Source organism: Paraburkholderia sp. Ac-20347 (assembly GCF_017104805.1).
In the GTDB taxonomy this organism is placed as follows: domain Bacteria; phylum Pseudomonadota; class Gammaproteobacteria; order Burkholderiales; family Burkholderiaceae; genus Paraburkholderia; species Paraburkholderia tropica.
In genome coordinates this window covers 1-41,739 of the sequence record NZ_JAAGPN010000049.1, presented here as the reverse complement: position 1 = coordinate 41,739, position 41,739 = coordinate 1, and the positions used below count along the sequence as shown (strand labels likewise).

Genomic DNA, 41,739 nt, shown 5'->3' with positions numbered 1-41,739 from the left:
AGGTGCGGACACGATAACTATGTTACACGATGACGAAGGGTGCAGCGTAGACAACATCACGACCGAGCACACGACAAACGACCACGATAAGGATACGGAAGTGGAACAGGAACAGGCAAAGGAGACGGCGCAGGCACAGGCACAGGCACAGGCACAGGCACAGGCACAGGCACAGGCACAGGCACAGGCACAGGCACAGGCACAGGCACAGGCACAGGCACAGGTACTGCGTGCATGCGTTGCCATCTTCAAGCTCGATGGCGAGTCTGCGGAGCGACTCTCATCGAAGCTGCCGGTGGCCGATTCGTGGTGATATGCTCTAAGCGGCGCAAACATGCCTGTCGCGAAGGTGGCCGCACCGGGCTGGATTGAAGCGTCTGCTGCGTTCATCGAACGGTACGCGCTTGAATCTTAGGTTGGACTGTGATCACGAGTTTACTCATGGCAATCGACTTCACGTTTTCGATGAAGGTCTTCTCGTCGCTCTTTGCGATCATGAATCCCATCGCGAACATCCCGGTTTTTCTTTCGCTAACCGAAGGAATGGCCGACGGGAAGAAGCGGGCCGTTGCAGCCACAACCTTTATCGGCGTGACGATTGGCTGCGTCATCTCCGTCACCGTGGGCGAGACGATCCTTAACGTGTTTGGGGTCAGCATCGAGGATTTCCGTTTGGCAGGAGGCTTGCTTGTATTGCTGATCGCGCTGGACATGGTACACGGCTCACCGAGCGCGCAGCACACGCCGCAGCGACGCGAAGTGGGGGAGAGCGGCTATGATCAGGACGTGGCGATCTTCCCGCTGACGACGCCTCTTCTCGTCGGCCCCGGCACGATCGCCACTCTGGTGGTGTTCGGGCACGCCGCAGCCTCCAACGGAGAGTTTGGGAGTCTCGCCATTGGGCTGGTCGTGTTTCTCGCATTGCTGGCCATTGCGTTGTTTTCCGCGCCCTATCTCGGGCGCTTTCTGTCTGCCAAGGTGACGGCAATCGCCAGACGTCTGATGGGTATGATACTGGCAGCAATCGCGGTCGAAATGATGGCCGCAAGCTTGACGACAATATTCAAGGGTTTAGTTCACTAGCTCGCAGTGTCATTGATGGGTCTTTGAATCGCTATGACTGATCAGATATTGAGCGAAGCGTTCATCGAGAATCAGCGTCAGCGCTTGCTGGCGATGCAACGCGAGGTGCTGGGCGGCGAAAAAACGACGATTTCGGCCGGGCACAATCAGGAGGCGGTGTCCGGCGAGGAGGCGAAGGAATTCGAGGGCGATGCCCAGAAGATGGAGCAGGATATCGCCAATCAGGCGCTGCGGAACGTGAGCGACCACAAGGTTGCCGGCATCCAGCGGGCGCTTGAAAAGATCGCCGAAGGCACCTATGGGCATTCCGACAAAGGCGGCGAACCTATTCCCATCAAGCGACTGAAGATACTGCCCGAGTCAATCCTGACAGTACAGGAGGAAAGCGAGCGCGATGCCGGCCGGTGACTCTGCCTGCTTTTCACGTATTCCGCCACATGAGGGGAATAAGCCGCGATCACCCAGCGATGCTGCTTAAAAATTGTCGCGCCGGCGCAAAGAACGTTACCCCCGTTACGGCTTTTGAGAAGTCCAGAATCCGATCGTGAAGCGGTGGCGGATCACCGATAAACATTCGCTCAAGCATTTTTTCTATCACCCAAAGATGGCGTGAATAGCCAATGAAATAGGTGCCGTACTCGTTACGCCCCGGCGTGGCGAACGGCATGTTGTCGCGGAGAATGTCGTGTTCTCCGTCTGCATCCTCGATCGTGCAGAGCGTCTTGTGCGATTTCTGGCCCGCCGTTGCGTCCGGCAGTTCTACATTGTCGAATTTTTTTCGGCCTATGATGGCTTCTTGCGTCTCCACGCTTTGTGCTCGCCAGGCAGCCATATCGTGCAGATATTTCTGGATCACGACATAACTGCCGCCGGCATAATCCGGGTCTTCCTCCGCGACTATTGTTGCGTCGGGGAGATCGAGACCGTCGGGGTTCGCGGTGCCATCGACGAATTCCAGCAGGTCGCGTCCATCGAAATAACGGAATCCCGCTACATCGTCAATGACTTCGACTGCAGTGCCGAAGGCTTCAAGGACAATTCTTTCGAATTCGACGATGACGTCCGTCGATACCGCGCGTACGTGATAAAGCAGATCGCCTGCGGTTGAGACGGCGGTGTGAGCCGCACCCCGTACTTCCTGGAACGGTCTGAGCTCCTTCGGCAGCGGCTTCCCGGTGAGCGGCGCCCAGGCGCGATGTGAGATCCCGACGTTACAGTTGAAGAGGCCACCGGGGGCTCGAATCCGGACATTTTTGACAAGATCGTCGGTGCTGGCGATGACGGATTGAGCGAGAGCGATCGACGCGTCGTCGTCCTTGATCCTGAGTACCAGGAAAGCGGCGGCGGCCGAGCAGGGCGCATCGATCGATTGCGGTTCGACCGAGAGCGCTTGTTGTTGCGCGGGTGGGATCTGCGAAGCTGGCACGTTGAAGGACCCTCCTGTGGTGACGCGAACTGCCGGATCGCATCGCGACGATGTTCAGTGACTGCAGGTCTGCAGCATGAGCCGCTACACATTCACAATAACACCGATGTCGCTTCTCCATTTCAGAAGATTGAATCGGGTGCCGATTTTCCGCGCCGGAATCGGGAAAAAAGACGAGAATCTTACGAATGACTGTCTCTTTCCGTTATGCCGCTAGTAGTTTTGCGCGATCTGAAGCTGCGGAATGAATTGGTTTCATCCGATATTAAGAATCGAATAATCAGGCGTACTAGCGACGCTGCGTGCGGGTAAAAAAGCGGTTGGGCTACCTGTGACATACCCCGCCCCTGGACCTGGACGCCATTCCCGCCGATGCGCGGTGCTAGCGGATCGGCGCGGAGGAGTCGCCCGCACGTAGCAATTGCGAGAGTTGCGAAAATGACCAGTTGTCCCCGTACGATCGAAGATCGAGACTACGTCGAACCGAGCATCCGGCCACGTTGCAGGGGCGATGGGCGAGCGAGACATGTGTCCGATGAGCGACGGCAGCACTTTGTGCTCCCACGCAATGAGCACGATGCCGGCGCGAGTGAGTACGTCTGCCATTAGCGCTTGACCGTCGTCTTTCAGGTAAGTCGTGACATAGTTTACATGCAATGTCTCACGCAGCAGCGAAACAAGCGGCGTCACAGTCTGCATCGAGTGCTTGCTCTTGCTCGAAGGACCCGCTCGCGCAGCGAATACGGTGATGAGTTTGAGTTCCGTCGCATGCGTTTTTTCGATTGGGCAAACGAATCGCGCCAGGGCGCCAGCACGCTGGCAACCGCGACGCAAAGGCTCTCCGCATCAGGCTTGCCGTCCACTTCGATTCCCATACTTTCATTGGCGACAGGTTTCTTCGCGTGCCGGATAAACATGATTCTGTCGGGTCGCATGTTACCTTCGGGGAGTGCCGTTATAAACACGGCATACGATGTTATAACGAATTCAGGGTCGACTGACTGATGCAGTTCGATGCGAGGACAGTGGCAGGTCGGGACTTGTGAGAGAAGCGATTGACGAACGGCGAGCCATTAACTATGACGCGCTCCAGTAAAGTGCTTTGAGCGGTCCAGATGGAGCAATGTGATTGCAACGCCACCGACAATCGCAATGAGAACCACCACCGAATAGAACTCACGAGCGACTGCTAATTGGGGGGAGAGACTATTGCACCAGCGGAGAACACCGGCAGGGCTGTAGATGGCAGATCCAGCCAGAACGGGTAAGGCCCGCTGCCAACGATGCGCGCGGCGAAAGCCAGCGAAGCAACTTTGCCAGACGCAGTCGTGGGTATTCGCGCCGCGTTGGCTGAAGTTTTATTTCGATGTGGTGTGCATGCAGCGTCGCCGCTGTTAACATGACGAAAAATCTGACTGCGCCTGAAGCTGCCATTCCTATCCACGTGTCCTCAGTGATCCGGTCAATCTCTTGGTAGTCCTTGAATGACAAAAGCAGGTAGCAAGTGGCTTGATGTGTTTTTCTGGCTATCGCTCCTGTCCACTTGGCCATTTCCTGGGGCCATTGATTGGTGTCGCCATAACAGAATGTAGCTGCCGGAGCGGCTTTTTCTCAAAAGTCTGTGGGAAGCATGTTGTATGACACGGCATCGGTCATGGGCCAAGCCGTGGCGCGAGACCCTCAGGGAGTGAACGGATCGCTGTACGCGCACTCCTCGCTCGCTTGCACTAGCGTCTAGCCGACTGTTGAATTTGGGTCTCGTGTGAGTGGGGTTTGAAGGACAGACGTTATGGATCTTGTGTGCGTGAGATTGGGCGATGAGTCCGATGCGCGGGATTGATTCGATGCAGGAGACGCTATTTACGACGGTTAAGCTGGACGACTTCGTTCCTGCTGATCACCCGTTGCGACCGATTCGACCGCTTGTGAATGACGCATCGAAGCGGCTTAACGGGTTGTTCAGCGTGATCTACGCCGACCGCGGCCGGGCCTACATTGCTCCTGAGAAACTGCTGCGTGCCTCGCAGTTGCGTGTGTTCTACTCGGTGCGCAGCGAGCGATTGCTGATGGAGCAGATGCGTTACGACCTGCTGTTCCGCTGGTTCGTCGGAGTGGTGATCGAGGACGCCGTGTGGAACCACTCGGTGTTCTCGAAAAACCGCGACCTGCTGCTGGAGCATGAAGTCGTAGATGCATTTTTCACTGAAGTCATGAGCCTAGCCGACAAACATGTCCTCCTTTCCAGTGAGCATTTCGCGGTGGACGGCACGCTGATCTAGGCCTAGCCACTCACAAAAGCTTCCGTGCGAAGGACGGTTCGGACGATGGGCTGCCAGCAAGCGGTGGGTGCAACGCCGACACGGACTGGAAAGGCAAGCGGCGCAGCAACGATACGCATGACTCGGGTACGGATCCGGCGCCCGTCTGTTCAAGAAGAGTATAAAGAGTCCAGCACATCCTGTGCTACCACTGCTACATCCTGATGGAGAACCGCTCCGGGCTGGTGGTCGGCGCTGTTGTTAGTCATGCGGATGGTTTCGTCGCGCGGGTCAGCGCCTTGCGGCTGCTCGAGCGCGTGCCAGGCACGCAGCGAAGAAAGTGGGTGCCGCAAGGCCTATGGCACGCGTGACTTCGTGAGCGATTGCCGCGCCCGCAACGTGACGCCGCATGTCGCACGCAACGATGAGCGCGCTGGCGGTAGTGCAATCGACGTCGCACTTCGCGGCATGTGGGGTAGCGGGGCAGCCAGATCATCCGTAAGCGTGTCGAGGAGCATGTCGGCTCGGGTAAAACGGTCGGACGGATCCGGCAGACGTTCTATCGCGGGCTCAGGCGCGCCGATCAGCACTGCAAGCTGACGACGGTGGCGAGCAGGCTGAGCCGCATGGCGCGTATGCCAGCTGTGGTGCGGCAAGGAGCGACGAGATTAGCCCGGCGACGTGGCGATCATGCAGCGCCGTCGTATCAACCGGGTGCGTTGCCAGCAAAAATCAGCTGGTGGACCCGTAATTCAGCAGCAAATCGCATACGGATACCTCGTGAACACGGTGTCGGTCTTCATGACGGGGCACTTTTCAACGGCCATGCTAGATGGGCCGAGGCCGCGTGGTCGGCACGTCAAAGAAGCGAAGATTGTGGACGCCTCGGGGCGCGGGACTATGAAGCTGCCTTCAATCGCGTCGCATCGGTGTTCCTGGTACCCTTCGAACCATCTCTCCCAGTCCATCACATGCTCATGCAAAGGACGAAAGAACCCCTGCAGAGCCATGAATTTTATGACGCTGTCGTATTAGAGTGCGATCTCAGTGAGTAACATCGTGCTAACGAGATTCTCAAGGTTGCGAGGGGAACAGGAGGCAATGGTGCAGGAGACCGTGATTCAGGCCGTCCCATTCGATAACCCGTATGGGGCGATGAGGGCTTTGCGCGGTCCATGACGGTTACGTTTTCCGATTGGCCGTAACCTGTATAGATTTGGGGCGTCGTCGGTGGAGCAGTCGGATGAGCGCAGCCGCTGCGAGCGGTTGCGGCGCAAGCAGGAACCTGGGAGCCATCGCCTGACGCTGAGCTAGAATACGCAGTGGTGTGCTTTATCACGACCTGGTCGATCTCAGCATGTTTTCGAAATGACATCTGAGAATGGGGCACGGTATGAGAGGCGACGATTTTTGGACATCTTCCGTTTGGTCAGTTAGCAGCGGCCGCGCTAGGCGCTAGCGGGTATATTTTGCTAGCGGTTTATCGGGAACGGATTTTTGCTGAGGTATATGGTGACTCGACCATGAATCATTCCCAACGGCAGCTTTTGACGGCGGTGCGACCGTCGATCTTCGCCGCACCATTCGACGACAACGGCGATGGCAGTGCGGTTGAACTGCTTTCGGCGGCAGAGCAAGATGCACTGATGCAGGTATCTGAGTTGATCGAAATACCTCGAAACTCGCTTCTATATTCGGAAAGGGAGGCTTCCCGGTTCGTCTATAACATCGTGACTGGTGTTGCTGAGACGTATCGTATCGAGCCTGAAGGGGTGAGGTGTGTGACGGCTTTCCTTTTTCCACATGACTTGATCGGACTCAGCGCAGACGGCTTTTACGTTTCGACGGCAAAAGCGTTAACCCCCTTGTCGGTTTTTCGCATTCCAATATCCGATCTGAAAGCGATTTTGGAGCGCGATCCGCGCCTTGATATAGGTTTGCTCTGCAAGCTATGTCACGAACTGCGGCACTCGCAGTATCACGCCATTATGGTATCGAAGCGCGATGCGTCGGTACGTGTTGCCCGTTTTCTCTTGTGGATCCAGCAAGCCAACTTTGACCAGGTCGAAGGCCGCAGTACGATCGTTCTTCCTATGAGTCGTCAGGAGGTTGCCGACTATGTGGGTTTGTCGATAGAAGCGGTAAGCCGGGGCCTGCATTTTCTGGAAGAAGAGGGAGCCGTGACCCGCGACGGCCCGCGGCTGATCTCCGTTAAGGACCCCGTAAAACTGAGTTTGCTGGCCGGACATGTTCCGACGGTTGCTAGTCCCGTTCCACCGGGCTCCTTTCGCTGACAGATGGGCGGAGCAGCGCCTACGTGAGACGGCACCTACGTTGCTAAGTAATGGTTCGTAACGTTATCCGCGAACGAAAATTAACTGGGCTGCCAGATTTTGATCTGGATCAATGCTGCTATTTTTCAAAAGATGCTTAATCGAAGACAGTGTTTTTACACTTTCAGAGGATTGAGCGATGGAGTTCCCACTTAGCGGTATCAAGGTTATCGATTTCACAGGCGTACAGGCGGGGCCGGCCTGTACTCAAATGCTCGCGTGGTTCGGAGCCGATGTCCTTAAAATCGAACTCCCCGGAAAGGGCGATGTGACCCGGCAGCAACTGCGCGACATCCCGGATAAGGACGGCCTGTACTTCACGATGCTCAATTCGAACAAGCGTTCGTTGGAGCTCAATACGAAGACGCCTGAGGGCAAAGAGATCCTGACCAAACTGCTAGAGCAGGCAGATATCCTTGTTGAAAACTTCGCGCCGGGCGCACTTGAGCGCATGGGTTTTGGCTGGGATCACGTGCACCAGTTGAATCCGCGGCTGATCTATGGGACCGTGAAGGGCTTTCCTGAAAACTCCCCCTACGGCGACCTCAAGACCTACGAAGATATTGCCCAGGCGGCAGGTGGCGCGGCGTCGACAACCGGTCTGGTCGAAGGATCTCCGCTGATGTCGGGGGCGGCGTTGGGCGACTCGAACACGGGCATGCATCTGCTGATCGGATTGCTGGCAGCACTGCTTCACCGTGAGAAAACGGGCAAAGGCCAGAAAGTTTATATGTCAATGCAGGACGCCGTACTGAACCTGTGTCGCGTGAAAATCCGCGACCAGCAGCGACTGGAACGCAACGGCGAACTGACTGAATACCCGCAGTATCCGCACAAGCCTTTTGGCGACACGGTGCCGCGCGGCGAAAACGCTTCCGGGTCGGGCGTACCTGGCTGGATGCTGAAGTGCAAGAACTGGAAGATCGATCCTAACGATTACGTTTATGTGATTTTTCAGCCTTGGGGTTGGGAGAACGTATGCAAAGTCATCGGGAAGCCGGAGTGGATCACTGATCCGAAGTTTGCGACGCCCGAGGCTCGCATTCCGCACCTGTTTGACGTCTATGCGGCCGTTGAGGCCTGGACGATCGACAAGGACAAGCATGAGGTCGTCGAGATCATGCGCAAGTACGAGATCCCCTGCGGGCCCGTGCTGACGACAAAAGAGCTGCTGCACGACGAATCGCTGCGTGCGAACGGCTCGATCGTGGCCGTCGAGCACAAGGAGCGTGGAACCTACTACACGGTGGGATGCCCGCCCAAGTTCTCGGCTTTCACGCCGACCATCACCGCGTCACCGCTGCTAGGCGAACACAATGAGGAAGTGCTGACTGAGCTGGGTTACTCGAAAGAGCAGATCGCCGATTTCAGGGAAAAGAATGTGATCTGATTTTTCGCGGCATTGTCACTTACTCAGCAGAACGGGGATTCAATATGGCAGACAGTCCTGCACAGGCCGCACTGACAGATGGCTTTCATCTGGCCGTCGAGGCGCTGAAACTCAACCGCATCGACACTATCTATGGCGTAGCCGGCATTCCCATCACGGACCTCGCACGCCTTGCCCAAGCCGAGGGAATCCGGTACCTTGGTTTCCGTCACGAACAGTCCGCGGGAAATGCCGCCGCGATTTCGGGTTATCTCAATCAGTGGCCGGGTGTGTGCCTGACCGTCTCGGCCCCTGGTTTCCTCAACGGCCTGGTCGCGCTTGCCAATGCCACGACGAACGGTTTTCCGATGATCCAGATCAGCGGGTCCAGCGACCGTGCGATCATCGATCTGCAGCAGGGCGACTACGAAGAGCTTGACCAGATGAACGCCGCGAAGCCGTTCGCCAAGGCGGCGTTCCGGATCAACCGGCCCGAGGATATCGGCATCGGTGTCGCCCGCGCAATCCGTGCCGCGGTGTCGGGAAGGCCGGGCGGCGTCTACCTGGATCTCACCGCTGCGGCTTTGGCGGCCACCACCGACGCAGCATCGGCGCACGCATCGCTCATCAAGGTCGTCGACCCGGCCCCCGCGCGCATCCCTTCGCAGGAATCGGTGACACGTGCGCTTTCGCTCCTCGCGAGCGCGCAGCGTCCACTGGTTATCCTTGGCAAAGGCGCCGCCTACGCACAGGCCGACGATGCCATCCGGGCATTTCTGGAAGAGACCGGTATTCCATTTCTGCCGATGTCGATGGCCAAGGGGCTTTTGCCAGACAATCATGCGCAGTCCGCAGCGGCCGCGCGTTCCTTCGTGCTGGGTCAGGCTGATGTTGTCATGCTCCTTGGTGCGCGCCTGAACTGGCTGCTCGGACACGGTAAGGCGCCGCAATGGTCCGCAAACGCCAGGCTGATCCAGGTCGAGATCGAGCCCGCCGAGTTCGACAGTAACCGCGCGATTGCCGCGCCGGTGGCCGGCGACATCGCTTCGGCAATGGCTGCGTTCCTGCAGGCTCTGTCAACGACGCCCGTGCGCACGCCGGACGCGTGGACGGAAGCGATCATCCAGCGCCGCAAGCACAATGAAGAGAAGATGGCGGCGAATCTGCAGGCCAACCCGGACCCGATGACGTTCCAGAGCGGCCTGCGTGCAGTCCGGGATGTTCTGGCGAACAATCCCGACGTCTATCTTGTCAACGAAGGCGCGAACACACTGGACTTCGGGCGAAACATCATCGATATGCAAATGCCACGCAGGCGGCTTGACGCGGGAACGTGGGGCGTCATGGGCATTGGGATGGGGTACTCGATTGGCGCCGCGGTGACCAGCGGACGACCTGTCGTGGCGATCGAGGGAGACAGCGCGTTCGGCTTTAGCGGCATGGAGATCGAAACCATTTGCCGTTACCGCCTGCCGGTTGTCATCGTGGTGTTCAACAATGGTGGGATTTATCACGGTGATGATATCAACCGGAGTGGCGGGGCCGACCCGGGGCCGACGGTTCTGATGGGTTCTGCACGTTACGACAGGTTGATCGAGGCTTTTGGCGGCAAGGGCTATCACGTTACCCGACCGGAAGAACTGACCGCAGCGCTGACGACGGCACTTGCGGCCAAGGCGCCAACATTGATCAACTGTGTGATTGACCCCCATGCGGGCACGGAAAGCGGACACCTGAAAAACCTCAATCCGAAAAGCGGGTTGGCGGCTACGAAATAGGCAGGCGTCGGGTCACACCGCACGTCATCTGGGTGAGCAGCATCGCGTGTGGCCGAAACCCAGCCACGTCACATCATGATGGGAAGAATAATGGACTCTTCATCAGCAGCAAGGACGCGCCCGGACGGCCCGTTTTCGGATGTGCTCGTCATTGACCTGACGCACGTGCTCAATGGTCCGTTTGGGACGAATATCCTGACAGATCTTGGCGCGAGAGTGATCAAGGTCGAGCAGCCGGATCATGGCGACGATACGCGGCTTCTTGGTCCGTTTGTTGGCGACCAGTCGCTCTATTTCAGCTTTGTGAACCGGGGCAAGGAAAGCATCGTCCTGGATCTGAAGGCGGACGGTGACCGTGACATCTTCCTGAACATGGTGCGCAAGGCCGACGTGCTGGCGGAGAACTATCGGCCCGGCACAATGCAGCGCCTCGGGTTTTCGTACGAGGAGCTTTCGCGCATCAATCCGCGACTGATCTACGCGTCGTCTTCCGGCTTTGGCCAGACCGGACCGATGGCCACGTACCCCGCCTACGATACGATCGTCCAGGCGATGAGTGGCATCATCGACGCGACAGGTTTCCCGAACGGTCCGCCCACCCGGGTCGGTACATCGCTCTCCGATCTATGCGGCGGTATCTTCATGTTCAGTGGCATTGCGAGCGCCCTGTACGATCGGGAGAAAACTGGCAAAGGGGCGCATGTCGACGTCGCCATGTTCGATGCGACGCTCGCGTTCCTGGAACATGGGTTCATGTCCTACGTGGCAACCGGGAAGGCGCCGGGTCGCATCGGCAATCGCCATCCCTACATGGCACCTTTCGACATCTACGAAGCACGCGACCGGCAGTTCGTGATCTGTGCTGGTAACGATTCGCTGTTTCTTAAACTGTGCAGCGCGATTGGGCGGTCTGAACTCGTGGACGACGCACGGTTCTCGGACAACCGTCATCGCATGGAGCATGCCGCTGCCCTCAAGGAAGCGCTTGAAGTGACGTTACGTGAGCAGGACGCGGCGCACTGGCTGCAGGTCATTCACGAGGCCGGCGTTCCTGTGGGACCGTTGCTCGATATTGCGGAGGCTGCGGCATTACCGCAGACAGCTGCGCGCAACATGGTGATCGAAGCTGGCGGGGTGAAAATGCCGGGCAATCCGATCAAGCTCAGCAGCTATGCCGACCCGGCGGTGCGCCCAGGGGCGCCGTCGCTGGATCAGCACGGGGCTGCGTTGCGCGCCGAGTTCAAGCCAACCGGCCGCAGTGCCTGAGCATAGGGAGATCAGGATGGACATGTCAGTCGCATCCCCGACTGTGCTCCCGTTGCGCGTCAATGTGCGGCGCGTCGTTGCGCTCACCACCGTTTGCGGTTTCGTGGAGGTGATCGGATACAAGGACGCGGGCGGGATCTATCCGGCCATCATGACAGGCAACACCGTGCAACTGGGCTGGAGCCTGGCGCAGGCCGCATGGTCCCGCTTTGCGCTGCTTGCGTTTGCCATCGGTGCGTTCTTTATCGGCTGCATGATCGCGAGCGTGATCCGGCGTCACCTGAAGCGGCCGCCGCTCGAACTGTGCATCATGGCCGTGCTGCTCGTCATCGCCGGTGTCGTGCGCGGATATCCCGCGTTGCGGGTGCCGGTCGAACTCCCGATTCTGGCACTGGCGCTCGGGATGCAGGGGGAGACGATCAGCCGTTTCGGTGCGGTTTCGCTGCAGACGCTGGTCGTGACCAATAACATGGTGAAGTTTTCAGACACGTTCATTGGCCGATATTTTGGCGGCAGAAGTGCGACGGAAAAGCGCCCGTCTCTCGCCGACGTGCTCCTGCCTGGCCTCGCGTGGCTTACCTACAGTCTTTCGGCAGCCGTCGGTGCCATCATGGCAGGCCTGACGTCGGAACCGCTCATCATCCCTGCGCTGATCCTTGTCCTTGTCACACTTGATCTGATCCGCCTCCCGGATCGTTGAACCCTATTCAGGATGAGGCCATCAGATTCTGTCGGCCCCGATCCGAGGACTTAATCATGGCAGACACTGCGCCTCTCGACGCGCTGATCGTCGGGCAGGCCCCCGATGCGCTTATCTGCGCGGACCGGAACGGCGTGATCATCCGCTGGAACATCGCGGCGGAGGCGCTGTTTGGATACCAGGAGCAGGAGGCGTTGGGGCAAAGCCTGGACCTGATCATTCCGGTTCATCTTCGCGCTGCGCACTGGCATGGCTTCAGCCGGGCGATCGAATCTGGCGAGACGAAACATCATGGGCAAGCGGTTTTGACCGGCGCGATGCACAGGGACGGCACGCGTATCTACGCGGACGTCGCGTTCTCACTGGTCAAGTTTGATACGGGGGAGGTAGCCGGTGCGGTTGCGATTGCCCGACCAAAAAAACGTGACGCGTGACAAAGGCTGTCGCCTTGGCACCGATCATCCACACAACCCCACGCCCCTGTGGGAGGTATGGTACGCGCTTGGCCTGCCGGGGCGTTATCAATGCCAGTTCCAGCACGGAGATGCTTGATGGGTCGTTTACCTCATAACAGAACTCCGGTTCCGCCACTTCCTTTCTTCTGGCCGATGATGGCCGCTACAGCGATGTTTGAGGCCGGTACAGCATTGACTGCGAGAAACCTCGCATTTCTGGCCGAAGAAGAAAAGCTGCATTCTGGTCTCCAACCTTCGCTCGCAACGAACAACCGACCTTTCCTCGACCTTCGAACGATGGTGCTGCGGGATTACTCGAGCCCGGCCGCCTGCGGTCTGCCGACCATCGTGGACGCGCCTTATGCGGGTCACCGATCGATGATTGCCGATTACCAGCCCGGTCAGAGCCTGATGGAGACGCTGCGGGACAACGGCGTTTCGCGGCTCTATCTGATCGACTGGAAGTCAGCGACTGAAGACATGAAGGACCTGGAAATCGACCAGTACCTGGCTGAACTGAACGTCTGCGTGGACGAGTTGGGCGGCCGCGTCAATCTGGTCGGTTTATGCCAGGGCGGCTGGATGTCAGTCATGTACGCTGCGCGCTTCCCGGGCAAGGTTGCGCGCTTCGTGCTCGCTGGCTCGCCAATCGATACCGATGCGGGCGACGGTCCGATCAAACGGATGGTGCATACGTACCCCGAATCCTTCTACGAGGAGCTGGTCAGAATGGGCGGGGGCCTGATGCGCGGGAAGTTCATGCTTCAGGGCTGGAAGAACATGCACCCGGAGCAGCACTACATCTCAGAACACATCGATCTGTATGAGCACATTGACGATCCGGCGTACCTGAAAAAGGAGGAAGCATTCGAGAGTTGGTACGAAAACCCGCTTGATCTCCCGGGGCGATGGTATCTGCAGGTCATCCGGAAGATTTTCAGGGAAAACCGGCTGGCGAAGGGAACGTTCGTTGGCCTCGGCCGCGTGCTGAACCTCAAGTCGATAACGTGTCCGGTCTACCTCCTCGCGGGGGAGTCGGACGACATTACAACGCCGGAACAGGTGTTCGACGCGACGAAGTATCTGGGTACGTCAGCAATGAACGTCGTGAAGAAACTTGTGCCGGGCGGTCATATCGGCCTGTTCATGGGCTCACGGACGCTGAAAGACACCTGGCCCGGAATCGCTGCGTGGATTGCGGAAAGCATTTAAACGCAGGAGAGGTAGCCAGCAGTGTACTTCCCGGGTTGTTGAACGTAGTCGTCAAGACAGGAAGGTTCCGATGGCAAGTGTAACGCCCAGTTCTTCGTCGACCCTGACGGCTCGTGAGCCGATGCATATCGGCTTTGTGATCGCCTGGCTCTTCTGCATCATCTTCTACTTCGTGCAGTATGCGTTGCGCTCGGCGCCAGGGGTGATGGTCCCGGAGCTGTCCGCAGCATTCGGTCGCGATGCGGTGGGTGTCAGTGCGCTGGTTGGCCTGTACTACTACACCTATTCACTGTTTTCGATTGTCGCGGGTGCGGCCCTCGACCGGCTTGGGGGCAAGAGCGTGATTCCGGTGGGGATTGTGCTCGTCGCCGTCGGGGCGGTCCTGTTCGGTCTGGGGAGCGTCCAGTTAGCAGGGATTGGCCGGCTTCTCCAGGGCGCCGGATCCGCCTGCGCGTTCACGGGGGCGGTCTATCTCGCGACACATGGTTTTCCGCCACGCTACCTCGCAACTGCGGTCGGGTTCACGCAGTGCTTCGGGATGCTCGGCGGCTCGGCAGGACAGTTTGCAGTAGGCCCCCTGATCCATGGCCTGATCACCTGGCAACAGTTCTGGTGGCTGTCAGGAGCAGGCCTTCTCGTGATTGCCTTGCTGGTGTTTCTCGCCACACCACATGGCCACGATGCGGGACCGGCAAGCCAGGGTTCTTGGGCGAAGATGTTTGCCCCTTACCGGATAGTGCTGACCAATCCGCAATCGTACCTGTGTGGCTTTTGCGCGGGTCTGCTGTTCCTGCCGACCACCATTGGCGACATGATCTGGGGCGTGCCGTTTCTGCGTAACGGTCTGGAAGTCAGCTACGCGGAGGCGGTGAACCGCGCAAGCATGGTGCCGCTCGGCTGGGTTATCGGCTGTCCACTGCTGGGCTATCTGTCCGATCACATCGGCCGTCGCAAACCGGTGCTGTTCGCAGGTGCCCTGCTGATGCTCGCGTCCGGTGCGGGCATCCTCTATCTGCCTGCCGGCGTGGCACCGCATTATGTACTCGGCCTGCTGCTAGGTGTTGGCTCCGGCGCTGCGATGTTGCCATATTCGGTGATCAAGGAAGTTAATCCGGATAACGTCAAGGGCAGTGCAACCGGGGCAATCAACTTCCTCGTGTTTACGTTCAGTGCATGGCTCACGCCTCTGTTCGGCCGGTTGCTGGCGCGTTACGCCGGCGGTGGCCCGATTGACCTGCCCGTATTCCGGGAAGCTGGAGGCTGGTTGCTTGGTGGCATCGTCGTCGCAATGTTGCTTGCGCTGTTTCTGAAGGAAACCGGGCCACAGGCAGGGATCACGAGATAGGTGCTCTTGTCCCTGCGGCGGGTCGCGACATCCGGCATACAGAAACCGGCGCGCGAATTCGCGGATACCCCATATACGAATAGAGGTTCGAATGAACATCCGCCTCGAGAACATGAGTCCTGCCGTGAACCTGACCCGTCGACAGGCGACGGGGCCGGTGCGCACGCAGCACCCGGTCTGGCACGATCTGCTGCCACCGTGCAACGACGCGTGTCCCGCCGGTGAGGACATCCAGGGCTGGCTCGCGCTGGCGCAGGCCGGGAAGTACGAAGCCGCATGGCGACGCCTGGTCACGGATAATCCATTTCCTGCCATCCACGGTCGGGTTTGCTATCACCCATGCGAGACAGCATGCAATCGGGGCTCGCTCGACAGCGCGGTCTCCGTGCATGCGGTAGAACGCTTTCTCGGGGACCAGGCGCTCGAACACGGCTGGTACGTCACGCCGGCCCCGCCTACCGGCAAACGCGTGCTGATCGTTGGCGCCGGGCCGTGCGGGCTCTCCGCAGCATGGCATCTCGCGCTGCGTGGTCATTCGGTCGAGATCCATGAGGCGGGTCCGGTAGCGGGCGGCATGCTGCACTTCGGGGTTCCGGCATACCGGCTGCCGCGCGATGTTCTGGACCATGAGATCGGTCGCCTCGAGTCGCTTGGCATCCGCATTGTGCTGAACCGGAAGGTGGAGGACGTGCTCTCGGAGAAGTCGACGGGCCGCTTTGATGCGGTGCTGCTTGCCATAGGGGCGCAGGTGGCCCGACATATCGACATTCCGGCTCGCGACGCGGCGCGGGTGCTCGACGCGGTCACATTGCTGCGTGCGGCCGGCACTGGGGAGCGGCCGCAACTGGGGCGGCGCGTGATGGTATACGGCGGCGGGAACACCGCGATGGATGCGGCGCGCACCGCACGTCGGCTAGGCGCGGAAGAAGCGGTGATCGTCTATTACCGTGACCGCGAGCACATGGGCGCGCTGCCGTTCGAAGCTGCCGAGGCGCTGGAAGAGGGCGTGCGCATCCAGTGGCTGTCGAGTATCCGGGATGTTGATGGGACGTCCGTCCGGGTGGAAAAGATGCGCCTGGACGGCGATGGCCGCGCCCAGCCGACCGGCGAGTACGAGACGCTGGAAGCTGATTCACTGATTCTCGCACTTGGCCAGCAGACTGACACGGGATTCCTGCGCAACATCCAGGGCATCGGCTTCGCAGCCGATGGCACAGTGATTGTCGGCGAGGATTTTCAGACGGGCTATGCCGGCATCTTCGCGGGCGGCGACATGACGCCGGCAAACCGCACGGTGACCACGGCGACCGGCCACGGCAAGCGCGCGGCCCGTCACATCGACGCGTGGCTTGGGGGCACCTCGCTCATCAGGTCTGAGCGCCATGCAATCGTCGGATTCGATGCGCTGCACCTGCCACTGTACAGCGATGCGATACCGTCCACGCAGTCCGCACTGCCTGTCGGCGAGCGCGGTGGTTTTGAGGAAGTGATTGGCGGCCTTGACGAGGGCCAGGCGCTCCACGAATCGCGTCGTTGCCTCTCGTGCGGTAACTGCTACGAATGTGACAACTGCTACGCCGCGTGCCCAACCCAGGCCATCGAGCGGCTCGGGCCAACCAGGGGCTATCAGGTGAGACTCGAGCGTTGTACCGGTTGCGCGGTCTGTTTCGACCAGTGCCCTTGCCATGCGATCGACATGGTGCCGGAGACGGACGCGGTTGCTGCCCCTGCCGTGGAGGTCCCGCGATGACCCGGAGCACGATGGACGGCAATACGGCGGTTGCGACCGTTGCCTACAAACTGAACGAAGTATGTGCGATCTTCCCGATCACACCGTCCTCGCCGATGGCCGAGCTGGCGGATCAATGGACGGCAGAAGGCATTCAGAACCTGTGGGGCAATCTGCCGGTCGTGCAGGAGATGCAGGCAGAAGGAGGTGCAGCGGGCGCAGTGCACGGCGCGTTGCAATCGGGTGCGTTGACGACGACGTTCACCGCATCCCAGGGGCTGATGCTGATGCTGCCCAACATGTACAAGATCGCAGGCGAGCTGACTTCGACGGTCTTTCATGTGGCGGCCCGCTCACTGGCGACGTCAGCACTGTCAATCTTCGGCGATCACTCGGATGTGATGGCCGCGCGGATGACGGGCTTCGCACTACTCAGCGCTGCCTCGGTGCAGGAGGCGCATGACAGCGCACTCATTGCACAGGCTGCAACCCTCGAATCGCGCGTGCCGTTTCTTCATTTTTTTGATGGGTTTCGTACGTCGCATGAGCTGAACACGCTCGACCTGCTCGACGATGACGTGCTGCACGCGATGATGGACGACGGACTGATCCGTGCGCATCGTGGCCGCGCCCTCAGTCCCGAGCGGCCGTTCGTGCGCGGCACGGCACATAATCCGGACACCTATTTCCAGGCCCGTGAGGCAGTGAACCGCTATTACGACGCGGTTCCCGGCATTGTCGAAAAGCTGATGGACCGTTTTGGTGATCTGACCGGGCGCCGTTACCGGTTGTTCGAATATGCAGGCGCGCCGGATCCGGAGCACATCATCGTGCTGATGGGCTCAGGCGCGCAAACCGTGCAGGAAACCGTCAGGACTCTTACCGCGCAGGGTCGCAGGGTAGGCATGCTGCAGGTGCGGCTTTACCGGCCGTTTTCAGCCGCCCATTTCCTGGCAGAGTTGCCTGCGTCGGTCACGCGTATCGCCGTTCTGGAGCAGACCAAGGAGCCGGGTGCTTCGGGGGAGCCACTTTACCAGGACGTGGTCGCGACGCTGGCAAACTCGTTCAGTCGCGGCGAGCGTGTATCGTTGCCGCTGGTGACCGGTGGCCGCTATGGGATCTCAAGCAAGGATTTCACCCCGGCGATGGCGAAGGCCGTGTTCGATGAACTGGAACAATCGCAGCCGCGTCATAGCTTCAGCGTGGGGATAGAAGACGACGTCACGCATCTGAGTCTCGACTACGATCCGGCATTCGACATCGAGCCAGACGACGTGACGCGGGCGGTCTTTTACGGACTTGGCGCTGACGGCACGGTCGGCGCGAACAAGAACAGCGTGAAAATCATCGGCGAGGATACCGGCAACTATGCGCAGGGCTATTTCGTGTACGACTCGCACAAGTCCGGCGCGCAGACGGTCTCGCATCTGCGTTTCGGCCCACGCCCCATTCATGCCCCGTACCTGATCAGCCGTGCCGGCTTCGTCGCATGCCATCGTTTCGACTTCCTTGAGCGCGTGGACGTGTTGCAATACGCCGCGCCGGGCGCGACCTTCCTGCTCAACGCGCCATATTCCGCTGATGCTGTATGGGAGCACCTGCCGCGTCCGGTGCAGCAGACGATCATCGACCGCAAGCTGAACGTCTATGTGATCGATGCGTCGGCCACCGCGCGCGAGCTGGGTCTGGGCTTTCGTGTGAATACGCTGCTGCAGACCTGTTTCTTTGCGCTGTCCGGCGTATTGCCACGCGATGAGGCGGTCGCGGCGATCAAGAAGGCAATCCGTAAAACATACGGGCGACAGGGCGAGCGGGTCGTGCAGATGAACGATGCGGCGGTCGACGGCGCGCTGACGCGAATGCAGCAGGTGACGGTACCGGAGACGGCGGACGGGGGCGAGCCTCCCCCAGTCGTGCCGATCGACGCGCCGGAGTTCGTGCGCGACGTCACGGCGATGATGTTTGCAGGCAAGGGTGATGCCATTCCCGTCAGTCTCATGCCTGCGGATGGCACGTTTCCGTCGGGCACCAGCGCCTATGAGAAGCGCAACGTGTCCGACACGGTGCCGCAGTGGCGCAGTGACCTGTGCATCCAGTGCGGGCAATGCGGTTTCGTTTGTCCCCATGGCGTGATCCGCGCCCGCTACTTTCACGAGGATCGCCTGGCCGGCGCCCCAGGCTCCTTTCCCTCTGCGCCCGTCAATGCGCGCGGCTATCCGGAAGCCCGTTTTTCGCTGCAGATCTATGTCGAGGACTGCACCGGCTGCGGGCTGTGCGTCGAGGCCTGTCCGGCGTATAGCGCCGTAGAGCCGGAAACGAAGGCGCTGAACCTCGTCGACAAACTGCCTGTCCTGGAACTGGAGCAAAAGAATATCCGCTTCTTCGAGTCTCTGCCGGTCAATGACCGGGCCCGCGTCGATTTTGCAAATGTGCGGGGCGTGCAGTTTCTCCAGCCGCTGTTCGAGTTTCCGGGGGCATGCGCGGGTTGTGGGGAAACGCCGTATCTGCGCCTGTTGAGCCAGCTTTTCGGCGACCGGCTGCAGATTGCGAATGCGACGGGCTGCTCCTCGATCTACGGTGGCAATCTGCCAGTTACGCCATGGTCGAAGGATAAGGAAGGACGGGGTCCAGCATGGTCCAACTCGCTGTTCGAGGATAACGCGGAGTTCGGACTGGGCTTCCGGCTCGCTGCCGATCAGCAACTGGCACTGGCGCACCGTCGGCTAAAGGAGCTGGCACCGCAGGTTGGCGCGGATCTCGTGGCTGCCATCCTGGCGGGACCACAGACGCGGGAGTCCGACATTCGCACACAGCGTGAGCGTGTGGCGCTGCTGAAAACCCGACTGCTTGCGCTTTCCGACGATGCACGGGCGGACGATCTCCTGTCGGTAGTTGATCACCTGGTTCGACGCAGTATCTGGCTGGTGGGCGGGGATGGCTGGGCATATGACATCGGTTATGGCGGCCTCGATCATGTGCTCGCACAGGGCCGTGACGTGAATGTGCTCGTGCTCGACACGGAGGTGTATTCGAACACCGGCGGCCAATCGTCGAAGGCAACACCGCTCGCGGCGGTCGCCAAGTTCGCGGCGGCGGGTAAGCGTGTGCCGCGAAAAGATCTGGCATTGCAGGCGATCGCCTACGGCAACATCTATGTCGCCCAGGTCGCCATGGGTGCGAATCCGCAACAGACCCTGCAGGCGTTTCGTGAGGCGGAAGCTTACGACGGTCCGTCGCTGATCCTCGCGTATAGCCATTGCATTGCGCACGGTATCGACATGCGTCAGGGCATGCATCAACAGGCGCTCGCGACCGGCAGCGGTTACTGGCCCCTGTTCCGTTATAACCCGGCCATGCGACAGGTCGGTATGAATCCTTTCCAGCTTGACTCGATGCGGCCTTCCATTCCGTTGAAAGACTATGCGTACAACGAGATCCGCTACAGTTCGCTGGCTGAGAGCGACGGTGATACGGCCGCCCGTCTGCTGGACGCAGCACAACGATGGGTCGACGAAAAGTTTCGCCAGTATGAGGATCTTGCGGCCCGCGACGGCAGCCGGTTCTGGAGCAACGCGCCGTCCGCCAACGGCGCCAGCAGGGTCGACGCGTGACGGCCACATATCGCACCTGCATGTGAATTACGAGGAGAACGCGCAATGGACCTGACGACATCCTGGCTCGGGTTGAAGCTGGGTAATCCGCTCGTAGCATCGGCATCGCCCGCGAATGGGGAACTCGACCACCTGATGCGGCTGGAGGATGCCGGCGCGGCCGCGGTCGTGCTGCCGTCGCTCTTCGAGGAGCAGATCGACGCCGTGGGCAGCCGGCGTGAGGCGATCCTCTCGATGGGCGTTGATCATAGCGCCGAAGCGCCCCAGCACTATCTTCCTCCAGTACACATTGCGTCTGGCCCGTACGGGCTTCTTCCCGAGCGCTACCTGGATCTGGTGCGTCGCGCGCGCGATCGTCTGTCTGTTCCCGTGATTGCGAGCATGAACGGCACAACGCCCGGGGGCTGGCTGGACCATGGGCGGCAGCTTCAGCAGGCGGGTGCGCACGCGCTCGAGCTGAACCTGTTTGCGGTACCGACCGATCTTTCGGAAAGCGGTTCAGCGATCGAGATGCGCTACGTCAGGACCGTGCAGGAACTCCGCGGAGCCCTCACGATTCCGCTATCCGTGAAGATGGGGCCATACTTCACCAACGTTGGAAACATGGCAAGCCGTTTTGTGGAGGCAGGCGCTGCCGGACTGGTGATATTCAACCGTTTTGTGCAGCCGGACATCGATCTGCATCGGCTTGCCCTCTCGAGCGAGCCGGTCCTGAGTCAGCCGGTTGACATGCGCCTGCCGCTGCAGTGGATCGGGCTGCTGGCAGGACGGGTGCAGGCGTCGCTCGCCGCATCGACTGGCGTGGAGAATGCCGAACAAGTGATCAAATACCTCTATGCGGGCGCGGACGTGGTTATGGTGACGTCTGCGGTATTGCGCGACGGTCCAGGCTGTTTCAGCACGATACTGCGCGGGCTGGACGAGTGGCTCGAGACGCGTGGCGTTGCTTCGCTTGACGGTATCCGCGGTGCCATGAGCTTTGCACGGCTGAAAGATCCGGGGGCATACACCCGCGGGCAGTATCTCGCCCAGCTTCAGGCGTGGAGCGGGCGCCAATCTGATATGTAGCGGAGCGATGGATGCGGGTTACCGTTTTCAGCAGTCAACCGTACGACCAGCGCTTTCTTGAAGAGACCCTGCAAGGCCATCAGGGTGGGCTGGACGTCGAGTTCGTGTATCAGGAAGCGTCGCTTTCGGACCAGACGGTCTCTCTGGCTCAGGGAGCAGACGCCGTTTGCGTATTCGTGAATGACAGGCTCGACACGGCGGTACTCGAAGCGCTGGCCGGGCAGGGCGCGCGCGCCATCTTTTTGCGCTGTGCTGGCTTCAACAATGTCGACATCGCCGCAGCGAAAAAGCTGGGATTCTTCGTGGCACGGGTGCCGGCGTATTCTCCCGAGGCGGTTGCGGAACATGCGCTCGCCTTGGTGATGACGCTTAACCGGCATACCAACCGCGCGTGGTTGCGCGTGCGCGAAGGCAATTTTTCGCTGGATGGACTGCTGGGTACGACGCTTTCGCGCAAGACGATCGGCATCGTCGGCGCGGGCCGGATCGGCTTGGCCACTGCGCGTATCTTCAAGGGTATCGGATGCCGGGTCCTGGGCTTTGATGTATCGGTCTCGTCGGCGTTCGCGGAACTCGGAACCCAGGTTTCGCTCGACGTTCTTCTTGCACAGTCCGACATCGTGTCACTGCACTGTCCACTGACTGACGCTAACCGGCACATGATCAACCGCGCGACGCTGGCGCAGATGAAACGCGGCGCCATGCTGGTAAACACTTCGCGGGGCGGCCTGATCGACACGCGTGCCGTCATTGATTCCCTGAGAAGCAGGCATCTTGGCTCTCTCGCAATCGACGTGTACGAGCAGGAAGAGAGTCTCTTCTTTCGTGACCGGTCGTCGAACATTCTGGATGATGACGTGTTCCAGTTGCTGCTGACCTTTCCCAACGTTCTCGTGACGGGACACCAGGGTTTTTTTACGGTCGAGGCAATGCGCGAGATAGCTGAAGTCACGCTGTACAACATCCACTGCTTTGCTTCGGCAGTGACATGCCCCAATACGATTGGGTAACCAGATCGCAGCAGGTGCCCGCTGACAGGCACCCGCTGTCCCACATGCCCCCAGGAGCCGTGATGACTGATTCTCCGAGCCAGAAACCATTGCCGGATCACGTGGTGCGCGACATGGACCGCTACTGGCGGGCCTGCAACTATCTTTCCGCAGGCATGATCTACCTGCGCGATAACCCTCTGTTGCGGGAACCTCTGAAACCGGAACACATCAAGAACCGGTTGCTTGGCCATTGGGGTTCGGATCCGGGGCAGAGCTTCGTGCTTGTGCACCTGGATCGCGTCATCCGCGAGCGGGACCTCGACGTGATTTTCATCTCCGGCCCCGGGCACGGTGCACCGGCGACGCTTTCACACGCCTATCTCGAAGGGCACTATTCGGAGATCTACCCGGACTGTACGGGGGACGAGCCTGGCATGCGGCGGTTTTTCCGTCAGTTCTCCTTTCCGGGCGGCATCGGCTCGCATTGCACACCGGAAACGCCGGGTTCCATTCACGAAGGCGGTGAGCTTGGCTACAGTCTTTCGCATGCCTACGGTGCAGCATTCGATAATCCGGATCTGGTCGTGACAGTGGTGGTCGGTGATGGCGAGGCCGAAACCGGGCCGCTTGCGACGTCGTGGCACTCGAACAAGTTTCTCAATCCGGTCCGCGACGGGGCGGTGTTGCCGGTGCTCCATCTGAACGGCTACAAGATCGCGAATCCCACCATCCTCGCGCGCATTCCGCACGAAGAGCTTGAGGCACTTTTCACCGGGTATGGCCACAAGCCCTACTTCGTCGAGGGTGACGATCCGGTGACGATGCACCAGAAAATGGCCGCCACGCTCGATGCGTGCCTGGACGAAATCCGTGCAATCCAGACGCATGCGCGTGAAACAGGCGATACGACTCGGCCGCGCTGGCCGATGATCGTGCTACGCACGCCGAAGGGGTGGACGGGGCCGAAGGAGGTCGGCGGTCATAAGGTCGAGGGATCGTGGCGCGCCCATCAGGTGCCTGTTCTGGATCCTGCCACGAACCCTGCAAGCCTGAAGCTGGTCGAGGACTGGCTGCGTAGCTATACGCCGGAAGACCTGTTCGACGCGCGGGGCCGGCTTGTTCCTGAACTGCGCGAACTGTCCCCGCAGGGCGACCGTCGGATCAGCGCCAATCCGCACGCGAACGGCGGACTGCTTTCGCGCGCGCTCGACATGCCGGAGTTTCGTGACTACGCGATCGAAGTGAGGGGGCCAGGAAGCGGGTATGTTCCGACGACCGAGGTGCTCGGCCGTTTCCTGCGCGACGTCATGCGACGGAATATGACCTCCTTCCGCATGTTCGGACCGGACGAGACGGCCAGCAACCGTCTGACGGCGGTCTACGAGGCGTCGTCCAAGACCTGGCTGGCACAGAGTGAGCCATCCGATGCCGATGGCGGGGATCTTTCGCCGGACGGTCGGGTCATGGAGATGCTGAGTGAACACACGCTCGAAGGATGGCTTGAGGGGTATCTGCTCACCGGCCGTCACGGGTTTTTTGCGACCTACGAAGCATTCGTGCATGTGATCGACTCCATGTTCAACCAGCATGCGAAATGGCTGGAGAAGTCGAAGCGCGATCTCGACTGGCGCAAGCCGGTGCCGTCGCTGAACCTGCTCATTACTTCGCTCGTGTGGCGGCAGGACCACAATGGTTTCACCCACCAGGATCCGGGCTTCCTTGATGTAGTCACAAATAAGAGTCCGGATGTTGTCCGCATTTACCTCCCGCCTGATGCGAACTGTCTGCTGAGCGTGGCCGATCACTGCCTGCGTTCGCGCGACTACGTGAATGTCATCGTCGCCGACAAGCAGTCCCATCTTCAGTATCTGGATGCCGATGCCGCAGCCGTTCATTGCACGAAGGGCATTGGCATCTGGGACTGGGCGTCGACCGACCAGGGCGCGGACCCGGACGTTGTGGTAGCCTGCGCCGGCGACATCGCAACCATGGAGGCACTGGCCGCGGTGCAAATCCTCAGATCTCATTTCCCTGATCTGAAGATCCGCTTCGTCAACGTGGTGGATCTGTTCCGACTGATGGCGGACACCGACCATCCGCACGGGCTGTCCGACCGGGACTTCGATTCGCTGTTCACGACGGACAGGCCGGTGATCTTCAACTTCCATTCCTATGCGTCGCTCGTGCACAAGCTGACCTACAACCGGGCCAACCATCGCAACATGCACGTCCACGGTTACCACGAGAAAGGCAACATCAACACGCCTCTCGAGCTGGCGATCATCAACCAGGTCGATCGTTTCTCGCTGGCCATCAATGTCATCGACCGCGTGCCCGCGCTGCGCATCGTCGGCGCGCATACGAAGGAGTGGCTGCGCGGCCAGATTATCGAACATCTCGCCTACGCGCATGCGGAAGGGGTCGATCCGGAAGCGATCCGGAACTGGACCTGGTCAGAGGCGACGAGCTCATGAGTCAAGCCGACCTGCCGCCGGGCTCAGCTGACGTCACGCGAGACCCCGTTGTCGGCCCGTCAAAGCCGCGTCTGCTGGGTGTGCTGGGGCCAGGGCTGATCACCGGGGCATCCGATGACGACCCTAGCGGAATCGCCACGTATAGCCAGGTCGGCGCGGCCTTCGGATATGGGCTGTCGTGGACGCTGTTTTTCAGCTATCCGTTGATGGTCGCGATCCAGATGATCAGCGCGCGCATCGGGCGCACGACCGGCCACGGCATCGCGGGTGTGCTGCGACGCCATTATCCGAACTGGTTGCTGCAGTGGGTCGTGGTACTGCTGCTGGTGGCCAATGTTATCAATCTCGGCGCAGACCTTGGGGCGATGGCCGATGCAATGGCACTGCTCGTGGCCGGGCCGAAGTGGCTGTACGTGCTTTTCTTCGCTGTCATCTGCGTGAGCATGCAACTGCTGCTGCAGTACACCCGCTACGTATCGGTGCTCAAGTGGTTCACGCTGTCGCTTTTCGCTTATTTTGCGGTGGTGGCCGTGGTCCACATCGACTGGGCACGTCTGGCAAGTCATTTCTTCGTTCCGCACATCGCCTGGACATCCGGCTATTTAACCGCCGTGGTTGCCGTGTTCGGCACGACCATCAGCCCTTACCTGTTCTTCTGGCAGTCGGAGGAAGAGGTAGAAGACATGCGCGCGCATCCGCGTCGTCTCGATCTGCTGCAGGCGCCAGAGCAGGGGAGACGGGCGCTACACCGCATCGAGATCGATACCCTCGTTGGCATGGGGCTGTCCAACCTAGTAGCCCTGGCTATTCTTGCTACCACGGCGGCAACGTTGAATGTCACAGGCATCGTCGACATCCAGACGTCCGCGCAGGCGGCGCAGGCTCTGCGTCCAGTCGCAGGCAGATTCGCCGCACTCTTTTTTACGACCGGTATTGTGGGAACTGGCCTGCTTTCGGTTCCCGTTCTGGCGGGCTCGGCTGCCTATGCTATTGGCGAGGCCCGTGACTGGCCGGTGGGCTTTACGCGCAAGGTACAGGAGGCGAAAGCGTTCTATGCGACGATCGCCGTTGCGACGCTCATCGGCATGATCGTGAACTTCACCGCTATCAATCCTATCGCGGCGTTGTACTGGAGTGCCGTGATCAACGGCGTGGTCGCTGTTCCGTTGATGGTTGTCATGATGATGCTCGTGTCGCGGGTTGACATTATGGGTCGGTTTGCCGCGCGCGGGTGGCTCCGGTTCCTCGGCTGGGGCGCTACCGCCGTCATGCTCTTGATCGCGCTGGCAATGCTTGTGACGCTGTTCTGACAGAGACCGCAGACAGGGTTGGAGGTCCCGAAGCTTGGAGGTCCCGAAGCGTGTTCATACCGTTCAGACTCAGAAAGGACGAGGCGGATTCACTGTAATTGCAGTGGCTGAAGTCATCGAATGCGTATGAAGCGGCATTGAGAAGGCTTTAATCGCATCGAGACTGTGATGACCTTGTGTATTGCAGACAGCATGACTTCGCCCGTCGTCCGAATTGAGCCCGGCGAGGGAATCGCTGACGCCCCGAAGCTTATGCTGGATCAACTGGATCAGTGGACTATCTGTGGTTGACGTTGCGACGGGCTGACGGGCGTCGTGACCGAACGGGATTCCTGCATTGCACTGATTCGGCACAGAGCGCCACTGTGGGCGCTGGCTTGAACTCCTTGCCCGTTCTGACAAAAAGGCCAATGAGTACAAGCCCGGGGCGGAAAGTCGAATAGATGATCCTAACAGATGTAGTGACGAATTCTCCGGACGGACCGCTGGAGTAGTTGGTCAAGCTCATCGCATTGGGTTAAGCGTCTACTGGTTGCGTGAAACGGGTGGTTGCTGGGAATGGTCGGCTGGGCGGACCTGGTGTTGGCTCTGCTGAAGAGACTTCCGTCGACGTAACCCTGTCCATCGACGACAGAAAGATTCGTGAGGAGATCATCACTGGTCTGGCGACGCAACATCGGTCCGGCCTCATTCGGGTGGACGTTCATCTCGGGGTCGTCGACCTCAGCGGCATCATCTTCGATGAGCATGCTCATGAAGCTTCGCGGGTGTGCGCGGAAAACGTCGCGGGCGTCAGATCGGTGACTGATCAACTGGCTTGGGTTAAGCCTATCTCTTGTGTACATTCGCCGCCCCGCCGGTCGCTGATGTGCAGGGGGGCAGCCGACCAGAAGGCGCCTGAGGGGTAGGAGTGTCAAACGGAAGAGCGAACGACTGAGTCGTTCGCGTCACCTCGGCTGCATTGTAGTAGATGACACCGACGGAATTCGCACGGCAGTGTATCTAACGGGCCAATCCGGCTTGCCCCGATAAGCCGGAATATTCCTGCTAAGACTGGACGGAAATTGGGCTAGCATCAGACGCCGAATTTGCTAACTTACGAATGGTGTTCGCAGCGAGGGTAAGGTCATAACGTCGGGCATTCGAATCGTCGTGTTTTCAGCGAGGTCGAAGTCGGCGTAATTGTCGGCTTGTTTGGTCTCGACGGCATCGGACCGAATGTCATTCAAGGCACGAGGATGGTAGGTGCCAACAGAATCATCTGTGTCGTCATCAATCTGGGTCGAATTGAACTCGCGAAGAAGCGCTGCATGACGCATTTCACCAACCCGACGGAAGTCGAAAACGGCGTGGACCCCATTGTTCAGCTGACCGATGGTGGTGCCGATTAGTCTTTCGAGTCTATGGGCAACACGCAATTGATGCGCCTGGCGCTGTGATGTGCATGCAAGAGGAGCAGTCATTCACCATCGGCGTCGCCATTGCTGTCCAAGAAATTAGTACGCACCCGGTCCAGTTCGTTATCGGCAGAAAATGGACGGGCTCGGCATTTCATCAAAGTCCGCCTACCAAGCTCAAGGCGCCAGAAACCGGGGGGAGCCTATCCTGCAATACCGTGTTTTCTGTGCGTTTTTTTGTCGCCCGGCGTAAACGTTTTGCGCAGAGGTCGCCGTCCCCGCGTAAACCGCGTGTTCAGGCTCTGCACTATCCGGTGCGAATAGCATGCGAACTGTTTGCGTAGAGGTCGCTCGTTCAGCGTCAGCGCGGTGCGTACGTGAGTGCGTAAAGGTTGCGCAACCCTGCGCGCGATGGTGTCCTTCGTCGTGCGTCGAACCTGCATACCGCAGTGTGCGTGCCCTGTCCTGAAAAGTGCGAACCCGGTGCGGATGGATGGAGCGATCTCGTGCGTGTTCCCGCGTCTCAAACAGGACAGTCCCTTCTCCATGAGGTGAGCAGGAAAAGTGCAGCCGGGTGCGTAGAGATGGTGTGAGCGGGTGCGAACCGGGATGCGCACCTGCTGCGTTGCCCGGCTGCCATCGGTCGCGTCACCTGATGCCTCAAACATGCCTTTCCGGAGCCAAGGCGCGGTGTACCGAAGGCAAATGACTGTGCGTCGTCGCGGCGCATGAATCGCGGACATTGCGCGCATCCGGTGCGAGCGGTCGTGCGTGAACAAGTGGCTGTTGCATGTGTACGACGTGCGTAAAAAAATGCGTTGTTCTCGCGTGTTCCCATGCGTTCCCATCGCTTCCCGTTTGCGTTTTCCCTGCGAAAGACGTGCTTGACGCGCGCGCTCGCGCTGCGCACGATAACTCCAGGGCCGTGCGTCACGGCGTGCGCGGGAGGGTGAGCATGCCTGTCGCAAAGGGTTATACGAAGTCGCAATGGGAGGCGTTTGCAAGCGCGCTCGATGCGTTGCCTGAGAAGCCTGATGCCGAGCGCAGTGTCCCGGTGCGCGAGGCGATGAAGGAGATACGCGCACGTGTGCGCGCGGCACAGGCGAAGGGCTATACGTTGGAGCAGATCGCGGAGCAGGCGAAGTCGCAGGGAATCGAGATCACCGCGGGCACGATCCGCTATGCGCTGCGCGCAGCCGGAAAGGGCAGCGGTGCCGGAAGTGGCAGCGCTCGCGCGTCATCGGGCGCGCGCGCGACGGGCACAGTTAGTGCGTCATCGCCGCGCGCGCAAGGCGATCCGTCACACACGAATCAGGTCCGCAAGGACGGGGGCAAGACCGTAACGAGACAACTCATGCCGGTGCAGGGCACGCTCGGATTCGCAATCCGGCCCGATTCCGACGATCTGTAGGGAGCCGTCATGAACACGACAAGCGACACGACAGTCAATCCTATCTATCTCGTCGGCGGTGGCAAGGGCGGTGTCGGCAAGAGTGTGGTCGCGCTCGCGCTGGTGGACTACCTGCAGCGGCGGAACGTGAATACGGTGCTGGTGGAAAACGATACGTCGAACCCGGACGTGATGCGCGCGGTCCACGAGGAAGTCGATTGCGCTTCGTTCGATCTGGACAAGGCCGGGGGATGGATCGATTTCGTGAACTACTGTGACGCGCACCGCGATGCGGTCGTGGTGGTCAGCACGGCCGCGCGCAATCAGGATGGCGTCACACGATACGGCGCGACCCTGAGCAGTACGCTCGATGAACTCGGACGTCGGCTCGTCGTGTTCTGGGTCATCAACCGGCAGCGCGACAGTCTCGAACTGTTGCGACAGTTCAGCGAGACGTTCCCCGAGGCGACGGTGCATGTCGTGCGTAATGGCTACTACGGCACACCTGAGCGCTTCGTGCTGTATCAGGATTCGAAGCTGCGCAAAAGTATCGAGGCGAAAGGCAAATCACTGGATTTTCCCGAACTGGCCGATCGCGTTGCCGATGATCTGCGCAGCCAGCGGCTGTCGGTGCGCAAGGCGGTTGAGACGCTCCCCATCGGGCAGCGCGCGGAGTTGTTGCGCTGGCGGTCGTGCTACGACGCGATGTTCGCGCGGGTGACAGGCGATGCGTGAGCGTCGTTCGCGGCGCACGGGGCCGCCTGATCCGCTCGCGCGGCTTTTTCTCGAAGTCAGTGGTGGACCACCGGACGACGCGAGCCTGCTGCGCATGCGCCGCGTGTCGGCGGCGCTGAACCTGCGCGATAACGACGCGCTGTGGTCGGTGCTGGCCGTGCTCGAATACTACACGCGGCTGTATGAAGCCATACCGGAACGTATCCGGCAGGCGGGCACGGGCGGTGTCGATGCGGCGCGGGCCGAAGCGTACGCAGCGACCCAGGCACTGATGACGCAGCATCGCGAGGCTCTCGCACGGTGCAAGGAAACGATCACACTGGCGCAAGAGATGACAGCCGAGCACGAAGCGCGCTATCGCGCCGCGCTTGCCGCGCTGAGTGACGAGGCGTTGACCGGACTCACGCGTCGCGCGACGAACCGGATTGCACTCGTCGCCGGAAACCGGCTCGTGGGTGCGATGGCGGTTGCTGCACGTGAACAGCAGAAGCGGATTGACGGGGCACTCGCGTCATTCGAACGTGTCGTCATGCGGCGGCTCAGGCGGGCGTGCTATGGGCTGGTCGCGTGTGGGTTGATCGCGATATTGGTGGCGGCAAGTGCAGGTGGGCTGGCCGGATGGTGGGCGGGCAGTCATAGGGCGCGGGCAGACGGTGCACCGTCTAGCCGGATGGGTCATACCTCGCCGGTGTCACCGTCCATGAACGAGACGGCGTCGCGGAGCATGCGAGAAGCTGCGTCGTTCGGGTCGAAGGCGATCATCGGTGCCCGATAGCCCTCCTCTTCGGCGCGGGCAATGGCCATGTCGTAGTGCTGGCCTTCGTTGTACTGCAGGTCGGTGGCTTCGACAAACGTCAGGTAAAGGTCGGGCGCACCTTCGCTATTGGCGGCGAGCACGGCCATGTCGATACGGTTGGTCATGGTGATTTCTCCGGTGCAGGCAGGCGGCGGCAATGCAAAGCAATACGCACAGCAATAAGTAGCAATGCGGTCTGCTGCCTGCCTCGCCCCGTTGCCGGGGCGAGGGGTGGTGGTTAAGCCGCGAGCGGACCGGATTGCGCACCGTTCATGTTGTCGGCAGTCGGAAAGGGCCACGGCGTGAGCGGGCGACTGGCGACGGGGGCGGCTTCTTCGCCGGTAGGCGTGCCATTGACGTGTCCGGTGCCGTTCCTGGCATCCGGTTCCGCGTTGGCGTGCTCGTCGTCCAGCGTTTCGTCCGCACTGTCCGCGGTGTCCGCGCTGTCGTCGTCACAACCGCCTTCGTCCTCATCCTCGTCGTTATCGTTGTCGTTGCGGCTTTCCCATGACGGTGTGACCGGGGTTGCACGATCGGTGAGTATTTCCGGGAGCCATGCTGCCTTCGCGAGCCGAAGCTCGGCGGCGGCTGCCGCGTCCGCTTTCTTCATCTTTTCGAGGTCGGCGGCGGCTTTGGGCGAGACGGCAGCGGACACGACTTCTGCGATGCGTGCCTTGCTTACATGATCGAAATACGTGGCGCGCGTCGGCGTCCAGTACCGGGTCATGTCGAGGTTCAACGCGCCCGCGAGCCCGTTAATCGCATGCGGCTTTTCTTCCGCCGTGATGCCTTCGAGCAGCGTGCCGGTGCAGAACGCGAGCAGGTCGAGCAGCGTTGTGCCGGGATTCTGCTCGATCAGCCACGGCAGCAGGTCGGCCCGTTTTGCGGGGAGTTCCGCGATCCAGCGCGCGCGCTGTGCCTCAATGGCGTTCCACGCGGGGCTGGCGGGCAGATCGTCGGCGGCGCGCAGGAGGCTGTCCTGATTGCTCGTGCCGGTGAGCGCGAGGAAGTCGCGCGCAGACGTATGCCCGAAGTGATCGGGAAACGCCTTCGGCACCAGTTGATGCAGCAGGGCCGCGAGCGCCACAGACGGCTGCGCGACGAGTTCGGCGTGCACGGCTGCGGTACGGTGCGCGGTGAGGCGCTGGCAGAGCTTCGCGTTGTGAACGGGCCGGATTTTCGGTGCCCTGGCGGCAACTGCCTCGTCGGCTTCGGCATCGGGCGTGCCGGTGACCTGTGCGCCCGCCGCTTCGAGCGTGCTGGCGTTCTCGCGGCGCACGAACCCGCGCTCGATGACTAGTTCGCCCTGCTGGCCGACGATGACGAATGCGCCCGCCTCTGTCATCTGCTGCGCCTCCCATATCACACTGCGGCTTTCGAGGTCGATGAGTGCGGCGTTGACCCGCTCAACTTCGTCGTTGAGGCGGTCCGCTTCCGTGTAGGCGTTTTCGTCGTCCTCCGACAGTGCCTCGATCTTCTCAGCGAGTTCGTCCTGCTGTGCGGTGAGGGCGTCCATTTCCCGCTGTTCATCCTCCGTATAGGGACGCTGCACCGGGCGAAGCCTCCCGTAGCGGTTCAGTTCCAGAAAATCGCGCTCGACACGCGTTTCGATCCAGCCCCAGCCTTCCGCGCGCACTTCCTCTGCGGCGGCGTCGAGCTTTTGCGCGACGAGGCGCTGCAACAGTTCGGCGTCGGCAATATAACCGGCGTTCCCGTCGTCGCTGAACAGGTCGCGCCTCACGTAGCCGCCAGCCGCTTCATAGGCCGCGAGGCCGACGAAGCGCACGAGACGGCTGCGACTCGCGTCGATCTCGGCGCGGGTGATGGCCTGCCGCAGGTAGTTGGGCTGGCGCTGCCAGTCGTTCGCGTCGAACCATATATGCTCCTGCGTTTCATGGTCGTCCTCGAGGGCGAGGGCGGCAAGCTGGTCGAGGGTGATCGCATCCTCACGCAGCAACGTGAGCAGTCTGGGCGATACGTTGGCGAGTTTCATGCGCCGTCTGACCGTGAGCGGCGATGCGGAAAAGAGCGCCGCGATGTAATCGACGCTTCGCCCTTCCTCGGCCAGCATGCGGTATGCGCGCAGTACGTCGAACGGGTCGAGTCCTTCGCGCTCGCTGTTCTCGATGAGCGAAATCGCAAGGGCTTCGCCTTCGCTGACGATGCGCACCGGCACCGGGTAGTCGGTGGCGATGTGTTTCTGCCCGAACAGCAGGTCGAGCGCGGCTTCGCGTCGACGGCCGCCGCACACGCCGTAGGTCTGCCGCTTGTTGCGCGAGCCCTTCATGGTGTGGACGACAAGGTTCTGCAGCAGGCCCTTGGCGCGGATGCTGGCGGCGAGACCCTCGATGCCGGACAGGGGCTTCGTACGGACATTGAGGGGCGATGGGCGAAGACTGGAATACGGCACGGTGACAACCGGCTGCTCGTCGCCGAAACTGGTTTCGAGCGGGGAGGCCGTTTCGGCGGTGTTGACCACGGTGGTTTCAACCTGGGATTACATGATTGACTCCAGAAGGTAGAAAAAAGGCTCCGGGTCGGTACCAGAATGCTCGTCAGGACTTGACCCGGAAAGGAGTCCTGATCAAATGAATGGGGGCGGCAGCGGACGCTGCCCGGTCGCGGCTACGCCTTCATCTGACGCATGGCGTCAGCGAGCATCCACAGCGCGCGGTTGAGTTTCACGTTCTGGTCGATGCCGGTAATAGGACGGGTGGACATGGAGCGCCCACTGCGCGAGCGACCGTGCAGCCCGCCCCTGGTGAGGTTTTCCTGAACCCGCTGAAATACCGTCCAGAGATCGTCGCGGCGATCCTCGAAGCGGCGCGGGGCGAGCAGGCTGTTTTCAGTGATGGGGGCGGGCGTGTCTGTCTCGGTCGGGTCGTAGCGCAGCGCGAGCGCGGAGCGCGCAAACGCGTGCTGTTCGTCGCGCTCGAGCGTGACGGCCTTCATGCCGTCCTTCTGCTCGCGGATGAGGTCGAAGCCGTCGAGCACGTCGAATGCACCGTTGATGACGTTCTGGACGATGTTGCCCTTGTGCGGCACGCGGATATCGCGCACGGTGTCCCCGGCGACCATGCCGTTCTGGCAAACGAAGCGGTAGGCACCGGCGAGCATCTGATAGCTGCTGGTGCCGTCGTGCGAATTGAGCAGGATGATCTCGTTGGCTTCTTCGCCGGTGATTTCGTCGGCGTGCCGCATGCGGATCATGTGCTTCGTGAATTCGCGACGGTCGTCATGACGGACGCGTGTCTGGCAGACCATGAAAGGCTGGAAGCCTTCGTTGCGCAGGCCGCGCAGCACGTCGATGGTCGGAATGTAGGTGTAGCGCTCGGAGCGGCTTTCGTGCTTACCGTCCGCAAAGATCGAAGGGGCAACACGGCGGATCTGTTCGTCCGTGAGGGGCGAGTCGGAACGCAGCATCGGGGAGCCGTAACGGAAGGAGGAAGCGAGTTGCATGACACTCTCCACAGCAAGGAGGTTGAGGGGTATTGCGCTGACCGGGCTCCAAGATTCCGCCCGCCCCGTAGGGGTTGGGCTCGTCCCGGTGGAACCCGGTGCCGGCTGTGCTGCCGCCAGTCTCCTGAGTTCGCGCCCGTGCGGCTGAAGGAGCCGGTGGCAGCCAGACGTCAAGGAAAAGGGCGAGGGAGGGGTGCGGGCGACACGGTCCCTCGCCCCTTGATGTCTGGCTGCCACCGGCTACGGTCGCGGGTGTCGGGCGGGAACCCAGGAGAGCGGCGGATGCGAAGCGCCGGGTTTGACCGGGATGAGCCGCCGCGCGGCGAGCGCGATCGTGGAGGCCGTGTGCGGCCGCCACCTGACCGGGGTGTGACGAGGGTGTTGAGGGTTCAGGTTTGTGCGTCAGGGATTGACGCCAGCAGGGGCGAGACGCGTCACGCGGCTCGACGCGAAGCGCGAAAGCCCGGTCCGCAGCGGCAGCGAAGGGGACGCCCCCTCACCCGGTCTTTCATCGGGCAGTACGTTATCTGGGCCGTGCCACCAGACCCGGCGTGCTGTGGCTGGATCCGCTGCCGTCGAGCGCAAGCCGCAGTTCACGCGATACGCGATCAAGGTGGTCGATCCTGGTGCCGTTGCTGAGCGACCTGAAAGTCGCCAGCGGATAGGCGAGCCTGGCGACGACCGGCTTGTGTGTGAGTGTCGTGAACGTCACAAAAATGCCACAATTGCGTGTGTTCGTCCTGCCGGCTGATGAAATCACGATCGGGAGCGGGAAATGATTGGAAACCTCGAAATCCTGTCACGGCTGCTGATCGCTGCCCTGCTCGGCAGCGTGATCGGCTTCGAGCGGGAGAGACTGAGCTGGGCGGCAGGACTGCGTACCCACATGCTCGTCTGCGTCGGCGCCGCGCTCATGATGATGGTGTCGGCATTCGGTTTTGCCGATGTGCTGGGTGAGAAGAACGTCGTGCTTGATCCATCCCGAGTTGCAGCCCAGGTCGTGTCGGGGATCGGGTTTCTCGGCGCGGGATCCATCCTCCTGCGTGGCGAAGTGGTGCGCGGCCTGACGACAGCAGCCAGTCTCTGGTCGGTGGCTGGCGTGGGACTGGCAGTGGGCGGTGGCATGTACACCGCAGCGATCGGTGCCACCGTCATCATCCTGCTCATCCTGGCCGGCGTGAAGCCACTGGAGCGGCGCTTTATCTCCGTGCGCCAGCAGCGCAACATCCAGCTCCTGGTCGAACGCGGCAGCGTCTCGCTCGATACGGTTCATCGTGCGCTGGGTACCGGTAGCGCACGGGTCAAGCAGTTCATCGTGCAGCAGTCAGAGGACGATGCCGATCTCGACGACGTGCAGATTGCGCTATCGCGTGTAACAGCCAGCGAATTCGCGGCGGTCTGCGCGCGCCTGGAAGCCATGCGGGGTGTGCGGGCATGCCGGCAGGACAGATAGGAGACCAAACATGACGCGCACATACGAATACGAGGGGTTCAGGCTCGAGGTCCGCGTTGAACCTGATTCCTGTTTTGGGACGAACCGGCTTTCGCTGGTCGGGACGGGGTACATCGCGATCATCAGGATATTCCAGGCGGACAACGCCATAGCGGTGTTTTCTCCGCTACGTTTCGGGGAAGCGGGCGGGCGTTCATTCGGCACCGAGGATGCAGCGCTTGCGGGCGGCTCGGATGCGGCACACAGGATTGTCGATGACCTCTTTCGTGAGGACCGGTGCTGATTGCAGGGCACGGCACTCGCCGGCACGCTTCGCTTCAGGTGCGAAGAGGCACAGGCCCGCTCGCAACCCGCTTTAGCTTGAGTTCTGCCAACTGCACGGCGCAAGGGATGCGCGCGCCACGAAAGCGGGAGCGCCTGATCTCGCGTCACGATGAAGTGGAAGGTGTGCTGGTGCGGACCGGATCTGTGGCGACGGGCCTGGGTGACCAGGAGCATGGCGGAGGCGACCCGGATATCGACCGGAGCCGCAGCGCCCAGAACTCACGTAGGGATGGCGTACCTGATTTCGTCATCCTTAATAATATCCAGTAACCAGAAGGCGTGAAGCCGCCGAAGTGTGCCCTTGCGCCGTCCGTAGCGGTCAGCCTGAAAATGAAGTGCATCGCGGAAGCTGACAGCATCATGGCAAGCGACCGGTGAGAGAGTTGGCCATGCGAAGCAGGCGTGCCCCGCCGGCGACAAATCGCGTGAGAAGACAAAGCGCGTCCGTCGCCAGCCAGCCCGACGATTGGCTTCAGGGGGAGTGTCTTGATCGGACGTCGCCCCTCAAGGACGAACAGACCCCGGCCGTACCAAGCGCTCCAGTTCACTGCATGGCAGATGCACCGGCACCGGCACCGCTCTGTGGTCCGGTGCGCGCACATCCTGAAGCAGGGGTGACGAGGATCAGGGACAGTCGGAAGCGCGTCCGTCACGAAGAGGACCGGGAAGGGGAGGCCTGCTCCTTTCACACCCTCCATCAATGCGACGCTGCATCCCGGATCAAGTTACGCGACAGCGGCAGCGTGAGACAGCTCTTTGCGCGCAGTCCTCATCGCTGCCAGCGTTGCCGTCACGGTGGCCTTGTAGCCCCAGATCCGGAGCAAGTCGGCGAGTGACGCCCTGACCAATTCTCCGCGGCCGTACAGCAGGACCTTGCAGGTGGAATGGCGCCGCGAGCGGTTCAGTGTTCCGCTGGTTCGGAGTTCAAGCTCGCACGAGTGGTAAATTAACATCGCGCGCCTGTAGGCACTTTCCGCGCGCACGAACTCGACGGTGTCGCCGGGGTGGACACGTCTTGCAGCCTCGGCCGCCGCGAAACGCTTCTCGGCTTCCTCAAGCGCCGCGTCGAATTGCTCGCGTATCGCGTTCGGATTGGGATATGCGAACATCATTCCGGTCGATATAGCCTTGGCAAGTGGCTGACAGCAAATCCGGTGCGCGCCTCGATCGGCTCTCTTTATGGGGTTGTGCCCGCCGTAGTCCGATCGCGGGTCGTGTAGCGTATTCAGGCGCGCTTCATGTCATCCTCACCCAGCGGTGGTGCACCCATGACCGCTGCCGTCTCACGTTCTGCAGCCTGGACTTCGCACGACTCGAGCCGCACAGGCGTGGCCTGATGTGCTCGTCGTTGTCGCAGACAATAGATATAAATAACGTGCCGGCTTCTGAAGTGACTCGATGCCATTGAAGCGTTGCCGATGGATACATGCCCCGGCGTCACCGCGCCAGGATACGCTCTGCGGCTGCGTTATCCAGCCGGTTTCCTTTGCGCGACACGTTCTGGGCGCCCGTGCGAGCGAGGTCGCTGTCGCCACGCCCCATTCTCGACAGGTCGGAGCCGGTCAGCGCTCGATGGGCACGCCGCCTAGATCGTGAGGTATCTGACGCGTGCGAGTTCGACGAGATGCTAGCTCCGCCTGAAGCGCTTGCGCATGGCTGGCAGAGTGATGTGAGAAGTTTCAGCGGGCGCATGGGAATAGTCTTGATCTGCACGGACAGCGGCGTCGCGCGCGGATGGCGGCGTTTTTGTCGGACCGGACTGCCCGCCATTGATGCTGGAAAGTTGCGACGCGGATTGAGCGGCGCCATTCCGTGTTTCGCGCCTATGGCCAGCCAAGGCTTGCTAGTCTCCCTGCTTCACGTTACGGTGCGCACTTGCACTCGAGACAAGCCCCCATTCGAGCAACCGCATGCGGGGCTGACCATTAATTTGTTGCTAGAGGAAAAATGTACATGAACAAACAAGACCTCATTGATGCCGTCGCGTCGTCGACGAGTAAGAGCAAAGCGGTCACAGGCGAGGTGATCGATGCTGTTATCAATGCGATCACGAAAGCGGTGGCCAAGGGCAACACTGTGCAGATCGTCGGATTCGGCTCGTTTAGCCAAGGGAGCCGCGCCGCCCGTACGGGGCGCAATCCGTCGACCGGCGAAGAGATGAGCATTGCGGCCGCGAAGACAATTAAATTCACGGCGGGCAAGGCATTCAAAGACGCAGTGAACGGCGCTCGCAAGTGAGCGGGCGGTTATGCGTGTTCAGCGTACGCTGGCGGATGTCTGTCAGCCGTCTATAGTCATTCTGCGAGGCGGTGTCCGCTTGTCATAACGAACATCCCCGGTCCGGCCGTCTGTGTCGTGCGGTTCATCGGACATGCGGAAATGGGGCGGCTGGAGGGGGAATTCTGGATGTCGCCGGCGGGTGATCAGCCGACCTGGCATCGTTGAAGCGAAGGTGGGCTCTTCGGGCGGGAGTGGGTGCTCCAAACCGGGATAACGTATGGGCAGAGCAGGTGCGAATTACAACAGCAACCAGAAGCACCGTAGTGGTGCGGCTGGCAGGAGCACTGCCACATCATCTTGCTGTGCTGATGCGTCTGTCCGTGACGAACTGTCCCCGCTTCGGGTGCTGCGTGTCTGGCGATGGAAAGCATGAAGGCAAACGAGGTCGCCTGAAACCTCGGGCCGCTTGCTGTAGAGGCCGAGCGGTATTTTCTTCGCCGCAGGCGCAGCAACGGTCTGCAGCTTCGCGGCAAGTCGTCACGAATACGCGCTACTTCAGAATAAGCTCATCCGTCCCCTTTGGCGAAGTGGAAATATCCCTTTACCATGTATCGGAGAGCGTCGAATGGTGGCACGTTTTATTCTTTTGAAACGTGCGAGGCTGTCGGGGTAGCCCGTCCGCCAGCTAACTCATGATGAGCGGTTCAGCGATCCAGTGTGCCGGATTTTTCGGGAGCAGAAGATATCGAGGAGGAGGCGATGGCCTTGAGCCGCTCGAGGTGATCGCTGGCTTGGGCAATGATTTCAAGGCGGACCGTGGCGAGTAAATGGTCGTATTCGTTGACGATCGCTGTCACGCTGTCCACCAGTTCGGAGGAGCGGTCGGGCCATTGTCCCGTTTGCTCAAATCCTCGCAGCAGGCCACCAAGTTCGTGCTCCGCCATTTGAACGTCCGCTCTGGCGATGCTACCGTATCCGTCCGCTGCAATGAAGCCAACGATGAGGCAGATCTGGGCAAGCTGATTGACGAGCGGGCGGTCAACTTCACCGCGACGAAGGCGCTCAAGCGTAAGTCGCGCGCGTAGCACGAGTTCGGACGCACGCTGGCGCGGCATGGGAAGGAGCAACGCTTTAGTGCGGGGTGCGGCGCAGTGGCCGGTTTTCTTGCCTGCCATGATGCTATCGCTCGCTGTCAATAGGCGTTGAAGGTGCCGGGGCGCATATTGTATTGTGAAGAAAGGATTGCGGGGAGACGTTTGGTCTGGAAGCCTGCCGAGGCGTCGACGCCTGATCGAGCGAATTACCTGACGAGTCCAGCCGCGTTTTGCCTGGAGGGTATTAGGACGTCAAAGGAAATCCAAAGCGTAGTAGATACACTCGATGACTCAAGGCGCCAGGTTGCATGGAGGCAGTTTGTGCGCGAATACCAACCACAATCGCTCCAGCTCATTTCCGCGACGGTGCACGTTCATCGTGCCGCTGCTCTGATAGGGGAAAACTGGTCGCTTTATTTCGTCGAAGTGAGAGAGAATGGTCTCTCCCGTCCCTATCTGGCCTGACTCTTTGTTAGACGGAAGCGGGTCATCGATCGGAGTGTATCGAGAGTCGAAGCGACAAGCTTATAGATCGGATTTTCCATGATCTTTTCGATTGCGACCGCGGCTTATGTGGTTCGCAAGGCAAGGGAGACGCGTCTGTGGTTCCGGAGGCAACCTGCAGTGAAGCAGCGTAAGCGGAGTTCCGAGTGACACGCCTCAGCCAGTCGCAGGCTATTCATCCTGGAGCGCAGGGGATGCGATCCACGGCGCCTCGACTGCTGTGGCTAGCTCAATTATCGACGTTGTATGACATCGAAAGAAGAAATATTTGAATGCGCAGTTGACGGATTCAGTTGAGCATTCGAAAGGCTGAAGTTGCTGCCCGACGGCAGGTATAGGCAGCATCGCGCGGAAGGATTGTATTTTGAAAATACCTGCGATGAAGGAAAGCATGAAGATTGACGAGAGGCTCCCATTGACATGAGTGAACTACGGAATAAAGCGGCCGAGCTGGTCGAGCGATATGTCGAGGACGTGTTGGGCGAGGGCTTGACGTGGGACGAAGCTGTTACAGTGTTCGGTCTTGCCATCAAGGCGTCGGCTCAGGCCGCGGCGAATGCCGGGGATGGCACCCTGGCTGAATGTCTGGAACACGCGCGGGACACCTTCGAGAGCGCATTTGCCACGGAGGTACAAGTCGTGGTGGCCGGCGAAGCCGCAACAGATAGCGACTGTGATGAAATGCTCCTCTCGACTGCTCACCTCCGCCGCCACAGAACACGTCACTGACACGTTTGCACACCTGTCCTTGGACACCGCGAGCATGTGATGCAAGATAGAATGAACCAATGGGGAAAGTTGCTCTTCTTGGTGTGCGAGCAAGCGCGTGCGGCGTGCCGGTATGGTCACCCAGACCCGATAAATTCAGGGACGGTATTTGCGGTGATCAAACGTTCCTATGGGACGACCCTCGAAAGCTTTCCTGAAGTTTCTTGGTATTACTATCCATAACAAGGCAACTTGGTGGCAGTCTAGAAGGGGAGCGGCTCATGTATGACGCGCTTGAAGTCCTTTTTTTTCATCCAGTAGGGCGTAGGGGGAGCGCTACTCTCGATGCCCTGTGCCATACGCTGGATGGCAGATTCGAGATCGTTGAGCATGAATTTCTCGATGTCAGCCGACAGGTTATCCGGATCACGGCGACATCTGAGGTATTTGACTCGGCGTACGCATTCGATGAGCATCTACGCGTCCTTGCAAACGAAGATACGTTCGCCTGGAAGGTAATCGGTGTTGTGCCAGTCGGGCAGACAGAGACGGAACTGGTCTGACGAGATGGCGGCATATGGACGCGCTAGAAGCGGCTTCGGGGGGCGTGATGGTGTTCCGTAAGTGCAGACACCATGCCTGCCGGCACGGGGCGGACAGGCCGCGCGAGCGCTGCAAACTCACGGCAGTCAGAAACTGCAGTTTTTTGCGTAAGTGCAAGAGCACTGAAACCTTGGCCCGTTTTAAGAAGTACCGCCAACACGAAACTTGCGAGACCAGGACAAGCTGCGCCTAGGGCGCGCGGCAGCCAGTTCGAGTCAGGATGAGGTTGCAGCGATCAGTGGTGTACCCCGCACGCATTAGTACGCTTAAGGCAGGAAAGCTTGCAAGGCTGCGATTGAGCACATGTCGTGCCGTAATTTCCCTGTCTGCTTCGCTGGCGGCCCCTGTAGGGTTCCTGTGACCTTCCCCCTCAGAAGTATCCCACTGTAAAGTTAGTGGCAAGGCCGCAGGAGAAACCTTGTCATGAAGAAGTCGCGGTTCAGCGAAGAGCAGATTATCGGGGTGCTGAAGGAAGCCGATGCCGGCATGAAGGTCGCAGACTTATGCCGCAAGCACGGCATATCGGATGCGACGTTCTATAACTGGCGTAGTCGCTACGGCGGCATGGATGTGTCGGAAGCGCGACGCTTGCGGCAACTGGAAGAGGAAAACCAGCGGCTCAAGCGGCTGGTCGCAGACCAGGCGCT

31 protein-coding genes and 3 pseudogenes are annotated in these 41,739 nt (G+C 60.4%); 28 read left to right on the top strand and 6 right to left on the bottom strand.

Annotation, left to right across the window (positions count from 1 at the left end):
- The 3 genes and pseudogenes from G3N97_RS12460 to G3N97_RS12450 all read left to right on the top strand — a co-directional run.
- Nucleotides 1–313 (top strand): annotated as a pseudogene (locus G3N97_RS12460) (hypothetical protein); the annotation flags it as partial.
- Between the two features lie 128 nt (nucleotides 314–441).
- Nucleotides 442–1,083 carry a MarC family protein gene (locus G3N97_RS12455; protein ID WP_205993484.1) on the top strand — a complete coding sequence of 214 codons (642 nt, stop codon included), beginning with the start codon at nucleotides 442–444 and terminating at the stop codon, nucleotides 1,081–1,083.
- A 33-nt stretch (nucleotides 1,084–1,116) separates the two neighbouring features.
- Complete coding sequence (locus G3N97_RS12450; protein WP_205993483.1) at nucleotides 1,117–1,491, top strand: TraR/DksA family transcriptional regulator; 375 nt, start codon at nucleotides 1,117–1,119, stop codon at nucleotides 1,489–1,491.
- 49 nt (nucleotides 1,492–1,540) lie between these two features.
- Here G3N97_RS12450 and G3N97_RS12445 read toward each other — a convergent pair whose 3' ends face one another.
- Nucleotides 1,541–2,509 carry a Dyp-type peroxidase gene (locus G3N97_RS12445; protein WP_321968570.1) on the bottom strand — a complete coding sequence of 323 codons (969 nt, stop codon included), beginning with the start codon at nucleotides 2,507–2,509 and terminating at the stop codon, nucleotides 1,541–1,543.
- A 1,835-nt stretch (nucleotides 2,510–4,344) separates the two neighbouring features.
- Here G3N97_RS12445 and G3N97_RS12440 point away from each other — a divergent pair.
- The 19 genes and pseudogenes from G3N97_RS12440 to G3N97_RS12345 all read left to right on the top strand — a co-directional run.
- Nucleotides 4,345–5,435, top strand: a pseudogene (locus G3N97_RS12440) (IS5 family transposase); the annotation flags it as partial.
- 855 nt (nucleotides 5,436–6,290) lie between these two features.
- Nucleotides 6,291–7,061 carry a Crp/Fnr family transcriptional regulator gene (locus G3N97_RS12435; protein WP_205993482.1) on the top strand — a complete coding sequence of 257 codons (771 nt, stop codon included), beginning with the start codon at nucleotides 6,291–6,293 and terminating at the stop codon, nucleotides 7,059–7,061.
- A 178-nt stretch (nucleotides 7,062–7,239) separates the two neighbouring features.
- Entirely contained in the window at nucleotides 7,240–8,490 is a 1,251-nt protein-coding gene (gene frc / locus G3N97_RS12430; RefSeq protein WP_205993481.1) for a formyl-CoA transferase, read from the top strand.
- 44 nt (nucleotides 8,491–8,534) lie between these two features.
- The gene (gene oxc / locus G3N97_RS12425) at nucleotides 8,535–10,247 is read left to right on the top strand and encodes an oxalyl-CoA decarboxylase (protein WP_205993480.1); all 1,713 of its coding nucleotides are present in this window, start codon (nucleotides 8,535–8,537) and stop codon (nucleotides 10,245–10,247) included.
- 48 nt (nucleotides 10,248–10,295) lie between these two features.
- On the top strand, nucleotides 10,296–11,513 hold the full coding sequence (gene yfdE / locus G3N97_RS12420) for a CoA:oxalate CoA-transferase (protein ID WP_205993479.1): 1,218 nt from the start codon (nucleotides 10,296–10,298) through the stop codon (nucleotides 11,511–11,513).
- Between the two features lie 22 nt (nucleotides 11,514–11,535).
- A complete protein-coding gene (locus G3N97_RS12415) occupies nucleotides 11,536–12,213 on the top strand; it encodes a YoaK family protein (protein WP_205993478.1) in 678 nt (225 codons plus the stop codon).
- A 56-nt stretch (nucleotides 12,214–12,269) separates the two neighbouring features.
- Nucleotides 12,270–12,647, top strand: coding sequence for a PAS domain S-box protein (locus tag G3N97_RS12410; RefSeq protein WP_205993477.1), 378 nt, complete (start codon nucleotides 12,270–12,272; stop codon nucleotides 12,645–12,647).
- 117 nt (nucleotides 12,648–12,764) lie between these two features.
- On the top strand, nucleotides 12,765–13,880 hold the full coding sequence (locus tag G3N97_RS12405; RefSeq protein ID WP_241030548.1) for an alpha/beta fold hydrolase: 1,116 nt from the start codon (nucleotides 12,765–12,767) through the stop codon (nucleotides 13,878–13,880).
- Nucleotides 13,881–13,950: 70 nt separating this feature from the next.
- The gene (locus G3N97_RS12400; protein WP_205993476.1) at nucleotides 13,951–15,225 is read left to right on the top strand and encodes an MFS transporter; all 1,275 of its coding nucleotides are present in this window, start codon (nucleotides 13,951–13,953) and stop codon (nucleotides 15,223–15,225) included.
- Nucleotides 15,226–15,316: 91 nt separating this feature from the next.
- The gene (locus tag G3N97_RS12395; protein ID WP_205993475.1) at nucleotides 15,317–16,975 is read left to right on the top strand and encodes an NAD(P)-binding protein; all 1,659 of its coding nucleotides are present in this window, start codon (nucleotides 15,317–15,319) and stop codon (nucleotides 16,973–16,975) included.
- An 11-nt stretch (nucleotides 16,976–16,986) separates the two neighbouring features.
- Nucleotides 16,987–20,565 carry a pyruvate:ferredoxin (flavodoxin) oxidoreductase gene (gene nifJ / locus G3N97_RS12390; protein WP_241030547.1) on the top strand — a complete coding sequence of 1,193 codons (3,579 nt, stop codon included), beginning with the start codon at nucleotides 16,987–16,989 and terminating at the stop codon, nucleotides 20,563–20,565.
- 45 nt (nucleotides 20,566–20,610) lie between these two features.
- Nucleotides 20,611–21,633, top strand: a complete 1,023-nt coding sequence (locus G3N97_RS12385) for a dihydroorotate dehydrogenase-like protein (protein ID WP_205993473.1) — start codon at nucleotides 20,611–20,613, stop codon at nucleotides 21,631–21,633.
- An 11-nt stretch (nucleotides 21,634–21,644) separates the two neighbouring features.
- A complete protein-coding gene (locus G3N97_RS12380) occupies nucleotides 21,645–22,643 on the top strand; it encodes a 2-hydroxyacid dehydrogenase (protein WP_205993472.1) in 999 nt (332 codons plus the stop codon).
- 62 nt (nucleotides 22,644–22,705) lie between these two features.
- Nucleotides 22,706–25,099, top strand: a complete 2,394-nt coding sequence (locus G3N97_RS12375; RefSeq protein WP_205993471.1) for a phosphoketolase family protein — start codon at nucleotides 22,706–22,708, stop codon at nucleotides 25,097–25,099.
- On the top strand, nucleotides 25,096–26,409 hold the full coding sequence (locus G3N97_RS12370; protein WP_205993470.1) for a divalent metal cation transporter: 1,314 nt from the start codon (nucleotides 25,096–25,098) through the stop codon (nucleotides 26,407–26,409). Before G3N97_RS12375 ends, G3N97_RS12370 begins: the two co-directional genes overlap by 4 nt.
- A 1,131-nt stretch (nucleotides 26,410–27,540) precedes the next feature.
- Nucleotides 27,541–27,961, top strand: a pseudogene (locus G3N97_RS39405) (zinc-binding dehydrogenase); the annotation flags it as partial.
- 770 nt (nucleotides 27,962–28,731) lie between these two features.
- Complete coding sequence (locus G3N97_RS12355; protein WP_346778061.1) at nucleotides 28,732–29,217, top strand: hypothetical protein; 486 nt, start codon at nucleotides 28,732–28,734, stop codon at nucleotides 29,215–29,217.
- 9 nt (nucleotides 29,218–29,226) lie between these two features.
- Entirely contained in the window at nucleotides 29,227–29,931 is a 705-nt protein-coding gene (locus tag G3N97_RS12350) for a protein mobD (protein WP_205993467.1), read from the top strand.
- Nucleotides 29,924–30,706, top strand: a complete 783-nt coding sequence (locus G3N97_RS12345; protein ID WP_205993466.1) for a hypothetical protein — start codon at nucleotides 29,924–29,926, stop codon at nucleotides 30,704–30,706. Before G3N97_RS12350 ends, G3N97_RS12345 begins: the two co-directional genes overlap by 8 nt.
- On the opposite strand, the gene G3N97_RS12340 is transcribed toward G3N97_RS12345, so the two are convergent.
- The 3 genes from G3N97_RS12340 to G3N97_RS12330 all read right to left on the bottom strand — a co-directional run bounded on the left by G3N97_RS12340 (nucleotide 30,607) and on the right by G3N97_RS12330 (nucleotide 34,186).
- On the bottom strand, nucleotides 30,607–30,852 hold the full coding sequence (locus G3N97_RS12340; protein WP_205993465.1) for a hypothetical protein: 246 nt from the start codon (nucleotides 30,850–30,852) through the stop codon (nucleotides 30,607–30,609). The genes G3N97_RS12345 and G3N97_RS12340 overlap by 100 nt on opposite strands.
- A 113-nt stretch (nucleotides 30,853–30,965) precedes the next feature.
- Nucleotides 30,966–33,206 (bottom strand): ParB/RepB/Spo0J family partition protein, encoded by a 2,241-nt coding sequence (locus G3N97_RS12335; RefSeq protein ID WP_346778060.1) that lies wholly within the window; start codon nucleotides 33,204–33,206, stop codon nucleotides 30,966–30,968.
- 146 nt (nucleotides 33,207–33,352) lie between these two features.
- Nucleotides 33,353–34,186 carry a DUF932 domain-containing protein gene (locus tag G3N97_RS12330; protein ID WP_205993464.1) on the bottom strand — a complete coding sequence of 278 codons (834 nt, stop codon included), beginning with the start codon at nucleotides 34,184–34,186 and terminating at the stop codon, nucleotides 33,353–33,355.
- Between the two features lie 775 nt (nucleotides 34,187–34,961).
- On the opposite strand from G3N97_RS12330, the gene G3N97_RS12325 reads away from it, so the two are divergent.
- Both G3N97_RS12325 and G3N97_RS12320 read left to right on the top strand, forming a co-directional pair.
- Entirely contained in the window at nucleotides 34,962–35,639 is a 678-nt protein-coding gene (locus G3N97_RS12325; protein ID WP_205993463.1) for an MgtC/SapB family protein, read from the top strand.
- Between the two features lie 10 nt (nucleotides 35,640–35,649).
- A complete protein-coding gene (locus G3N97_RS12320) occupies nucleotides 35,650–35,922 on the top strand; it encodes a hypothetical protein (RefSeq protein ID WP_205993462.1) in 273 nt (90 codons plus the stop codon).
- Between the two features lie 766 nt (nucleotides 35,923–36,688).
- Here G3N97_RS12320 and G3N97_RS12315 read toward each other — a convergent pair.
- Nucleotides 36,689–37,072, bottom strand: coding sequence for a hypothetical protein (locus tag G3N97_RS12315; protein WP_205993461.1), 384 nt, complete (start codon nucleotides 37,070–37,072; stop codon nucleotides 36,689–36,691).
- Nucleotides 37,073–37,916: 844 nt separating this feature from the next.
- Between G3N97_RS12315 and G3N97_RS12310 the strand changes: the two genes are divergently transcribed.
- Entirely contained in the window at nucleotides 37,917–38,201 is a 285-nt protein-coding gene (locus G3N97_RS12310; protein WP_205993460.1) for an HU family DNA-binding protein, read from the top strand.
- 686 nt (nucleotides 38,202–38,887) lie between these two features.
- On the opposite strand, the gene G3N97_RS12305 is transcribed toward G3N97_RS12310, so the two are convergent.
- Nucleotides 38,888–39,358 (bottom strand): hypothetical protein, encoded by a 471-nt coding sequence (locus G3N97_RS12305; protein ID WP_205993459.1) that lies wholly within the window; start codon nucleotides 39,356–39,358, stop codon nucleotides 38,888–38,890.
- 843 nt (nucleotides 39,359–40,201) lie between these two features.
- Here G3N97_RS12305 and G3N97_RS12300 point away from each other — a divergent pair.
- The 3 genes from G3N97_RS12300 to G3N97_RS12290 all read left to right on the top strand — a co-directional run.
- Entirely contained in the window at nucleotides 40,202–40,510 is a 309-nt protein-coding gene (locus tag G3N97_RS12300; protein WP_205993458.1) for a hypothetical protein, read from the top strand.
- A gap of 260 nt (nucleotides 40,511–40,770) precedes the next feature.
- A complete protein-coding gene (locus tag G3N97_RS12295) occupies nucleotides 40,771–41,052 on the top strand; it encodes a hypothetical protein (RefSeq protein ID WP_205993457.1) in 282 nt (93 codons plus the stop codon).
- Between the two features lie 463 nt (nucleotides 41,053–41,515).
- The coding region (locus G3N97_RS12290; RefSeq protein ID WP_205993456.1) for a transposase at nucleotides 41,516–41,739 on the top strand (224 nt) is incomplete at its 3' end.

Bases quoted from the DNA above. Each gene is read 5' to 3' on its own strand.
- G3N97_RS12300 (WP_205993458.1), top strand. From the start codon at position 40,202: ATGAGTGAACTACGGAATAAAGCGGCCGAGCTGGTCGAGCGATATGTC.
- G3N97_RS12370 (WP_205993470.1), top strand. From the start codon at position 25,096: ATGAGTCAAGCCGACCTGCCGCCGGGCTCAGCTGACGTCACGCGAGAC.
- G3N97_RS12375 (WP_205993471.1), top strand. From the start codon at position 22,706: ATGACTGATTCTCCGAGCCAGAAACCATTGCCGGATCACGTGGTGCGC.
- G3N97_RS12325 (WP_205993463.1), top strand. From the start codon at position 34,962: ATGATTGGAAACCTCGAAATCCTGTCACGGCTGCTGATCGCTGCCCTG.
- frc (WP_205993481.1), top strand. From the start codon at position 7,240: ATGGAGTTCCCACTTAGCGGTATCAAGGTTATCGATTTCACAGGCGTA.
- G3N97_RS12320 (WP_205993462.1), top strand. From the start codon at position 35,650: ATGACGCGCACATACGAATACGAGGGGTTCAGGCTCGAGGTCCGCGTT.
- G3N97_RS12315 (WP_205993461.1), bottom strand. From the start codon at position 37,072: ATGTTCGCATATCCCAATCCGAACGCGATACGCGAGCAATTCGACGCG.
- nifJ (WP_241030547.1), top strand. From the start codon at position 16,987: ATGGACGGCAATACGGCGGTTGCGACCGTTGCCTACAAACTGAACGAA.
- G3N97_RS12415 (WP_205993478.1), top strand. From the start codon at position 11,536: ATGTCAGTCGCATCCCCGACTGTGCTCCCGTTGCGCGTCAATGTGCGG.
- G3N97_RS12385 (WP_205993473.1), top strand. From the start codon at position 20,611: ATGGACCTGACGACATCCTGGCTCGGGTTGAAGCTGGGTAATCCGCTC.
- G3N97_RS12345 (WP_205993466.1), top strand. From the start codon at position 29,924: ATGCGTGAGCGTCGTTCGCGGCGCACGGGGCCGCCTGATCCGCTCGCG.
- G3N97_RS12410 (WP_205993477.1), top strand. From the start codon at position 12,270: ATGGCAGACACTGCGCCTCTCGACGCGCTGATCGTCGGGCAGGCCCCC.
- G3N97_RS12400 (WP_205993476.1), top strand. From the start codon at position 13,951: ATGGCAAGTGTAACGCCCAGTTCTTCGTCGACCCTGACGGCTCGTGAG.
- G3N97_RS12350 (WP_205993467.1), top strand. From the start codon at position 29,227: ATGAACACGACAAGCGACACGACAGTCAATCCTATCTATCTCGTCGGC.
- G3N97_RS12330 (WP_205993464.1), bottom strand. From the start codon at position 34,186: ATGCAACTCGCTTCCTCCTTCCGTTACGGCTCCCCGATGCTGCGTTCC.
- G3N97_RS12435 (WP_205993482.1), top strand. From the start codon at position 6,291: ATGAATCATTCCCAACGGCAGCTTTTGACGGCGGTGCGACCGTCGATC.
- G3N97_RS12455 (WP_205993484.1), top strand. From the start codon at position 442: ATGGCAATCGACTTCACGTTTTCGATGAAGGTCTTCTCGTCGCTCTTT.
- G3N97_RS12340 (WP_205993465.1), bottom strand. From the start codon at position 30,852: ATGACCAACCGTATCGACATGGCCGTGCTCGCCGCCAATAGCGAAGGT.
- G3N97_RS12405 (WP_241030548.1), top strand. From the start codon at position 12,765: ATGGGTCGTTTACCTCATAACAGAACTCCGGTTCCGCCACTTCCTTTC.
- G3N97_RS12305 (WP_205993459.1), bottom strand. From the start codon at position 39,358: ATGGCAGGCAAGAAAACCGGCCACTGCGCCGCACCCCGCACTAAAGCG.
- oxc (WP_205993480.1), top strand. From the start codon at position 8,535: ATGGCAGACAGTCCTGCACAGGCCGCACTGACAGATGGCTTTCATCTG.
- G3N97_RS12450 (WP_205993483.1), top strand. From the start codon at position 1,117: ATGACTGATCAGATATTGAGCGAAGCGTTCATCGAGAATCAGCGTCAG.
- G3N97_RS12310 (WP_205993460.1), top strand. From the start codon at position 37,917: ATGAACAAACAAGACCTCATTGATGCCGTCGCGTCGTCGACGAGTAAG.
- G3N97_RS12295 (WP_205993457.1), top strand. From the start codon at position 40,771: ATGTATGACGCGCTTGAAGTCCTTTTTTTTCATCCAGTAGGGCGTAGG.
- G3N97_RS12395 (WP_205993475.1), top strand. From the start codon at position 15,317: ATGAACATCCGCCTCGAGAACATGAGTCCTGCCGTGAACCTGACCCGT.
- G3N97_RS12380 (WP_205993472.1), top strand. From the start codon at position 21,645: ATGCGGGTTACCGTTTTCAGCAGTCAACCGTACGACCAGCGCTTTCTT.